The sequence below is a fragment of the Solibacillus sp. FSL W7-1324 genome (assembly GCF_038008025.1).
Lineage (GTDB): Bacteria > Bacillota > Bacilli > Bacillales_A > Planococcaceae > Solibacillus.
This window is the reverse complement of record NZ_JBBOYH010000001.1, coordinates 115,001-172,671: the sequence shown is the minus strand read 5'-3', so window position 1 is coordinate 172,671 and position 57,671 is coordinate 115,001. Positions and strand designations below refer to the sequence as shown.

Sequence of the window (57,671 nt, the reverse complement as noted above, 5' to 3'; positions counted from 1 at the left end):
TTGGATTACCAGCTTTAAACCCTTCTTTTTTATAAAGACCAGCCTGGTTAGCAAAACTTGTAAAGTATTGTAAACGTGTTTTATTATCAAAGGAAGTATTATTGATATTCTTAATTTCCGAACGGGTTTCTAATAAACCTTTGGTCGTATGATTAAAATAGTCTGCACCTTTAGAATCTGTATTCCATATATAGGTATTGGTATTATTTGGATCTTTTCTATACTTAGGGATTGCTGCCACATGAAGTGTACCATTCTCATCTGAATTAAATGTTATTAAAGCTGTTTCATTTTTATATCTATCTATTCCTGTTATTGGTGACTGAATAATATAATTCGAAGTCAATGGTGGCTTTGTATCAGTAATCAATGTTTTTTGATCCCAAACGGATATCTTTCCTGAACGATCCTTTAGCAAAATATAAATAGAGTAATCTTTAAATTCACTGATTCCACTTGGTCTAGAAATAGGCGGCAATGTAATTTTCCCTAATTCTGCCGGTCCGGTACCTTTAGCTAAATAATCATTTAAACTATCCGTTTGAAATTTTCCAGTTACTGTTTCAGAATCAAATTCATCAACAAAATCTCGTGGTGTAATAGTATCTTTATCATCAAAATATCCATTCTCCAATATCATATAGTAATAAGTACCAGCTTTATTGGTCGTTACGTCAATTAAAAATTTGTTGTCTGTTGGTGAAGATTCAACTTTATCAATCTTTAATTTTGGCGCTAATGCATCGGTATGGTTATATACCGCATAGTTACGTGGTGGATTTCCTCCAGGAGCTGTTAGCGCGCTTTCAAATTCATTTTCCGCCAAGTCTTTTACTCCTGGTAATACCGTTGCACGAATTGTATCTCCATTTACCAATGCTGTAACAGAAGGAATCTTAATACGAATACGTTTATCAGAATAAATTACTTCACTAGGTTTAATTTCTTTTTGACCTGTAATATTGACAATGCCGGTTCCTGATAATACATAGTTATTAACATTTTCAGCGCTTGCTTTATCTAACTCTTCACTGACTGAAATGTAAAAGTAACCTTCATTTGAATTAGATGAACTTACAGGCGTTAATTCAGTATTAATAACATACGGATAAGTCGTATCCGGTGCTTCTGTCTTCAACGTAATCTTCGGAGCAGGGTTGCGCATTTTATTTCCTGATTTATCGACCATCACCGCATATATTTCATACTCTGTATTTGGCTTAATATCACCGATTGCAGGAGTTGCACCATATTTCGTTTCAGTAATGACAACATCATCAGGTTTTGTAATTGTCCCTTTTCCCGTATAGCGTTTCATAATTTCATCGACAGTCGGATCCGGCATCGTAACGGGTGATTTTTCGCGAATATAGTAATAGTATTCGCCCGGCTCGGTAATTCCCTTAATAACAAATTGTACACGCTTACCGCCATACATCGTTTCGCCTTTATCGAGGCGGAATGTCGGTGGTCGGTTATCGATTGTCGAGAATTCCTGCTCTTCCTTCTCCGATACATTATCCGCATCATCAATGACGATTGCATAAATGACATAGTCCGTCATTGTCTCCAGACCGGATACAGTAAATTTCACAGGCTCGTCCATTACGAGTGGACCATTGCCGTTATATTTTGTACCGCCTGTTTTAATCTCGCTTATTGTCGGCGCTTTTTCATTCGCCTTTTTAATGACATAGTAGTACGTACCATCTTCATCTGCTGTTAATGTCACATCGGCTGTCGATCCGCCTGCTTCCACATCCAGCTGTGTAATGGTTGGAGACGTAACATCGGTAACAATCGTATTTTCAACCGGATCACGGTCAACTGCTTTTCCGTCTTCGTCCTCCACATAACCAATGTTCGGATCATCGATTTTATAATCGTCAAACACATCATTTACTGTTTTGTTGTTTGGGATAATCGCTTTAGAAATATAGGCATGTGTACCAAGATTCGTAAAGCCGTTGCTTGATGTAATGTAATAATAATCATACGTGCTGTCTGTATTCAGATACACATTTTTCAATGTATTTTTGTAGACATATTGAATATCATGTACGCCATAAATAGAGACATTATAGTCCGTATCAATATACATTGCTTTCGGGCTTGCATACAGCTCTATATTTGCTACATTTCCCTGAACTGTCAGGCGGTCGATATCATAGTTGGCTTTTAAAAACGTACGGTCAGCCGTTACATACAATTGACGAATATCCGCATTTTCAAAATCCACATACTTCTTAATGTTCGCCATCCGTTCAGTATACTTTTGCAGGTGCTCAGGTTTTGTCGGATCCGGCTTATCCTGTAGCGTTTCCTTATCCACAGGGTTTAGGAAATCTTCATTTTTCGGATCTGTAGGTGTTCCCCAGTCGATAAACGATGCGAAGTTTCCTATACTTGCAATGCGTACATTCTCCAATGCGCCAAGAGAACGTCGAGGTGCTTCTGCAACTTCTACACGTCCTGTAAAATTAATATTTTTAAAGCGAACATAGCTTCCATGAACGACAAGTTCTCCTGCAAACGAAGAATAGCCCCCATCAAGCGCCAATAAACGCGAAGAATTTCCGCTCGCATTGATTGTCAGCTTCGAAATATTTTGTAGGGTCTTCCCTGAATAGCTTCCTTCGATATAGGCACCTTTTAATACATTTTGATTTCCCGCATTAATAATACTGCGTAAATGGGATGCCACAGTGTACGCGACACCGTTTATGTATATTTGATTTCCTACAATATCCCCGACTACGTAGACAGGGTTGCCACGGTCTGCTTTTTCTGCACGCCAAATAAAAGTCGCCATCTGTCCGCGTGTTACGGTATTAAATGGATCAAATGAAACAGGAGTTTTTCCTTTTGTTATATTCAAATCGTAAAGTGTCTGTATAAAATATGCATTGGCATTTTTATTCGAAACATCCTTAAAACCGTGGTTAAGTTTTGTGGAAACGCCAAACTTGAAGCCAAGCGTTAATATTTTCGCCATTTGTCCGCGTGTAATCGGCTCTTTTGGCTTAAAAGTTTTATCTGAATAGCCACTAATGACACCCGCTTCTGCCAATGCAGCGATGTAACGATAGTTTGGATTATTCACCGTCACATCTTTAAAGCCGGGATTTTTTGGATTTGTTATATTAACATCAATCGTCAGTGCCAGCATTTTTGCGGCATCTTCACGAGTAATTGCTGCGTTTGGTTTAAATGTACCGTTTGAATAGCCTGTTGCAATTTTACGGTTGGCTAAATCGATAATCGGCTCATAATAATCCGCATTTGGGTTTAAATCACTGAATGAATAGGCATTTGCCTGGTGAGGTATTGCGACTAGCACACCACTTGTCGCCAAAACTGTTGCGACCGCTGCCTTTGAAAGTTTTTGTGCTTTTTTCGAGTCCATGTTAGAAAATCCCTCCTTTTTGAAATGTCGTCACATGTTCAATCTAGTAAAAACTTCTATTATTTATATCGGCTAACAGTGCGCAAAACTGTATGAAATTTATGTAGTTTTTCATTTTAATTCTGGATTTCTAAATTTGGACAAAAAAAGGAACGATCCTGCTCCGACATATTGTCATAAAGCAAAACCGTTCTATAAATAAATAGCCAACCATCCATATTTTACCCTAGCTAAAAACTATCTAATCTTTAATAGGGTTTCTATACTTAGTTAATATTCACTAAAATACCATTTTATTCATAACTATAGATACTTTTTTTAAAAAACAGTAAATAATCTATCTCTATTTGTTTTTCCTATATTTCTGCACATTTTGCTTATTTTCGCACTATAATTTTCAGAGTATTTAAAATATAATAGAGTATAGAGAATTAGATAATAAGGGGACTCTTTTTCTTATATTTATATTTTTTTGAAGGTGGTAGCATATATTGCTCTTTCGGAGCTTTCGTTTGTATTAGTTCTACATTCTACTTTCAAAAGCAACTGTTCAACACATAAGGGGGATGGGTATGACGATTTTAAATGGGTTAAAGATTTTGGATTTTTCTTCTCTATTGCCTGGACCGCTTGCGTCAATGATGTTTGCGGATCTCGGAGCAGATGTGATTCATGTGGAGTCAGAACGCCGTGTTGATTTAATGCGGATTATGCCTCCCTATGATGAGGACAAGGAATCCTACTTCCATCAGCATTTAAACCGTTCAAAAAAATCTTTGCAGCTCAATTTAAAGTCTGCGGAGAGCATCGAAATTATTAAAAAGCTTATCCAAGATTACGACATTATCATTGAAGGATTCCGTCCGGGTGTAATGAAGCGCCTCGGAATCGACTATGAAACATTGCGTGAATATAACCCGCGCCTAATTTACTGCGCAATTACCGGCTATGGACAAACCGGACCATATGCAACACGACCAGGTCATGATAATAACTACTTATCGATTGGCGGGGTGTTGAATCATTCCCGTTTGAAAGATAAAAAACCTGTTGCAATGGGAATTCAAATTGCGGATATTGCCGGCGGGACAATGCATGCCGCTATCGGAATTTTAGCGGCTGCTCTACACCGTGAAAAAACTGGCGAAGGGAAATTTATCGATGTCTCGATGACCGATGCGATGTTTTCGATGAATGCTTTATATGGCACGCAATATCTAGGAAGCGGTCGACCACCACAGCCGGAAGAGGAAATTTTAAATGGTGGAACATTTTATGATTACTATCGTACGAAAGACGGTCGTTACTTTTCTGTCGGCAGCCTGGAGCCTCAGTTCCGCAAACTGCTATGTGAAGCGCTTGGCATTCCCGAACTAATCGACAGCACATTCAATGACTCCTACTATACACAGCAACGATTTAAAGAAGCAGTTACCGATGCATTTTGTTCGAAGACATTCGATCAATGGCTTGAAATTTTCAATGAAGATTTCCATGGATGTGTGGAACCGGTTCTTACATTTGACGAAGCTTGTGAACACCCGCAAATTAAAGCGCGGAATATGCTTGTAGATGTTCAGAAACCGGATGGATCCTCACAACGCCAAATTGGAACAGCCTTGAAAATAAGCGGTGTTGAACCGACTTACAAACATGTAGGTGCAAAAATAGGTGAACATACCGAGGAAATTTTAACCGCTTACGGCTATAGTAAAGAGCAAATCGAGCAACTGACAAAAGCCGGTGTATTACAGTAAAATAAAGAGGTGAGGCAATGGATGCCTCACCTCTTTATTGTTAACATATCACTACGCGGCGCTCAATAAACTGGCGCAAATACTGGAAATGATGCGGGATGAGCAAATATTTTTTATAGACCGCTAACAGTTTCTCCACTAGCACATCTTCTTCAGCCCAAAACAGTATTTTCAACAAATTGCAAATATGCTGTGATGTCATTTCAGCTATACGATAATAATCGCTGTTTTTATTCAAATAATGTTGCTGCCAGATAATGATCGATTCGCGAATGTTTTGTGGCGAACCATCAACAAATAGAGCAATATCACGTTGAACAGTTGCCTCAATCATATGCAGAATCGTTTCCGTTTCTTCTGCATGAAGGAGCTGGAATATGGCTGCACATGATGCAAGCTCATAATTTTTCAGCAGCTCTATCCCAAGCTCAAACTGTTCTTCTTTTACAACACTATTAATCAGTTCATAAAAGACATGCTCCAAGTAGTTTTTCCGGTAATCTTTCACAAGTGTATCAGGCTGCGGGTTCATGCTGCTCAACACATCCGCATATTCAACAACAAGTTCAATCGCATGATTGTTTATCCGTTCTTCCTCAATTAAATACATTCCTTGCAGTAAAATACTCCGGTAATCCCTTTTATAAACCGCTTCTTGAAACAACATATAGCCAAGCAGTGTTTGCTCTTTCGTATTTAATGCAAACGTTCCGGTTGACCAGTTTTCCAGTAATGCCTGAATACATTTTCGGAGCTTCAGCATATGGCGTCGCCCGCTCGTAAAATGCGTGCGGACATTTAACAGATGCAATTGCTTTACTTCATCCGATTTCGGATTTTCATCATCTATCTTCTGTACGAGCTTATGAATAATTGTTGCAATGCGATTTGCTGTCAGCTGACCGGCAAGCAATGCTTTAAAATGCCGCATTAATTCAACTGGTCTCGTCATATTCATTAAAGGTACTTGTAAAAACAGTGAATAAATCTTTTTCGCACCGATTATTTGCCAAAACTTTTCATCTGCACAATAAATCGGTTGAACAAAAAAATGATTGTTCACTTCATATACATAAATTTTCTTTAATTCTGTTTCTATATGAGTTACAGGGACCGGCTTTGAAAAAATATATTCAATTAGCTGATCAAATGCCACTTCACCATGGTTATGTAAAAATGAAAATAGCACTTTTCTGTTTTCGGACTCGGCAAAAAACTGTTCCATTTTTTCATTCAAAGAATTCGTCTCTTGCACTGAATCACTATTAAATAAGTCTAATCTGCCCCAATAGGTTTTAATTAACTGAAAGCAAAACTTCTCTGCACGCTCCTGTTCCAGCAAAAAATCACTGCTCTGTATAGGTGCGCCCCAAATCGCAGTCTGTTTTACAAATTGAAATTTATCTTCCAAAGCCTGCTCTAGCTTTTTCCCTGTTTGTCCGTTCGTCTGTTGAAAGAGCTGCTCATCAAATGAAAGCAACAACAAAGATCCCTCCATATTTTCCACCTTATTTCTATACAAAAATATACCAAAAAATAAATGTGGATGTAACATATTTAATTTATTTACTTTCCTTCAGTTTGATTCCACAAAAAAAGCATATCGTTTCATTTGCAGCATTTCGTATGATAGATTGCTTAAAACATACGTACTAACAATTGAAATCGATATGCATCATGGCTATTCGTTATGCAAAATAGAGGTCACGATAATTTTTGATGGTTTGGCTTGCACGGGTTTGCTTTTAGTTGCATGATCATAAAAAACAAAAAGCATCTTTCCGTCCATATCTTTCTGATCTACACGCTTTCCCGCCAAATCCACTATTTCTGTTTTTTCACTAATATGGAGTTTAAGTTTCAACTGATCACAGTAAAACACCCGGTCAAATGCACCGACACATACTTCACCTTCTTTATCATACTGGTCAAAAATAATGAGTAATGGTGTTGTATGAGGCGGAGAAATCATCGGCAACGGATTTCTGGAATCAATAAAGGCAATGATTTTCGCCTTGACCGGAATGGCAGATGCCCCAATCTGGTGCCCGTCCTTTGTCATTAAAGGCGTTTTTGATGTAATTTGGAATATGACTTTCTTATTGCCGTCTTTTTCACTAATTGCTTCAATAATACCAATACCGGACTGAACGCTAATCGAGATGACAAGAGCTTCTATCTTCTTGATCAATGGCTGCATTGCTTCATCCCCTCTACTTTTCTAGTAATTTCCTATTTCCCGAAAAATAAAGAACAAAAACTTATCTAATTAATTATAGCCGTAGTGCAACTAATAATGGAACCGTGGCATTCAGGCATATTGGTGCTTAATTGTTTTAAACAGTCTTGCTTTTTTCAAAAGTGATTTTGGCATTTGAACGGTAGCCGTCACAACACCCGGATGTCTGCCAATTTCAATACCACCTGTAATTGTTGCACGGTTTCTTACTTCTTCCACTGTCAGTTCAAATAACTTTGCCGCACGCTCCAGTGCATTTTCTGTAGCCGCATTTAAGTTAACCCCTGTTCCTACAATTGACAACGGGAAGCTCTCTTCTACCTGCTTTACACCAAACTCTTCAGCCAGCTCTCGTGCTATGCGTCTTTCTTCTTTCGTAAATGGTTTTGCGGTATAAGGTAAATCTTCAACATTCGGCAGCAAGATAGGACCATCCAAGTTTACTTTTTTCAGTACACTTACCTGCAGCTGTACAATACCCGATACATCAGTCGTATGTCCTGCAATTTCACCATCGCCCTGCATTGCATGCATATCCCCTACATATACACCGCCACCAGGAACCTTTACAGGACAAATGACAACAGCCCCTTCACGCACGCGGTTAATATCCATATGCCCATCTGTACGGTGGATATTCAGCTCATCTTCAGTCATTGTAAATTCATGCGGTGCCCCGATTAAAAACGTTCCGAAGTCACCAGCATTATGAGAATCCGGCATTGCTTTTGACGGTGTTGTCCCAAGCTGACCAACAAACGGACGCATTCTTGCAAGTACCCCGATCAGGTCACTCGGCGCAAATGAAGTAATCGGATTTTGAACTGAATTTTCCGGAGTTCGCATAAAATTTTTGCTGTCTTGGGCAATCCGGCGCGCAGCTTCTTTTCCGACCGTCAATCCGACATTCCCTTTCGAATTGAATGCCATTGTATAGCCGTTGGAAATTTTAAAAGGGGTTGTATCCGTTCCGCAAGTCATACATTTTACAGACTCCTGACCGATTCCTTGTACAATTGTCGGCGGATGGAGTTTCCCGCAGCCCGGGCATTTCACCTTAACGAAAGGATCTCCGATAAATCGCTCATTTTGCGCTTCGTCTGTTCCCGAAGAAGTCGCAATCGATGTAACTTGAATCGACTTAATTTGGATGACGATCGCGTCTCCGACTTCCGCTCCTTCTACATATACGGGCTTCGTTACTTCGTGTCCTCCGCGTATCGCCGGTGTAATCATTGGGCCCCAACAACCAGGAGCTGTATTGGCAATGATTGTACCCCCATCTTTTAAAGGCCCTAACATAGGTGCATTCGGATTTAAAACACCATCTGTAAATTCATTGACGAATAGTGTTTCAGCAGCCTGAATGACCGGTTTACCCTGGTAGACCGACTCTCCTGTTACGTGTCCATTCACTGATGTTAGTTCATTTACCATCGGAATCCCTCTTTCTCTTCAATTTTAAGTAAATTCAGAAAATTTGAAAGCTATCTTCATTATACAATTTTTCACACTATACGTTGAATTTGACTCCTTATAAAAGCAAAACTTTTATCTATCTTATATAATGTGAGCAACTAGTAGATTATGCAGAAGGAAATCGTGAAGGAGGAATCTTTTATGGATCAAAAGAAAACGGAAATCCTTTGGCGTGAAGAAAAGTACAATGTAATGTTTTATAGCCAAAATCACTACAATGCAATTCGTCAGGCGATGAAAAATAAGGCTTCTTATGAAGAAATTTCAGCGCTGATCGAACAGGCATTAAGCTTATCTCCAACAGCAGGCAGCATGCGCAATGCTTGCCAACATATGTGGGGGTATTTCAAGAAAGTTGCAACCGAGGAAGAGAAAAAACAGTATGAACAATTGATCCAAACAACAGATTTCAATGAGCTATTAGCCTTTATAAGAAGATTGGCAGAGAAATACGAGGTGACGTATTTACTGGAAAGCCGGGTATTGAATCGTTGAAAAAGAAAGCGAGCTCTAGGAGGGAAAATCCCCTTAAAACTTGTTTAAGGGGATTAACATTTAACTTTTAATATTTATAAGACTGGCCGCCATCGATTGGGATAACGGCTGCGTTGATGAAGTCCGCTTCGTTCGATAGCAGGAATGCCACTAGATAACCGACTTCTTCCGGCTTACCGAAACGTCTCATCGGATTCGGCTTAACAAACTCCTTGCCGACTTCCTCCCAGTTATCCCCACCTATTTGGCGCAGTGAGCCTTCTACCATTGGCGTCATAATCGCACCCGGTGCTATTGCTTTAATCGAAATTCCATATTGCCCGTATTCAATCGCCGAGTTACGTGTTAACCCGACAACGCCATGTTTACTAGCCGCATAGCCTGACTGATTTCCGACGCCACGGATCCCGCCGACAGATGCTGTGTTGACAATCGAGCCGTATCCTTGCTCCTTCATCACTTTCAGCACATATTTCATACCATAGAATACACCGTTCAAATTGACGGAGATAACTTTATGGAATTCATCAATACCGTAATCTCCAGTTAAGTTTTGCTTCCCTTCAATTCCCGCATTGTTAAAGAAACCATCAATTTTGCCGAATTTTTCAACCGTTTGATTCACAAAATTTTCAACTTCACTTTCCGTAGCTACGTTTGCTGTTACTGACAATGTTTCAGCATTAGGAGCGACTTCCAGCACTTTTTTCTTCGTTTCATCCAGGCCTGCCTGATTCAAATCTACGAGTACAAGCTTTGCGCCTTCCTTTGCAAGCTGTAATGTGGCAGCTTGTCCTAATCCCGATCCTGCACCAGTAACAATTATAACTTTTCCTTCAAAACGATTCATGAGTTGTCCTCCTTTGTAATGAAAAGCTCACCATCAGCATACAGTATTTTCTGTTTGATTAACATTTATAGCTCCTAAAAAATTTATTATTTTGAAAATTTATAAACTATTCTAAAATAACAATTGTTATATAGATTCTACTATTACAAAAAGGCATGGTCCCGAGATGAATTCGGACCCATGCCTATAAATTTCTTTATCCTTATCAGAAAAGCTCAAACAGTAATGCTGTACGTCTATTGAATTCATCCAAATTGATAGCAGCATCTATCGCTTCACGAAATTTCCGCTCTTGTTCTGCGTATTTCGCCGCAAAATGTTTTGCATCGGTCATCGTTGCTTTGTATTTTTCTGTGATTGCTTCTATATTCTTTAGCTCTACTTCTGTCGGATGACAATGCTGGGCAATATCGAAAATCTCGTCACCAGGACGATTTTCATCCGGAAAATATACATGCGGTTCCGTGCTGTCAAAAATACAGAATTTCAGTTCCGGGATAATGACCATATCGATCGAATTGGAATCCAGTCCGCACCAAACGAGTTGTACATCAAACCCCCTACTTATCGCTTCGTTCGCCAATTTCTTCATCATCGAAGACTTCCCTGTTCCCGGGTATCCTTTAATAAACAATCTCTTTTCAAGATTTTGTGTAATACTCTGTACAGTGTCCCGAGCTCCTGTTGGCGTTAATGTTCCAAGCAGACGGTGTGTAAGCTGTCCGGATTGCTCCCGATTTGTTTCACCGAATAGATTGTGCGACAACTCAGCAAACTGCTGGTTCAATCCGCTCCATTCCATCTGTTTTCTCGTTTCCACTTCCCAGTCATCATGAATATGAATAGCATTTGAAAGCTTCGCAAAACACTGGTCATAATAAGCTTGTTTCGATTCATTCACTGAAGGAAGATTTCCATTCAATGAAATATGTTGTTCATCCACACAGTCATAAAGGGAAATGACATGATCCCGTAACCCTGGTAGTACCGGTTCTATTGACGGGTTTGTCGCTTGAACAATTAAAATGTGATGAGGGGCTTGAATATAAACAGCTTCGACCGTATTTTCAAATAATGGATCATGAAAAAGCTCAATATGTGCACCTTTTTCAAAGTAATGTGCCCCGATTTTCTGCAGTAACTCCGAAACTTTGAACCCATGCGCACCTTTTAATAAATACACAGCTTTCGCTTCATTCATTAACTCTTTATAAATGTTTTTAATCCCTTGCCCTGTCATTGCCTGGCCGAAGAAATGTTTAATTGTCGTGCTAATAATGTCATCCTTCCATAACCTTGTTAACTTTATTTTTATGTTAACCGGTTAAAAAAGTTGCCATATGCGTTTTTTGTTCATTACATTTTCTAGCTATGCCTTGGAAGATCCGAAAAACAGTTTACGGACTTGGATAATAACTAACGGCACTAACGATAATCCGTAAATCATTAAATATTGGCTATTCGTCAAATTGGCTACCTCGAATAATCCATTGATCAGTACAAAATTCAGTATTGTAAACCCGAGTAAAAAGGCAATCCAAACCGCCAAATTTGAGAAAATCCCTATTTTTAAAATAGATTCTTCCGAACGGCAATTGAATCCATGCAGCAATCTTGATAAACATAATGTCGCAAACGCCATTGTCGTGGCAACTGCTGTATCACCCGTCGATAAGCCTACCTGGAAGGCAATAACTGTGACTGCCGCAATGATTAGCCCTTCAAATCCTACCTGGGTTACGAATTTTTTATTTAACAGTGACTCATTCATATGCCGCGGTTTTTCCTTCATCAGTTTCTTGTTATGCGGTTCCAAACCAATTGCAATCGCTGGCAGGCTATCTGTCAATAAGTTGATAAACAGCAAATGGATCGGCAAAAACGGAGCCGGTAATGCAAAAAGGGTCGCATATAAAACAACGAAAATGGCCCCTGCATTTCCGGATAACAGGAATTTAATCGCGTTTTTAATATTGGCGTAAATGCTTCGCCCATTCGAAATCGATTTGACAATCGTTAAAAAATTATCGTCTGTTAAAATCATCGCTGACGCATCTTTGGCTACTTCCGTTCCTGTTTTCCCCATTGCTACACCAATTTCAGCCTGCTTTAATGCTGGAGCGTCATTTACCCCGTCTCCTGTCATCGCGACAACATGTCCTTTTTCTTGCCATGCCTTTACAATCCGGATTTTGTGTTCCGGTGATACACGGGCATAGACAGATAAATTTTCCACCTTATTTTTCAGTTCGCGGTCCGAGAGCTTTTCAATTTCCTTGCCTTCAATTGCTTCATCAGGGTTTTTTAAGATGCCCAGCTGTTTTGCGATTGCGATTGCCGTAATTTTATGGTCCCCTGTAATCATGACAGGTTTAATCCCCGCTTCAATACAGTCTGCAACTGCCTGTGCCGATTCATCGCGCGGAGGATCCATCATTGCAATCAAACCGATAAATGTTAGGCCCTGCTCGTCCTTTTCACTTATATTAGAAGAAAATACTTCTTTATACGTAACGGCAATTACCCGTAATCCGGCATTCGAAAATGCAGTATTCGCTTGATTAATCTGTTCTATCTGCTTGCTTGTTATAATCGAACTGCTGCTTGACTCAATACGGCTGATACGAGGAATAAGCTCGTCCACTGCTCCCTTTGTGATCATGACATTGCGGTTGCCCATTCTGTGAACGGTACTCATTAATTTTCTAGTGGAATCGAAAGGAATTTCTCCAACACGCGGATGAAGCCCACGTATCAATTGCTCGCTCAGTTCATACTCATGTCCTAATTTAACGAGTGCAAGTTCTGTCGGATCCCCGATCGTTTTATCCCTTAACATCATGGAATCGTTACACAGGATTGCGAAATCGATCAGCTTCTTATGATTCGGATTGCTTAGCTCGAGCTCGTTAGAAGAGAAAAACTGCTCCCCTGTATAAACTTCCTGAACAGTCATATTGTTTTGTGTCAGCGTTCCGGTTTTATCAGTACAAATAATCGATACACTTCCCAAACTTTCTACTGCAGGCAACTTACGGATAATTGCATTTTCCTTTGCCATATTTTGAGTTCCTACTGCCAGAACAATCGTTACAATTGAACTTAATGCTTCAGGAATTGCCGCCACAGCCAAAGAAACTGCAAACATAAAGGAGTCAATCAGCTCACGCCCCCGAATAATATCCAAAGCGAAAATTACGATACAAATCAGGATAATTCCGATGGCAAGACGCTTTCCGAATTTATCAAGGTTGACTTGCAAAGGGGTTTTTTTCTCTTTCGCATTATCGATCAGCTTTGCAATTTTTCCGATTTCCGTATTCATCCCGATTGAAGTAACTGCCACTGCCCCACGACCATTTGTCACAAAGCTTCCGGAGTACACCATGTTTTTTCTGTCTCCTAGTGCAAGCTCTGTTTCAATAATCGGATTGGCTACTTTATCGACCGCCAAAGATTCGCCTGTTAATGAACTTTCATTTATCTGCAAACTATGACTTTCCACTACTCGTCCATCCGCACTAATAGAATCGCCTGCTTCCAAAATGAGCAAGTCCCCGACTATTACATTTCTAGATGGTATTTCAATAATTTCTCCGTTACGTTTAACTTTTGAAACAGGGGCCGCCAGTTCCTTTAAACTGTTCAATGATTTTTCGGCCCGGACATGTTGAACCGTTCCGAGAAGGGCGTTCAATATAATGACAATTAAAATGACTACGGAACTGTCCGTATCTCCAAGGAAGATTGAAACAATAGCCGCAATAATTAAAATCAGCACCAAAAAATCCTGGAACTGCTCGAAGAAAACTTGAAAGATATTTTTCTGCTTACCTTCTTTTAATTCGTTATAGCCATACTTTTTCAAACGGCCCCGGACTTCGTAATCAGATAATCCATACTGCGTCACATCTAACTTTTTCATTACCTCTTGTACAGATGCTTGGTAAAATTCTGTCACCTTCATTTAAAACCTCCTTTAAGTCATTTGATTGGTGCAAATAACTATTTTGAGCAATCCCATTTAAAATAGAAGAACTCTCCCAAAACACTGTATGATAGTTTTAATATGAAAATGAAAACTTCCCAATAAAAATCTGTGGAAACTTAGTTTTGTATAAAAAAGTGTGGAACAAAACGAAAAGCAGCAATTTTCCATTTAAGAAAATTGCTGCTTTTCTGCATTCGGGAGTATTGATTTTCATTTCAGGACGCTTTACTTCCAAACTTTTAAAAAGCTATTTAAATGAGTCCCTTCTAGCTTTGGCTGCTTTTCTTTCTCTAATTTGTTCTTCCATTTGGGCAATGGCTGTTCTGCGACGTGCATTTTTCTCTTCAATATTTTCCAGTTCTTCAGGAAGCGCAAATTCTTTACTAATTTCAGCTTCATGTATATTTTCTTTTGTATTGTTAATCATTTTCCCTAAACTTATCGCATTTTCCGATCCTTTATTAAAAACTTCATGTCTGTCGTTTTTCATCATGATTCCTCCTTTTCGATGATAAATTTAGTTTGTTTTGCATCCCTTTATTTATTCCAAAATAATTTTTCTTTATTTCGTCACAGATGTCATATTTTTGTTATACAACTACAACAAAAAAATTTAAAAAGCATCAAAAATACCTCCGAACCCTTGTTACGAAAGGTTTTGTCGTAAATTTTGCTATTTTACATGTTATTTACATATTCATTAAAATGACGTATTACTAATAATTATGCGCTATAGTATGGATAAGTTCAAAACAAGTAGTGAGCCTTCATCATGATTCCACCTTTGCAGAAAGACATAGCTGCTAGCATGAATGAACGCAGAACTATACATAATTAATTTGAACATATTTGACTAACACCTCTTTGCCGATTACGTCACAGCGTAATTGTATCCAAACGTTGGATATCCACCTGAGGTTTTAACTTCATTTAGCGAGTGTTTATAACACACACTTTAAACACATATAAACACTTCCTCCAGCCATCTTGCAACCTTTCATAAAGGTGGGAAGATGCTACTAAAAGAAGTTAGACACCAAAAAGCTCCAGCTATTTCCCAATAGTAGCTGGAGCTTTTGACGTTTTATTCTTTTTTCCCATATCGTTTTGGCGCCTGCATTATCGCATCCCATACGCCGCTAAATGGCGGTGCATACGCTAAATCCAAGTCCAGCAATTCCTCGAAGGTCATTTCATTGTATAGCGCTGTCGCAAATACATCAATCCGTTTATCAACACCATGTTTTCCTACTATTTGAAGACCAACAAGCTTACGGCTCTGCTGTTCGACAAGCATTCGAAGCTTCATCGGCCGGACATTCGGATAGTAGCTTGCAATATCATTTACTTCCATTTCATACACTTCTACAAGTGCATTTAAACGATCTGCCGCTTCGTTATTTAATCCTGTCATGCCGATATGCAGATCGAAAAACTTCAGAATGGATGTCCCGACAATGCCCTTGAACTTCTGATTAAAGCCGGCAATATTCAATCCGGCTACTCGCCCTTGTTTATTTGCAGTCGTACCAAGCGGTAAATAATCATTCTTTTGGTTTACACGGTTAAAATGAGATGCACAGTCTCCTGCTGCATATACATTAGCAATCGAAGTCTCCATTTTTTCATTGACGATAAGGGCTCCATTTTCCAGCTTGGCAAATCCTTGTGCAAACTGTGTATTTGGGCGTACTCCTGTCGCGACGATGACGAGGTCTGTTTTATGTACCCCACTGCTCGTCCGAACTGCCTCTACAAATTCAGTTCCTTCGTAGCCTATCGTATCTTCGTTCAGTAAAACTTCCACACCATTTTTGACTGCTTCTTCATATATAATATCAGTCAACTGCGAATCCAAAATCGACATTAATGTGCTTCCTCGTTGAATAAGACGTACATCCAGACCACGCTCCCGGACTGTTTCAACAACCTCCAGACCAATATAGCCTCCGCCGATGACCGTAACATGCTTCACGTTTGGCAACTGTTCCATCAGTTCATTCATTTGCGGAATTGTTTTTACTGTATGAATCCCTTTTAAATGATTATTTTCGATTTTCGGCATTGTTGGCGATGCTCCTGTTGCGATGAGCAATTTATCATATATAAATTCAAAAGGTTCGTTGCTGTTTACATCAATACCGCTCACTTTTTGCAGTTTTGTATCAACTGCCGTCACCTCATGGAAAATTCGTGCGTCAATTCCGTATTTCGAGCGGAATTCCTCAACATCCCTTGCAATCAATTCTTCTGTATTAGTGACTTTTCCGTTAATTACGTATGGCAATCCGCATTGGCCGTAAGAATAAACCTCTCCTTTTTCCAAAACGACAATGTGCGCAGCTTTATTATTTCGCACAATTTCCATCGCTGCACTCATTCCTGCCGCGTCGCCGCCTATAATTACAACTTTCATATTTGATCCACTCCTCAATACACTTTTCTCTCTCTTATAAAATGCTACCAAAAATTATTTCTATTAATAGCTTATCATTTCTTATTGTTTCGTAATCCTATGTATTCCCAAAATATGTTACACTAACTATCAGAAAAATCCTACATTTCATCTTAAAGGAGCCATTTAAATGACTAAAAAAACGACGATCGGCATTATCGGTACTGGTGTTGTCGGTGAACGTATTATTAACCAGGCACTGCAAAATGAACATTATGAAATTGCGGCAATTTTTGATACGAATGAAGCACGTACAGCACAACTGGCCGCCAAATATAATGTACCCACTACGAATGATTTACAAGCGCTATTGAATTTAAAACCGGACTGGGTGTATATTGGTACACCGCCTGTCAGCCATGCAACACTTGCTGCAGAAATCGCAAAGCACAAATTACATATTTTATCGGAAAAACCGCTTGCCCATGATGCAGCGGACGGTGAAACGATGGTACGCATTGCAAATGAAGCTAATGTAAAAACAGCGATGCATTTTCCATTAATGTACGGTGCAGCAGTCCATCAGCTAAAACAAGAGCTGACAAAAGATTTGGGTGACATTACACGTATTGAGCTGCATACATATTTCCCTGAATGGCCGCGAAAATGGCAGCAAAACCCTTGGATTGCATCACGTGAACAAGGTGGCTTTATTCGGGAGATTTTCCCGCATTATTTGCAATTAACGCACCATTTATTCGGTGATATTGAAATTTTGGCGCATGAAACGGCTTATCCCGCAGATGAGGCACTTTGTGAAGTTGGGGTAACTGCTTTAGCGAAAACAGCAAATGGTATTCCAATGGTCATTAACGGTCTTGCAGGCATCGGCCAGGAAGAGCGCATCGATTTTAAAATTTTCGGCACCGGAAAGGTGGTAACGTTACGAAACTGGTCTGAAGTTTATACAAGTAAAGCATATGAGCCGGAAGTGGCAATTACTCCTACTGAAACTCCTGAAACAATGCTCGATGCATGCCGAAAAGTCCTTTTAGGCGAGAAAGCATTTGTCGTACCATTCGAGGAAGGTCTAAAAGTGCAACGCTGGATTGATGAATTGTTGAAGTAATACGATTTCGAAGCTGTTTGGAAAGCGAATTCTCCTTTCCAAACAGTTTTTTATTTCGGATTCTGAAATATTTAAATTGTAAAATACCCCCTTCTATACTAAAATAGTCGTAATATTCGTTTTATTGAGTCATTAAAAACAAAGGGGGATTTTTTGTGGATCATTTACATTATCCATTTCCAAGTAAGCGTAATACGGTCATCGCCAATCGCGGAATGGTCGCAACATCCCAGCCGCTCGCAGCACAGGCTGGTCTGGACATTTTAAAAAAAGGCGGCAACGCAGTCGATGCTGCCATCGCAACAGCAGCAGCACTTACTGTCGTTGAGCCTACATCAAATGGAATCGGCGGGGACGCTTTTGCTCTTGTCTGGATGAAGGATGAACTTTACGGGCTAAACGCTTCGGGTCCTTCTGCCAAGTCGATTTCCAAAGAAGCATTAACAAAGCGAGGATTAGATCAAACTCCGATGCATGGAGTAATTCCGGTTACTGTTCCTGGCGCACCATCGGCATGGGCAGCTCTTTCTAAACGATTCGGGAAATTGCCTTTAAATGAAGTATTGGCCCCTGCCATTTCCTACGCAGAAGAAGGCTATCCGATTTCCGTAACACTTGGACAATACTGGCAATCGGCCTATAAAAAATATAAAAAGAACTTCACAACTGAAGAATTCCAGCATTGGTTTGAAACGTTTTCAATCGATGGACGGATGCCGGAAATTGGCGAAGTATGGAGTTCCCCAGCACATGGGGATACATTGCGCAAAATTGCCAAAACAAATGGCGAGGCTTTCTATAAAGGCGAGATTGCAGATAAAATCGATGCCTTTATGAAAAAACATAACGGCTTTATTTCAAAGGAAGATTTGGAAAGCTACGAGCCAGAGTGGGTGAACCCGATTAAAGTGCATTACAAAGGCTATGATGTATGGGAAATCCCGCCGAATGGCCAAGGCATCGTCGCACAGATGGCACTGAATATTTATCAGCATGCGGAGCCAAAGTGGCAGGATGCAGAAAATCTACATAATCAGATCGAAGCGATGAAGCTTGCCTATACGGACGGCAAAGCATTTGTCACAGAATCAAATGAAATGCCGGTAAATGTCGAAACACTATTATCTAAATCTTATGGAGAGTCACGCTTTGCGGAAATCAGCGATACAGCACTTGATCCGAAACCGTTCGACATTCCAAAAGGCGGTACGGTGTATTTAGCAACAGCTGATGCAGATGGCAATATGGTGTCGTATATTCAGAGTAACTATATGGGCTTCGGTTCAGGTATTGTTATTCCGAAAACGGGTATAGCACTTCAAAACCGTGGCTATGACTTCTCGCTGGACGAGACACACCCGAACTTCTTAAAGCCAGGAAAACGTACATACCATACAATTATTCCAGGGTTCTTGACGAAGGATAATGAAGCAGTTGGCCCATTTGGTGTAATGGGTGGCTATATGCAGCCTCAAGGTCATTTCCAGGTCATTACGTCCACAATTGATTTTGCACTTAATCCGCAAGCAGCACTTGATATGCCGAGATGGCAATGGATCGGGGAAAAACGCGTTGAAGTCGAACCCCACTTCCCTAGTTATTTAGTGCAGGCATTGCAGCGGAAAGGTCATGACATTCATGTTGCAGTCGACGGCGGCAGTTTCGGACGCGGCCAGATTATTTGGCGTGACCAGCAGACAGGCGTGTTGTACGGCGGAACAGAACCACGTACAGATGGCGCAATTGCCGCTTGGTAAAATAACTTATAACAACAAAACAGGAGTATCCCGTTGAAGTAAATTTGCGGGATACTCCTTTTATAATTTTATTTTTTGAACATTATAAGTTATGATTAGACTGGGAAAAATCAGTGTCAACACGAGGTTGCGCCCTGACGCACCTATAACTATCTTTACTTTACCCGTACAATTCATCAATACTGAAAACAAGGAAGGGGATGACTCACATGATTTTTAGTGAACGATTAAAAAAAGAACGAGAAAAAAGAGGTTGGTCACAAGCCGAGCTTGCCGAGAAAATTCATGTTAGTCGCCAATCCGTTTCTAAATGGGAAACCGGAAAAAACTATCCGAGTATTGAAGTAATCATTGATTTGAGTGATTTATTCGGCATCACAATCGATGAAATGTTGAGGAGTGACGGAGAATTGAAAGAAAAAGTAATTCGAGATAGTAAGAAATTAGCGTATCCAAAATGGAAAGCATTCTTCGATAGCGTGTTTTTATTAGGGGTATTCTTATTGGTCGTAAAACTGATTATAATAGGCTTAAATTATTTTGCTGGTATGGATATTATCATTCCCGAAGGATTGCCAAAAGTCCTTTCAAACTTCTTGCCATTAGCCTTAATGGTAATCGGCGGGATCGGTGCAGACCAGCTGAAAACGAAATATATTGATTAAAAAAAGGTAGCGAATTTGCTACCTTTTTTTGTTGATTATTCAGCTTCTGTTTCACTTGAAACAGCAAATAATTCCTCTTTGCAAAACGCTAAAATCATTGCTTCTTCTTCTTCTTCCAATGCAAAATCCAAAAACTCATTATTGGCTTTATCAATAATAAAATAGTTCACGATGCGTACGTTGTCATCTATTACTCCAACGATTACACGAATTTCTAGTCCTGCAGCGGAATACAGTTCATCTTCCTCATCCACTTCAACATCTAATAAAAACTCATAACGCTTACCTTCAATAATCTTCGTCGGATCTAAAATTTCTTCTATTGAAAATTGCGTAATATTCATATTCATGCTCCTTCCGGGAAATGCTTCTATTTTATCATAAACGAAAATTGCCGCGCGTCAAATAACAATCATTCATTTACACCGTGACAGCAACGTTTTCATATGACAAACTAGAAATTAAGGAGTGATGGACTTTGAAAAATCTATTTTATTACGAAGATGCAATGATGAAGGAATTTACGGCACAGGTTGTGAAAACAGGTAAAGATGAAACGGGAAATTTCATTGTACTGAACAATACGGCATTTTATCCTACTGGTGGCGGGCAACCCCATGATACAGGCTGGATTAATGAACTGGAAATTATTGATGTTGAGAAAATTGATGAGGAAATTCGTCATTATACGGCAGCCGATGTGTCGAATATTTCCGGGGAAATATCCGGGAAATTACATTGGTCGCGTCGATTCGACCATATGCAACAACATGCGGGACAGCATATTTTAACGGCAGCCTTTGTGGAATTATTCGATATGGCGACAGTAAGCTTCCACTTAGGAACAGAGCTTGTCACAATCGATTTAAATGTTGGTGAAGTATCTGAAAATCAGTTGGCGGCAGTGGAAAAACGTGCTAATGAAATCATTTTGGAAAACCGTCCGATTGAAACAAAATGGGTGACAAAAGAGGAATTAGCGCAATATAACTTACGAAAAGATGTAAAAGTCGACGAAGATATCCGGTTAGTCATTATCCCTGACTATGACTACAACGGCTGTGGCGGTACACATCCTACTTCTACCGGACAAGTAGGCTTGTTGAAGATTTTAGCTACGGAGAAAATGAAGAAGCAGATTCGTATACATTTCGTTTGCGGTAATCGCGTATTACAGCAGCTGGCTATGCGTAAACAGGTTTTAAGCGATGTTGCCCGCCAATTGAGCGCACCGGAAGAAGAAGCAGCTGATGCGTTGCGTAAATTCGCGAAAACGGCCAAGCAAACAGAGAAAAGTTTAACGGAAGCGCAAGACGCCCTTCTTGAATTTGAAGCAAAAGAGTTAGCAAACGAAGCAGTTGCTGCAGCGACATTCGAAAACCGCTCAATTCAAAGTCTGCAGAAGCTGGCGCGTTTTATCACTCAGCAAAATGGTGAAGCAATTGCACTGCTCGTTGCCGATAATGAAGACAAGCTACAATTTGTTGCGGCACGCGGCAGTGAGCAAACGAAATCGATGAAAGATATTTCTGCTGCTGCTTTACCGCTCATTAATGGTAAAGGCGGCGGAAATGATGCACTTGTGCAAGGCGGCGGTGAAAAAACTATTTCAGCAGAAGCGCTGATTGAGGCTATGAAAGAAGCCATTCAATAACCTGTTGCGGGATAAATGAAAAAGAAGCTAATGATGGATTGTACCATTCATTAGCTTCTTCTGTTTAACCTGCACGCAGTCCATTCATACCACGACGGACATTTGTTATATCGGTATAACCGAGCTTCACAAGTTCCTTGCACGCTTTATTACTGCGCGCACCACTTTGACAAATGACGACAATTGGCCGATCTTTCGGCAAATCCCCTAAATACGTTCCTAGAGGACGATTAATAAACTGAGGAATGTGAGCCTCTTTATATTCATTTGGTGTACGGACATCCACAAATACATATTTCTCGTCTTCCAGTAAAGGCTGCAGCTCTTTTGTCGTAATATATTTCACGCCTTTTTTCGGCATAAAACGCACGATCATTGCAATAATTCCCACCATTGCAAGTAGTGTAATAATCCCTTCCATTTGCATACTCCTAAGATCTGTTTTCACTTATTTTACGATACTCTGCACAAGCTTACGAATATTTTGCGCTTTTAGAAAGGGATCCCTACTCTTATGGGATTATATTAGAACTTTTTTGAGTTTATTAGAACAATGGAACACTTTATTTGAACAGTTCACCTGTTTATTAGAAGAACTAAAACCTATTTTAGAACTTCTTGAACATTTATTAGAACTCCCACATTATATTAGAACTTTTTCAAGCTTATTAGAAAACATGCAGCATATATTAGAAAAAAATACTGACTAGCTTTCCTTTTTCAGCTCAACGGCATAAATTTCAGGCAAATTAAAGACCCGGTAAGGAAACAGACTATTCCCCAACCCTCTGTTTACGATCATTTCCGTTTCCTGCTCTTCATAAATTCCCGCAGTATATTTTGGCATGAAACCTTGTGTTGGCGCAAAAAGTCCGCCGATAAATGGCAGACGAATTTGGCCGCCATGTGCATGCCCTGTAAACACTAAATCGATTTCCTTTTCAATATATGTTTCAAACAGCTCAGGACGATGCGACAATAACACTTTAAATGCGTCCGGATCCATATTGTAAAGGGCTTCATCTATCGACTGACCCACTTCTTTTCCCATTAACGGGTCCTCAACACCCGCAATGATAATGTGCTCTCCGTTGCGCTCCAATTGAACCGCATCATTCGGCATTACATGGACACCGAGCTCATTTAAAGCAGTATATATTTCATCTGTTAAATTCAATGCAACTTCGTGGTTACCGAGGACATAGTATACATCCGTAATTTCGACCAACTGGCGGACAGCCTGCAAACTGTTTTCCAGGTCATAGCGGCGACTATCTACTAAGTCACCCGTTAAGAAAATAGCATCCGGTTTGGTAGCCCGTACTTTTTTTACTAACCGTGACTGATTTTCCCCGAATGTCGCATCATGCAGATCGGTCACTTGAGTAATCCGGTATCCATCAAAACTCGCCGGAATTTTCTCTGATTCATGTACATAATCAGTCGTTACAAGCCAATTATTATTTATATATAAAAATAGATAGACAACACCTATAAAAATGATTAATTTCAATAACTTTTTCAATTTATTCGCTCAATTCATTGTGAGTTTTAAGCAGCTACTAATACCACCCATCTTTATCAATAATATTGAACTGTTTCGGAACATTCAAGTGTAAAATCCGTTTACCAATTAATTCGTTGAGTGGATGATTATAGCTTTCATACTCCGAAGAGCTTAATAGTTCCATAGACAAACGCATTGATTTTGCCATAACTTTCGTTTCGGTCTCCTCAATGTATAGCTTATTTTCATTCCACCAAATCTTTGGAGCTGTAACATACGGCGAAATATAAACACGATTCAAGTATAGCGATGTCTCATAATAAGAAACCTCTATTTTATTGTCATTTGAATCGGTCCAGGAAATAAAGACCGGTAAGTGATGGCCCGTTTGTTTGCGAATAACCTCAATGTTTTCTGCCGTTGCTTCAAATGTTTTGGTGAATTTCAGATGCTCTTCCTTCAGACTTTCAAACTGACGATTTTTTAAATCCTTCTCCAGCTGTTCAGTTTCCTCCAGTTGCTGCTGTAAAACTTTATCTGAAGCAATCTTTTCCACATTGCCCGATACCAACAGCAAATAGACAAGTGCCAATATTCCACAACTAAAGTAAATTACAGTAAACCAAAGTGTTCTTTTCGGCTTCCAAATTTGCACCTTTGAAACTAACACGTTTGTAACTATCATAGCTATACCTACTATTATAAGAAGTATCAAAATGCCACTCATGTGCGTGTCACCTCTCTTTTCTGGCGAATCAACGCAATCAGAAGCCAAATAACGATGACATAAACAGTACTTCGTCCGATAATCTGCATCGCTCCATCACCAAAAACAAATTGCCATATATCATACGTATATTGCCGAATTAATAAGAAGATACCGGCAGCGAGTACGATAAAAGCGATCTTTGAGAAATCAAACATGGCGTGCAAAAAATAGCCGATCGATGCGGCAAGTAATGTACAAACAATAAAACCGATAATAGCAGTAAATGAAATAGTGGAGTCGTAATATATATTCTGTTCTCCCGTACTCAACAGATTAATAAAAACTGAAATAATTAAAGTGCTAATTGCAGCCGCAAGTGTAAAAATGCATAAAACGATAAGGAATATTCCTGTTGAAGCAACTTCTGTTAAATTTGTCGTGACAATCGAATAATTTTGCCGGGTAAGCTGCTTTGAAGCAAGCATCCACCCTAAAATCAGCATGAGTATAATCGTATAAATAAAAAATCCGTCCAATGAATAAAAGCGCTCTTCATAATTTACAAAACTGGTTCCTGTTCCTAATGAACCGCTCATACCACCTGAAAGTAATCCCATAAAAATATATACAATCAGCACCGTACTGAACAGCGAGCTGTACGCCTTACATTTCCATTTTACCTGCTCATAAATATTACGCATTGGACTTACTGTTACGATAGATGTCATCAACGGAACCCCCTTTCGATGTCGTCAACGCTTTGCATACATCACTAGTCGATAAACTTTGCATCCTTACGCCATCAGGTAATGGCAATTCACTGTTTTTCACAATCGCTTCATAAATTGGACCGTTTTCATATGTCGCAAGTACTTCATATTCTTTTAGTGCCGGCTCCACATTCTCCTTTTGCCCTACCAACTTGACCGCTAGCTGCTGCACCTCTTCGACTGGAGCGAATAACTCGACTTGCCCTTCATGCAACAGCAAAATGTCTTCGATTAAATGCTCCATTTCATTTAAATAATGACTGGAAATAATCATTATGCGCGGATATGCCATGAAGTCCTTTAAAATAACGCGATACATATCATCACGGATTGTCTCATCCATGCCATTCATCGGCTCATCCAGCAATGTAATCGCACAGCGGCTGGCAATACCGTAAATCAAATTGAATACTGCTTTTTGACCTTTGGATAAGTGATGGTGGTGATTTTTTTCGGATATCCTGCTAAACTTCAGTAGTTCAAATGCTAATTCTGTTGCAAAGTTTTTATAAAACTTTGCCCCCGATTCAAGAATTTCCTGTAAGTTCATCACTGACGGAAAAGTCATCGCATCCTCGATAAAAATGGTATTCGCAGACACCGTTAAATTTTGAAATGGTCTTTTTCCAACGACTTCAATGTTTCCATTTGATGTTTTTACATGCCCTGCCAATATTTTCAGCAATGTCGACTTGCCGACACCATTTCGTCCAATGAGCCCAATAATCTTCGGTTCTGTAATTTCAAAAGATACCTGTGTCAATATCGTCTTTCTGCCGTACCGCTTTTCCACTTGTTCGCAAACAATCATTTATTCACCCCTCCTTTTGAATATGCTTGATCAGCTCAATCAAATCTTCATCCATTACCCCTAAACGTTTTGCTTCTTCTACAATTTCCTTTGCCATCTTCGTCAATGTATCACTTCGTCTCGTTGTTAAAATCCGATGTTTTGCATCCCCCATCACGAACATACCAAGCCCTCTCTTTTTATATAAAATTTCTTTTTCTACTAAAATCGTCAGACCTTTCCCTGCGGTTGCCGGATTAATATTAAAAATTTCAGCAAGCTGATACTGGGAATAAACTTTTCCTTCCGGAAGCAACCGGTCTGCCAATATCTCATTTTCGATCCATTCCGCTACTTGCATATAAATTGGAATTGTACTCTGTGTGTTAAAAATCAAAGAGATCCTCCTTTCTAAGTTATCCAGTACATTAGTGTTGTAATGTACTATATAAAAAATAAGCTTATTTGTCAATAAATCAAGAAATATTATCCACATATACTATTTATCCACAAAGTTATACACATTAACGTCGATTATCCACAATTTAATCACCATTTTTCAACAGGTTAAATTATATTTATCCACAAAAAATATTTTGAAATTCTATTTTAGAACAAGATTTCAAAAAAATATTCAAATATATTTTCATTTGTTCTAGAAACCGTCACATTTTTCTTAGTAAAGTCTATTTATTTTTATACGAAATAGGAATATTTTTAATTTCTTATATCCATGATCTGTTAAAAATAAAAAACAGTCCTCCGTTATTCGATAAATTTGTTACATTATCTACAAGTTATCCACATCGTTCTATTTGTTATCCACTAAAAAAAAGCATTTTAAAAGCGATATGTTATCACTTCTAAAATGCTTTTCAAATTCATTATTTAATTTCCTTCAATGTGGCTTCCACTTCTTCTTTTACTTGTAAATTCTCTTCGCCGAATAGAATTTCATTCAATGCATCGTCCCCAGAACCTTCCGCCAGTGGTACGCGCGAACGATATGCTGCGCGACATACTAAATGCCCGGAAACAGGTGCCGTAATAAATACGAAGATAATTCCTAAAATGAGACGAATGCTCACATAGCCATCATGGATCCAAAAGTAAATGAACCCGCCGAACAAGCAAAGCAATACAGAAAGTGTCGCACTCTTCGTAGCTGCATGTGAGCGTGTATACACATCCGGTAAACGTATCATGCCGAATGCGCTAATGACACTCACAATTGCACCGAACAAGATAAGAAGTGCCGCCATTAATTCAATCAGCTGATTTACGTTCAACAATGACACCTCTTTCTATATATTTCGAGAATGCAATCGTTCCGATAAATGCTAAAATCCCCAGTATTAAAATGGCTTCCAGAAATGCCTTTGTTTTTAAAACAATCGACACGATGGCGATGGCAGAAATTAAATTAACACCAATCGTATCAAGAGCGATTGCGCGGTCAGGCAGTGACGGCCCTTTTATTACACGAAATAGGGAAAGTCCGATTGCCACCATAAATAGAACAAGTGCCGCCTTTAGAATTAAATCGATCATTGTGTCACCTCCAAAATGGCACGTTCAAACTTGCCGATTGAACGGAGTACCGTTTCTTTCGATTCTTCTATATCCATCGCGTGAATATAAAACGTACTGCTATCTTCTGAGACTTCCATTACAACTGAACCCGGTGTCAACGTTAACAACAGGGCCAATGTTGTCACTTGATAGTCCCCTCTTAATTTTGTTTCATAAGTAAAAATACCCGGTGTAAAATTCATCTGTGGATCCAGCACTTGTTTTAATACAGAAATACTTGATGAAAGCAGCTCTCGAATAAATATTAGGATGAGCTTAATAATCTTTAATACACGACGCAAGTAAAACTGTGTTCCGAAAAATCGATGCATAGCATATAAAATCAATGTTCCGACTAAAAAGCCTGACATAAATGTCGTAAAGTCTGCAGTTGGATCATCCTTCAGCAAAAACCAAAGCGCCGCAATAAATAAATTAATAATAAATTGACCTAGCATGTGCTCACCCTCCTTTATTTATTCGTATTTAAAACCGCATCAATGTATACGGAAGGATTTGATAATGTGTAGGCAGCATCATTCACATAAACCGCCAGACCTTCTGCGCCAACCCCTAAAGCAACAATACAGATCGTCAATAGCACAAATGATACCATCGCCCCGCGTGGCATCCGAATTTTGTCCTCTTCATTAATCGATGTTTCTCCAAAAAATGAAGCAAGGAAAATACGCATTAATGAATAGAGCACGATGATACTCGAACCGAATGCCAGTGCCAATAAAATATAGGACTCTGTTTCAACAGCACCCTGGCCGATCAATACTTTTCCGATAAATCCGCTTAATGGAGGAATTCCGACAAGTGCACATAACATAATGAAGAACAGCCAGCCGAATACCGGATAAATTCGAATTAAACCATTCATATTTTTCACGACAATTTCCCCTGTTAAAAGCACCATTGTTCCGATAAGTAAAAACAGCAATGCCTTACCGAGCATGTCGTGGATTAAGTAATATACCGCGCCTGCCATTGCAGATTCAGTTCCGATTGCAAGTGCCGTCAATATAAAGCCAACACTGATGATAACGTTATACGTAGCAATTGTCCGTACATCGCGTCCGGCAAATGCGCCCATACATCCTGCTATAATTGTCAGTCCTGCCATCACGCCGATCGCTGTATGCGTAACTTCCGGCTGTAATGGAAACATAAGCGTGAACGTACGGAATAATGCATAAATACCGACTTTTGTTAGTAGCGCAGCAAATAATGCCTGTACCGCTGTTGGAGGCACACTGTATGAACCAGGCAGCCAAAAGAACAGCAGCAAGCCTCCCTTTAAAGCAAATACAATGAGGAAAACTAGTGCTACAACCGTCAGTAACGGATCTTGGCCGGCTTCTGCAACGCGCTGTGCAATATGTGCCATATTTAATGTCTTTAACGTTCCGTACATGAATGCGAGGGCCACAAGGAAAATCCATGAAGCGACTACATTAATGAGTACATACTTGATCGACTCGCGCAGCTGTATCTTTCCACCGCCCAAAGCAACAAGTACATAAGACGCCAGGAGCATTACTTCAAAACAAACGAATAAGTTGAAAATATCGCCTGTTAAAAACGAACCGTTTACACCTGCAAGTAGAAACAGGACGAACGGATAAAAATACATTTTTTCATGACGCTCGCCAATTGTAGAAAAGGCATAAATTAAACAGACTGCTGTAACAATGCTTGCCGTTAAAACAAGAAGTACCGAAAATGAATCGGCAACAAATAAGATACCGAACGGCGGTGCCCAACCACTAAAGTCTATACGCATAATACCTTCTGTTTGAATAAGCTGTAACAGGACAACGGATGTCGCTATTACAAAAATCATTGTTACTAAACTTACAACTCGCTGAAGTTTAATATTATTATTTAAAAATACTAATAATGCGGCCGTGATAATCGGCACAATCATTGGTAAAACAATTATATTATTCATCTGATGACCCTCCAAGTTCCTCTAGATCATCGGTTCCGTTCATTAAATACATACGATAGGCCAGGACGAGTAAAAAGGCGGTAACAGCAAAGCTGATAACGATTGCTGTTAAGATCAATGCTTGTGGCAAAGCGTCGGTATATGGTGCGGCCGCTTGACCTAATAACGGCACACTCCCCTTCTTTAATCCGCCGACCGTCAATAACAATAGGTGAACGGCATGAGATAAAATGGCGGTGCCGACAATCACGCGTATGACACTACGAGAGAGGACTAAATATGTAGCGACTGCGACTAGAATGCCGACAAGTACAATCATTAATGATTCCATATTATTCATCCTCACTTATATTTAAAATAATCGTTACGAGTGTACCGACAACCGTCAATGCGACACCTGCTTCAAAAATCGTAACAGTGGACAAGTGCTTTTCTCCTATTAACGGGAGATTATAATAGCCATCTGTCTGTGTTAAAAATGGTACGTCAAAGAAAACCGAGGCAATGGCCGAACCTGTCGCCAGCAATACACCGATTGCAGCAACTTTCTTAAAATCGAACGGCATGCCTTTATGCACGGTTTCAATGTCGTACGTCAAATATAGCAGGACAATCCCCGAGCCAAGCACTAATCCGCCGATGAATCCGCCGCCCGGAGCATTATGTCCCGCAAAAAATAAATACATACCAAGCGTAAAGACGATGAACACAACGCCTCGTACAACTGATTTTAAAATAACATCATTTACTTTCAACGTCTGCATCCCCCTTTTTCGCCTTAAGCTTAATAAGTGTGTAGACGCCAAGTCCTGCAATGAAAAGTACTACTACTTCAAGCATCGTATCAAATGCACGGAAATCGCCTAAAATCGTGTTGACGATATTTTTTCCGCCTGCCAGATCATACGATTCCTCAAAGTATTTCGAGATTGGTTCAAAACGATCGTAGTTCATTACAGCTAATCCGATCAGTGTCACAGTTGCACCGACCGCAATCGAAATTGTAACCTTCGCAAAACGCCAGCTTTTCGAAATATACTCATTTTTAAGCTTCGGTAAATATTTGAATGATAATAAGAACAGTGCTGTTGTAACCGATTCGACGACAAGCTGTGTGAGCGCCAAATCCGGAGCTCGAAATACTACGAAGAAAAAGGCAACAGAATAACCGAGTACCCCGTTCAACAGCACGACAGTAATACGCTGCTTTGCAAAAATAACGGCAATTGCAGCCGCAATCATAACAAATACCAGAACTAATTCATAAGGCTCGATTACCGAGTCTTTTGAAGGATCCCAGCTGAATACGTCCGCATAAATCATATACCCTGCAAGTAATGCAACGAAAAACACATAAATATAAACGAAATAATACGTTAAATTACCGTTCATATAACGGTTTGTTACACGTCCTGATACACCCTCACTTGAATTGATCACACGTTCATAAATCGCATTTAACGTAAAACTTTGCGGAATTAACTGATAGACCGGACGCCATTTTTTTATTGTGCGGTATAAGAAAACCCCCACAACAATGACACCAAACGTCATAATAAGTTCTGTATTAATATAACCATGCCACGCTGCGATATGAGGCGTCAGTTCCTCTGCCGAAGGAAACATCGGGTAAATACTTGCCATCGCCGGACTTAAAATATAATGTCCCAAAACATTCGGGAATATGAAAATTCCAATAACGAATGCAACTAAAACAAATGGTGAAATCAGCATACCAAATGGCGCTTCATGTGGCGGCTTTTCCAAACGATCCGGCTGTATTTTCCCGAAGAAAGTACGCATGACGATAATGACACAGTAAATAAACGTAAACACACTTGCCACCCAGGCGATAATCGGGAATAAAAGACCGATGCTATCAAGTGAGAAAATATCAAGCTGTGTAATTTTTAATGTTGCTGTAAAGAACATTTCCTTACTTAAAAAGCCATTGAATGGTGGTAAACCTGCCATTGAGGCACTGCCGATGACGGCAATTGTGAATGTAAATGGCATTAACGACATCAAGCCGCCTAGTCGGCGAATATCACGTGTGCCTACTTCATGATCGACGATACCGACCATCATAAAGAGCGCGCCTTTAAATGTTGAGTGGTTGATTAAATGGAATAGTGCAGCAAAAGTAGCCTGCGTATATATTACTGACTGTGTTGAATAGCCAAAATGCAGCGCTGCAGAACCAAGACCGAATAATGACATGATCAGTCCAAGCTGACTAATCGTAGAGTATGCGAGCAATGCCTTTAAATCATACTGACGAACCGCATTGAACGAGCCCCAGAATAATGTTAGAAGACCTACCCCGCTCACTGCCCAAAACCAAACTTCATGCCCGCCGAAAATCGGTGTTGTACGAGCTACTAAGTAAATACCCGCTTTTACCATCGTTGCGGAATGTAAATAGGCGGAGACAGGTGTCGGTGCTTCCATCGCATCCGGCAGCCAAATATGGAATGGGAATTGTGCTGATTTTGTAAACGCACCTAAAAGTACAAGACACATTGCCGGAACAAAATAAACACTCGATTGCACGACATCCAAATTCTCAATAATTTCGCGAATACTAAACGTTCCGGATGCAACATATAACATTAAAAAACCGGCGAGCATAGCAACCCCACCAGAAACGGTAATGGTCATTGCTTTTCGCGCACCTGCACGAGATGCTTTACGATGATGCCAGAATGCAATTAACAGGAAAGACGATACGCTCGTTAATTCCCAAAATACATAAAGCACCATTAAGTTATCCGAAAATACGACGCCTAACATCGCGCCCATAAATAATAGTAAATAGCAATAGAAATGGTGTAATGATTCTTTCGTTGATAAATAGAAAATTGAGTAAAGTATTACTAAACTGCCTACCCCAGTAATGAGTAAGCTAAAAATCATACTCAAGCCGTCTAAATAAGTAGTAATATTAATACCGAAAGAGGGGATCCACTCAAATGTTTTGATGAACACTTCGCCATTGGCAATTCGAGGGATATATGTAGCTAAAATCGAAAACAACGCAACAGGGACAATTAATACGAACCAACCTAAATGTATATTTTTAAATCCTCTGTATATTAACGGGATTAATGCTGCAGCAATAAATGGGAGCATAATCGAGAAAGCAATAACCAAAAGCAATAACCTCCTAACCTATTGAGCCGATAATAATATGTAAAGTTCGGCATTCGAACAATCACACTTGACTATCTATATAACTATCTTCATAATAATGTGGCATATGGGGAATATATTTTCCAACAACAGTAATCTTTTAAGAATTACAAATGCAAAAAATATAACAAAAATTTACTGAATATAAATATGCATCATAGAAATAAGTATACAATAATAATGAGTGCATTGCACTGTAATAGCCTTCGTATTATCTCAATTATGCTTAATTTCTAAAAATATATTCGGATTCATTTCATTATTATAGGATAAGAAAAAGAGGTGCGAACTAAAATGAAACATGTTAAAGGCCGATTAGACGAAAGTATTTTGGTTTGTGTATACTACGGACAAAATGGTGAGCGTTTAATTCGCCGAGGACACAAGCTTGCTACACTACTTGACTGCCCATTATATGTGTTGACTGTTGATTCAAAGCCACTTGATGCATTTGATGCTGAAAAATCCGGCTATATCGAACAGTGGAAAGAACTGACTGATGAATTGGAAGTTGAACAATTCATTATTAAGGATAATGAAAAGCGTCCATTCCATAAAGTTATAACAGAGATTGCAATGGACTTTAATATCACTCAAATTATTGTGGGTCAAAGTGCTCAAAGCCGCTGGGAGGAAATCACAAAAGGTTCCTTCTTGAATGTCCTTTTAAAAGAAGTACCATTCGTTGATTTTCATATTGTATCGGTAAAGCGTCCTTCTGAGGATGAGCTGATCGATGTTTATGAAAAAGGTGTCCGTGCTTATATAATCCAAGAAAATGACTACTATAAAGTCGTGTTTACATGCCCTAAAATAGTGGCTTTGGAAGGTATTTTCTTTAAGGAAATCGGAACAGACTTCGATAATGGGATATTCAAATTCAATTATAATGGGAAACTTTTAGAGGCTGATATAACAGAAGGTACTGTTAATAACCCTGAAATTCTACCTAAAGATCGTTTTACATCACTAAAACCTTAATACGAAAGCTGTTTCCAAGTTATTGGAGCAGCTTTTTTTAGAATATAAAATAGGAAAGGACTTTTAAAATGAAATTTGAAGTACCAAAGACTAAGAAACTATACGAACAAATTGCCGCTATAATTGAACATAAAATTACGATCGGGGAAATTTCGCCTGGCGATAAATTAGATTCCGTTGAACAGCTTGCCAAAAACTTTGAAGTTGGGCGCTCTGCCATCCGTGAAGCATTAACTGCTCTTCAGGCACGGGGTATTATCGAAATTCGCCAAGGAGAAGGAACCTATATCCGCAAAGTAACTGCCCAGGATATTTCTTTAAATATTCCTACATATGCCTCATTTTCTGAGCAGGATTTACAGCAAATATTTGAAGTACGGAAAATTTTAGAATTAGGTCTTATTGAGAATGCTGCAAAACGCAGAACGACTCGGCAGCTTGAACAATTAGAAGAAGCGCTCAGTAAAATGAATGATGCACTAATCGATCCTGAGGCAAGCAGTAATGCCGATATGCAATTTCATGCAATCATTGCCGAAGCAGCGGATAACCCTCTCCTTGTTTCGATGCTTCAAAGTGTTTCCAAGCCAATTGCACGGCAAATCCAGCATACCCGTTCCATTTTATCCACTTCAGATCATGCCGCTTTACACAATTTACATGAAGAACATACTGCGATCTACAACGCTTTAGTGCATGCAGATGATATACAGGCTAAAGAGGCGATGGCAAAACACCTTAAAACCGTTGAATCATTACTTTTTGAACAATAATGTTTTTTAAACGTTATTATTCTCGTTAAATACTATTTCATTAAGTCATCAGATGACCTGTTGACTTAATTATCAGAAAGTTGTAAATTTAATAGAACAGGGGGGATTGGATGAATGTATCATTATTCGCTACATGTTTAGTTGATATGGTTCAAAGTAATATCGGAAAAAACACGGTTGAGCTGCTGGAACGCTTAGGCTGTAAAATAAGTTTCCCAAAAGGCCAAACATGTTGCGGCCAGCCAGCCTATAATAGCGGCTATGTAAAAGCTTCTAAAGAAACGATGAAAAATACAATCCGCGTATTTGAAGATGCAGAAGTCATTGTCTGTCCGTCAGGTTCTTGTGCATATATGCTGAAAGAATATGTTCATATTTTTAAAGATGAGCCACTTTGGCAGGAAAAGGCACAAAAAATCGCAGACAAGACATATGAACTGACACAATTTATTGTCGACGTACTTAAAATTGAGGATGTTGGAGCAAAACTGAACGGAACGGCTACATATCATCCTTCATGTCATATGACACGCTTATTGAAAGTGCAACAGGCTCCCCTCACATTGCTTCGTAATGTAGACGGTCTTGAACTTATGGAAATGCCACTAAAGGAAAATTGCTGCGGCTTTGGCGGAACATTCTCTATTAAAATGGGGCCGATTTCAGAACAAATGGTAGATGAAAAGATCGCTTCTGCCGAGCAAATTGCTGTCCATTATTTAATAGGCGCTGATGCAGGCTGTCTCATGAACATCGGCGGACGGATTGACCGGAAAAACATTGATATAAAAACAATGCATATCGCAGAAATTTTGAATAGCCGCTAATAGAGAGGACGTGTTTCAAATGGCGATGAAAATCAGTCAGCAAAAATTTAATGAACGTCTATCATCCAACTTGGAAAATGATTTTATGCGTGGTGCTGTAGCCGGCGCACAGCATCGCTTTCAAACAAGACGGAGTGCTGCTGTTGATCCCTTAGATTGGGAAGAGTGGCGCAACCATGGTGAAGAAATCCGGCAGCATGTTTTGGAAAATCTTGATTACTATTTATATGAGTTGAGCACAAACGTTGAAGCACGAGGCGGTCATGTATTTTTTGCCCAAACCGCCGAAGAAGCTACCGAATACATTTCAACAATTGCGAAACAAAAGAATGCCAAAAAGATAGTGAAAGCAAAATCGATGGTAACCGAAGAAATCAATTTAAACGCACACTTGGAACAGCTCGGATGTGAAGTGATCGAAACGGATTTAGGCGAATATATTTTACAGCTTGATGACCATGATCCGCCTTCTCATATCGTCACACCGGCACTCCATAAAAATAAAGATCAGATTCGGGAAGTGTTTGAACAAAAAATTGGCTATACGGCTTCTTCCCAACCTGAAGAACTGGCACTTCATGCCCGTAAAGTTTTACGAGACCATTACTTAACAGCGGATATCGGCATTACGGGATGCAATTTTGCCGTTGCCGAAACGGGTTCTGTTTGTTTAGTAACGAATGAAGGAAATGCGGATTTAGTAACAGCCTTGCCGAAAACACAAATTTCCGTCATGGGAATGGAGCGTTTAGTTCCCACATTTGAAGAAATGGAAGTTCTCGTCGGCATGCTGACACGCAGCGCGGTTGGCGCGGTTGGCCAGAAATTGACAAGCTATATTACAGTGCTGACAGGCATAAAAGAAGCGCTTGAAGTCGATGGACCCGAAGAATTCCATTTAGTCGTTGTAGACAATGGACGTTCTTCAATTTTAGGCGGGGAATTTCAATCGATTTTACAGTGCATTCGCTGTGCTGCATGTATTAATACATGCCCTGTTTACCGTCATGTTGGGGGGCATACGTACGGATCCATCTATTCAGGTCCTATCGGTGCCGTATTATCACCGTTATTAGGTGGTTATGATGATTATAAAGAGCTGCCCTATGCCTCTACTCTATGTGGCGCATGTACAGATGTATGCCCAGTAAAAATTCCATTGCACCAGTTGCTTCATAAGCACCGGGAAGTAATCGTTGAACGGGAAGGCCGTGCTCCAATAAGTGAAAGTTTGCTCATGCAGGCATTTGGGATGGGCACTTCTTCAAAGTCAATCTATCAATTGGGCACTAAAATGGCTTCAACCGTTATGAAGCCATTTACGAAAAACGAAAAAATTACAAATGGTCCCGGTCCACTGAAAAACTGGACAGCGTATCGTGATTTTCCTTCCGTGCAAAAAGAACGTTTCCGTGACTGGTTTGAACAGCATAACAAGGGAGGCAAATCCAAATGATTCAAAATCGAGAGCCCTTTTTACAAACAATCGCTGCACGTCTTGGCAGATCCGCTCCTTCTTTAACAAAACCTGAAAGAAACTGGAAGCACCTGCCTCAACACGAAGTATTGAAGGACGCTTCGATGGAAGAACTTATCGAAGTGCTGAGAGAACAATGCTTAAACATTCACACTACATTAAAGAGATGCACCCAACAGCAATTGCCTGAAATATTAAATGAAACAATTGCAGACTACGGTGGCGGGCGCGTAATTTACAGTAATGATTCCCGATTTAGAGTGCTGAATGTGTTACCCGTTTTCGAACAATATGAACATTTAAAGTGGCAATCTGCAAAAGGTAACCAAAATATCGACTTTGCTGAACAGGCAAATGTCGGTGTCGTAATCAGCGAAGTGACATTAGCGGAATCCGGCACGATCATGCTTCAAACGTCACCTGAAATTGGTCGAACACTTTCATTTTTGCCTGAAAATTCGATTGCAATTATCCCGAAAAGCAGCATCGTTCCCCGTATGACACAGGCTGCTCAGTTTCTACGGGAGCAGTCACATGTCTTATCCTGTATCAATTTCATTACAGGACCCAGCAACTCAGCAGATATCGAAATGAACTTAGTCGTCGGTGTACACGGGCCGGTAAGAATGACGTATATTTTGGTGGAGGATTATTAAAAAAGAACTTCGGACATTAAAATCCGAAGTTCTTTTATTTACCTAGTCCCCTACTCGATCACGAGGCAGGAAGAATGCCACGAGCAATAATAATGTCAGTACCGATATCGCGTTCATTGTAAAATGAATGCCCATCTTATCAATAAGCATCCCAATAACAACCGAGCCAATTGCCCCCATCCCAAATGCTACACCGACTGTTAACCCGGCCATAGTACCGATTTTCGATGGGACAAGTTCCTGTGCATACACAACAGTCACTGTAAAGCTGACCATAATTAAGAGTCCAATAATAATGAGTAGAATCATTACAGCAGGCAACGGGACAAACGGAAGAGCCAGGCAAAACGGAATCGGTGCAATCACCGACAGCAATATAATATTTTTCCGACCGAAGCGATCTGATAATGGGCCACCAAAAAATGTGCCTACAACCCCAACTGCCATAAATATAAAGATAAACAGCTGACCGCGCTCAACACTCATCCCATACTGTTCCGATAAATAAAAGACATAGAAACTTGTTATATTCGTAACGTAAAACGAACGGGCAAATATAATGAACAGCAGCACAAGTAAAGCCATTCCAACTTGTTTTTTCGTTAAAGGAGGCAAGGACGATATCAGCATTTTTTTGATTTTTAATCTCTTTTCCGCCTCGAGCTGACGTTTATACCAAATTGATATTTTCGTTAATAAAAAGATCCCGATTGATGTAAAAATAAGAATTACCGATACGCCGTACATCCCGAAAGGCAAAATGATAAATGCGCTTAGTAGTGGAGCTAATGCCTGTCCGCTGTTGCCCCCTACCTGATAAATGGACTGAGCTAAGCCGCGCTTATTACCTGCTGCCATAAACGACACACGTGATCCTTCCGGGTGGAAAATGGCTGAACCAAGTCCCAAGAATAGAACCGACACTAAAATCATCCAGTATTCGCCCGCTAATATGAGCATTGTCAACCCGATAAATGAGCTCACCATCCCAAGCGGCAATGCATACGGAAATGGCTTCCTATCTGTCATAAATCCGACGGCCGGCTGTAGTAGGCTGGCAACCATATTCAAAACAAATGAAATCAGGCCAAGTTGCGTAAACGTTAATCCTAAATCACGCTCCAATAATGGGAACATCGCTGGTATAACCGCCTGCATCGTATCATTGATTAAGTGACATACCCCAATGGAGACCATGATGGGATAAACTGGGTTCGATTGTTTTACTGTTGTAGTCGACAATTTTTCACATTCTTTCTGTTATATCAATTTTACTTCTCATATTTCTCAGCTCACCCATATGCTGTCGTTTTATAACCCTTTCACTTTTAACTCTCATCAAGAATTGGTTAAAGTGCATAGTTTATCGCATTTTATTCATACTACCCATTAAAAGGAGGGATTATCATAGAACTGAACCTTGGCGAAATGATTTTACGTGCAAGCTGTGCATTTTTCGCAATTTTAATACTCGCTCGTATTATCGGTAAAAAGCAAGTGAGTCAGCTCACTTTCTTCCACTATGCCACGGGTATCACATTTGGTTCGATTGCTGCCGAAATATCGACTCAAGTGGAAACCCCTTTTTTAGATGGTATAGTTTCTTTAATAGTGTGGACAGTATTAACAGTTGCCGTCAGCTATATTTCATTCAGATCAAAAAATGCACGTATCCTTTTTGACGATAAACCACAGATTGTCATTAATAATGGTGTCATATTAAATAATGAATTGAGAAAAGCGCGGCTTCATCCAGACGAGCTTGCTATGCTGTTGCGTGAACAGAGTATTTTTTCATTTGATGAAGTACAGTATGCCGTTTTTGAAACAAATGGAGAACTAAGTGTCCTGAAAAAACCGCTTGCCCGGACTGCAACAACAGCAGATGTTTCCGTATCTACTCCTTCCCCGCAATACTTGCCGATGGAATTGATTACAGATGGACAAATTATTCGAAAAAATTTAAATGAACTTCAACTTACGGAAGACTGGCTCAGAAAAAAATTAGCAAAGAAAAATATCCATGACGTCAATAATGTTTATTATGCGCAAATTTTAGAAAATGGATCGCTCTATATTAGTATAAAAAATGCTAGTCCACCTTCATAAGCAATTAACTCTCATTATATTCCTAATTTTCCTGGAAGTTAATACGAAAAAGCAGAAATCAAGTATAGGAACGTGATTTCTGCTTACAATTTATACTTTTAAATATCGGATATTTTTCTTGCTCATTTGAATTCCGATTAATACAAATACAATAATTAGTGCGAGAACAACAAGTAGCGTATACCAGTAATTTTCCATTAATACACTGTCAGTAAGGAGGCCTGTTCCGTACTTTGCCAGCTTCCACGGTGTAATACTCCAAAAGCCGCCGATTAATGTATCAATAAGCAGGCCGACTGGAATGAGAATAATTGTAATAGTAGCAGCGACTGATGTTTGGAAGGCTGCACTCATAGCAACAGTTAGTGCCATGACAAACAGTAACCATATGCAATACGTACCGAGCATTGCCAGAAATTTTGTTACATTCACAGTCCCGTAAAGGAGAGCCGTATAATACATGCTTCCCGCATAGCCCGCTAGTGCACTGATGATTGCAATTGTGCTTGCAACAATCCATTTACTGAAAAACAATGCAGTGAAAGACATCGGACGAACATAGAGAAGGGTCGCAGTACCATTTTGACGTTCCCGGCTTACCGAACCAATATACGCAGTAATTAATACGAGCAGTCCAATAGTCTGAAATTGACCCGTTGATGCAATAAGCAGATCAGCCGGCTGAAATTCAGGCATTGTCATCATAAATCCGTCGGGCATATTGCCGACCGCCTGCAAAATATCTTCCATGAAGTAATTCATAAGCGGATCACTAATTCCAAGAAGTACAAAAACGAGCGGAATCCATAAAATTTTAAAGCTGCGAACACTTTCACGCCATTCCTTTAAAAGTAATGCTTTAAATTGCTGCATGCTTTCCCGCCACCTTCATAAAGATTTCCTCAAGACTTGCCGTTTCCCGCTCCACTTTTACAACTGTATATGGTGATGCCGCCAATTGCTGAAGCAGCTGTTGCATCGATGGGCGTTCATCTAAAACTTCTACATATGCCGCTATCCCTTCAGCAACAGCTCCTAATGTAGACTGACTAGCAAATTGACGTGCCTCTTCCGGCGTTGTAAACGTTATTTTAAAACGCGGTTCCTCAAACTTTTGCTTCACCTCTGTCAGTGACCCTTGTTCAACAAGTTTTCCATCCCGCAAAAACAGCAGCTGGTCGGTCATTTCCTCCGCATCGTTCAAAATATGCGTTGAGTACAAAATCGTCGTTTGCTGCTGAATTTCCTTCAATAAATTCATCACTTCCCGACGTCCAACCGGATCAAGTGCCGATACCGGTTCATCCAGCAACAGCAGCTTTGGTTTGTGCACTATTGCCTGGGCAATACCTAAACGCTGCTTCATTCCTCCTGAAAATGTCTCGGTCTTTTTATTCATCGCATCCTGCAAACCTACAAATTCAAGCATCTTTTTGCATTCACTTTTTAATGAACGCTTTTCAAGGCCATTTAAATTGGCCACCATCTCCATATATTCAAGTGCAGTCAGCCAGGAATAGTACTGCGGATATTGCGGTAAAAATCCGATTGCACTGCGAATATCCTTTACATCCGGCATGTTGATCTTGCCGCTTGTCGGTTCCAGTATATTGGAAAGCATCGAAAGTGCCGTCGTTTTTCCTGCGCCATTCGGACCGATCAGCGCTGTAGATGTATGCATCGGCAAAGTGAACGATAAGTCATCCACTACTTTTTTTGCTCCAAATTGCTTTGTGAGGCCATTCACTTCAATGCAGATCATTGGCTTTTCCGTCCGAACAGAAAGTAGGCAATCGGTCCGAGTGTATTAACAAATAATGATACGAGCACCCATACCCATTTCGGGCCGCGCGTCTCATAACTGCGTACAATATCCACAATGGCAACCGCCGCAAGCACCAATTGCAGTGCTAATAACGGCGCAATAAGTCCCCAAGGAATATTCGATAATTGATCCATTTTAAATCCTCCTTAAATTTTCAAATGATGTTTTAAATTGATGAGTAAACTTTTAAAGCGCGTATCGTTTTGCACACTGGCCAACATTGGATTCTCGGCGATACTTTCATAAATCGATTTTTTGATCGATTCCTCATCACGTGGTGTTTGTGTGCTCAACATAACTTCCTTTGCAATCCAGCCATCCAGCAAGTAAAAATAATTGTCTCCTGTGAGTTGCAGTGGAAACTTAATTTGCGTACATACTTTCACATAGCGCTCAATACATCGAATTGCTTCATCTGTATTATTTTGTATTGCATAGCCGCTCGCTGCTTTTATATAAAACAGAAGCGTGTTGTGTATATTCAATTTATCTAAATGAAAAATGTCTATTATTGTTTCAATTCGGCTGACCGATTCTTCAAAATAAGGGATATTTTCCATTTCCAACCCAAGCGCTTCATTCGCATTCGTTATCATATACAGTAGATGCTGATACATATGGACCTGATGAATTTCCTTCGCCTTTTCTATATTGCCAAGCATCGTTTGTGCCGTTGCGATAAGCTGCTCAGTCCCAAGCTGAACTACAGCGTCTTCCCCTAATAATTCGAGCACTTGCTGAGGTTCCCCTTTTAAAATATACGTATATGCTTCCAGTAAATTCGCCTCGTTTTTCAGCCTGTAATTTCCGCTGAACTCCTTCACACGTTTACAAAGGTCCTGAATTTTATCAGCAACCGCTTCTTTTTCCTGTGCGAGATTAAAGTAATTGACATAAAGCTGCGCCATCTTCAGTAAAAACGGGAAGCAGCTATAATATTCATCAATGAGCCGATCGATTGCTGCATCCACTTCAGCAAATGGTTCCTTTGAAAAACGCTGTGCTAATTCCGCATACATTTTTAAAATTCGTTCATCCGTCAATTGCGGTTCATAACCGAGCAGTGCATCAATGGAAGTATTGAAAAATGTTGCAAGCTTCGGCAACAGTCCGATATCCGGATAGCTTTGCCCTTTCTCCCACTTCGAAACAGCTGCCCTTGATACTCCGACATGCCGCGCAATTTCTTCCTGTGTTACTTTTAGTTGCTTGCGGCGTTCTGTAAAAATGGCCGCAAATTGAAAATTCGTCATCCCCCTCACCTCTTACACTTATTATAAAAAGAAAATCGGCTGTTTAATAGCGACTAATTCTTTCGGAAAGGAGATTTTGTCAACTGTTGGTTTCATTCGGGGATTGCGGGATGAAAATGTTCTAATATATTGGGGGAAGTTCTAATATATTTTCATTTGTTCTAATAAAGTTGGGATTTTCTAATATAACTGACCGTTGTTCTAATATCCGGTTGTATTGTTCAAATATCTGTCCTGCATTTTCTAATATCGCTCTGACTTTTTCTAATATCCTCGATCATTGTTCTAATAAAAATCAAAACGCCCTCCTTTGCCACCTCGCACTCACGAAATGAAGCTCCTTCGCTCCACTTCTTCTAATAAACCCGTCACTTGTTCTAATAACCATCCAACTTCTTCTAATAACCGGCCGCAATCTTCTAATAACCACAACCACACCCTAACAAAAAAGCCGCCTCCAAAATGTTAAACACTTCGAAGACAGCTTGCTCTATATAAAATTTATTTAATTAAATGCTTAATTTCCTCGTAGCTTGGCAGTGCCGTTAATGCACCGGCTTTAGTTGCCGCCATTGCGCCCAGCTTGTTGCCGAATGCGACACAGCTTACTAAATCTTCTGTTACTGTAGGTAAACCATTGAAATGAACATAGCGGAGTACACCAGCCATAAACGCATCGCCTGCGCCTGTTGTATCTACAGGAACAACTCGTTCAACGGGAACATGTGTTACTTCGCCGTTTAATACGGCATAAGCTCCATCAGCGCCAACTGTAACAAGCACAATCGGTACTAACAGCTCATCCAACTTTTGAAGACCTTCTTCAATTGTTGTTGTTTCTGTAAGGAAATATAATTCCTCATCAGTTAGCTTTAAAATATCTGCATCTTCAAAGAATGAAGTAATCGTCTCACGGCAGACTTCCTCGGATTCCCAACGAAGCGGGCGGATATTCGCATCGATTGCGATGATCGCTCCCTTATCCTTAGCCATATCCACTGCGGCACGTGTTGTTTTTAATGCTGTTTCTTCAAACATCGTTCCTGAACAAACATTTAAAATCGAAGCACGTTTGAATGCTTCTTCCTGTAATTGCTGAGGTGTTACTTGTAAATTCGGCGTCTCATCGACATAATCTTTAAATACTCGCTCACATTTTTCAGTTAAATGCACATATACACCACTTACACGCTTCTTCGCATCAAATACAGCGAAATCAAGATTCACACCTTCTTTTGCAATCTCCTGACGGCAAAATTCCGATGTTTCGTCATCGCCTGTAATTGTAATAAGTGCTGACGGTGCCCCAATACGACTAATCCCTGCTGCAACATTGATTGTTGCGCCACCTAAGTACTTCGTAAATGAAGTATTGGTCTGATCATTTGCAATATAATCAACGAATGCATCTCCATAAACTAAGATGAATTCTTTGTCTATTTGACTCATTAATTGTCTAACCTCCGACGTTGTATGTTCTTACTAATTTACCATAGAAAAGATATATTTATAAAACTTTATACTATTCTGAAACTAATGCTTTCTTCGCGAATGAATATATTTTCTGTTATACTTTGTTCGGTAAGGAGTTGATTGTGATGACCATTACCATTCGACAAGCAGATCGAAATGACGCGAAAGCTGTTGCCCCTCTAATTTATGACGCAATCGGAGACATTGCAAACAATTTGACTGGTGAAGAAGAAGTTTCGCAGATTTTAGCTGCTTTAGAACAGTATGTCACAGAAGCGACAAATCGACACAGCTATTTGAATACATTTGTAGCGGAACAACAGGATGAAATAGTTGGGATTGTCGTGCTTTATGATGGCCGTCTCGGATACGAGCTCGATCGTCAGCTAGAAGAACAACTATCCAAAAAGGGAATACAGACTACATTGGACGTTGAAGCACATATGGATGAATATTACATCGATACCATTTGTGTTTCGAAAAATGCACGTGGTCTTGGCATCGGTACGCTCCTATTGCAATTTGCCGAGCAAAAAGGCAAAGAGCTTGGGTACGAAAAGATTTCTCTAAATGTGGAACTAGAGAAACACGATGCACGACGCTTGTACGAAAAAGTAGGTTATCATACTACTGAAAGCTGGACAATAATTAATGAGCCATTTCATCATATGGTGAAGTCGCTTTAGAATAGGAAGAAACACGAAATGAAACAAAACTGGATTTACCCGCTATTAATCGTAATAGCGGCTAGTAGTTACGGAGTTTTATCAACAATTGTAAAAGTTGCGATGCAGCATGGCTATACTTCGGCAGAAGCTGTGACAAGCCAATATTTCGTTGGATTTTTACTCGCACTCGTGCTCTTTGTTGTAACACAACGCACATTACCGAAGCTATCAAGAAAAGGTGCCATTACTTTAATTTTAGCCGGAATATGTACAGCAGTTACCGGTATTTTTTACGGTCAGTCCCTTAATTATTTACCTGCATCATTGGCAGTTGTGATGCTGTTCCAATTCACATGGATTGGTTTATTCATGGACTGCTTTCTGAAAAGACGCCTGCCAACACGCATTGAATTAATTTCATTAGTATTTTTATTTGTAGGTACGATTTTGGCAGCCGGTGTCATTGATGTAGATTTATCGCAAATTGCATGGCAAGGATGGGCATTAGGATTACTCGCTGCCTTTACTTTTGCTGCTTTTATGCAATTTAACGCTCAGCCTGTTGAAGGTGTAACGACGATCGGACGCACATTTATTTTATCTGTTGTATCGCTGATCATCGTTTCTATCTTCTTATCTCCTGAAATTGTATGGAACGGTCAATTGACTGGCGGTCTTTGGAAGTTTGGTCTGGCACTAGGGCTCTTCGGTATTATTTTGCCGATTTTACTGTTCTCGATTGCTGCACCAAAAGTTGGCGGTGCACTTGTCCCGATTTTAAGTGCAATGGAACTGCCTGTAGCGATTACGGTATCGGTTATTGTATTAAATGAAAATTTAACACTTCTCCAAGTTTTCGGTATCGTATTTGTACTGTTCGGTATGGTTTTGCCATCCTATTTTGCTTCAAGAAAAGTACGCATTATCGATCAAACACAGCAACTGTCCTGATTTCAGGGCAGTTTTTTTATGTCTATTTTACGCTGGCTTACTTAATTTATTTGAATTGATAAAATTTTCTAATAATTGTAGAATGAGATTACGAGGTAGTAGTTTCTATCATTTGATCGGAGGCCCATTCACGATGTTCTTTCAGAATTACCGCAATCTAATAAATGAAAAAGAAGGAATTTTATTTCCTTCCAATAGTTATCGTCAAATGGTTTTACAGCCCGCTTACGATGAGGCTCGCAGGCATTTTTTGGATGCGATGCTTCAAATTCATATTGCCCATTTAAAGATGCTTGAAGAACAGGAATTGGTTACCCCAGAAAATGCACGCCGTATCGGTCAGGCAATTCAAAAACTTGATCTGGAATATTATAAAACCCGAGATTATAACCCGCAGTTTGAAGATTTATTTTTCCGCATTGAAAACAAGCTAATCGAACTTGGAGGCGATATTTCAGGGAATTTACATATCGGACGCAGCAGAAACGATATGGGAATCGCCATTTACCGTATGACTCTTCGGAAAAAGTTGCTTTCGCTCATGCAGGAACTTTTAAACTTACGTCAATCACTAATCGTCTTTGCCGAAGAGCATGTAGAGACGATCATGATTGGCTATACACATACACAGCAGGCGCAGCCGACAACATTTGCCCATTATTTAAAGGCTGTCATCGACCAGTTGACCAGGGACTATAAACGAATGCAGGCCGCATACAATACGATTAACCGCAGCAGTATGGGCGCGGCGGCTTTGACAACAACTGGGTTCCCGATCAGCCGCGAGCGAGTACAGGAATTGCTTGCTTTTGACGAGTTAATCGAAAATGCCTGGGATGCTGTAGCCGGTGCTGACTACATCGCGGAAGCAGCTAGTATCGTACAGCTCGCGGCATTAAATTTAGGGCGCACATCACAGGACTTTTTACTATGGGCAACGCAGGAATTCAATGCTTTTAAGCTTGCGAGTCCTTATGTGCAGATCAGCTCCATCATGCCCCAAAAGCGCAACCCTGTCTCAATTGAGCATACACGTTCGTTGCTCTCATCAGTTGTCGGGGATGCGGCAACAGTGTTACAGATGGTCCACAATACACCGTTTGGAGATATTGTCGATACAGAAGACGATATGCAACCTTATTTATGGCGGGCAATTGATCGTTTAGGCGGGATTTATAAGCTATTTGCAAGTATGATCCTCACGATGGATGTGAATAAGGAAAACTTACTGAAACGTGCGCAAAACAGCTTTGCCAACGTAACAGAGCTTGCCGATTCCCTCGTACGCTCCGAAGGTATTTCATTCCGTCAGTCACATAAAATCGTCAGCCTATGTGTGCGGGATTTGATGGCAAATAATAAAGAATCGCTCGCAAGCCTGACATGGAATTTGGCAAACGAGAAATGCCTGGAAGTTACGGGAAAGCCGCTTCAAATTAATGAGATTGCCTTTTACCAGGCGATCCAGCCGGAGTATTTCGTTAATATACGTACATTAAAGGGAGGGCCTGCGCCTGCAACAATGCGAAAGTCGCTCAAACAGGCACAAGATGATACGGTCCATCTTGAAAATTGGCTGCGAGAAAAAACAGAGGCCATTTTAAAAGCCGAAAATCGATTGGAACAAATTTTAAAGGGGTGGACGGAACATGAGTAATCGTTATGTATTAGCCGTTGACGGTGGTGCATCAAAAACAGTAATGACCATTCGTTCTACAGATGGACGTGAACTATTTACCGCAACTTCCACGGGATCGAATTACCAGGCGGTGGGGATTGGAAATGTCCAACACGTATTTACCGGTCTGCTAAGGAGTGCAGCAGCCCATTTACCGAGCCTGTTTATTGATGTAGCCATTTTTGCACTGTCCGGCATTGATACAGATCAGGATAAAAAGATTATTGAAGAAATTATAGAAGAAAGTATCGCCCGATCCCCTTTTACATTCGGTCAAGTTATAATAGAAAATGATGTTGAAGCGACTTTAAAGGGACTTGGGAAGAGTGATATAAGCCTGCTTATTTCGGGCACAGGGGCGATTTGCTATAGCCTCATGAATGACAAGATTAGTCGTGGCGGCGGCTGGGGGCACCGGATTGGTGATGAAGGCAGCGGCTACTGGATCGGAAAACATATTGCGAAGGCGATTTTCCGCGCTGCTGATGGACGCAACAAGCCGACCATATTAACAGAGCTTGTTTTGGCAGGTCATCATGTTCACAGCACAGATGAATTGTTCAACCTTATTTATTCAGAGGATTATACAAATGCCCGATTGGCGAGCTTCAGTTCCTATTTGCAGCAGGCGGTCGAAATGGGGGATGCCGTTGCACAAAAAATTATGCAAAAAGCGGCGGATGAACTTGTTTTATTGGCAGCAACGACATTAAAAAATGCAGGCTATGCAAACAATGAACATACACTGTTTTTAAATGGCGGCATTTTAAAAAATAACCCCGGGCTTGTTGAATTAATAACTGCTCAGCTCCATAAAACACATCCTAATATTACGTTAAAGCTATGCGAGGAAAAACCGATTGAAGCTATTTTCAATCGCGGCTTGCGCGAATTAAACGGTGCCCAGTCTGTAAAATAAACATAAAAAAATCCCCTTTAGCATCAGTTGCTTTAAGGGGATTCATATTTTATTGCACTACGTCTTCCTGACTTCCCAGCTTTCCTTCGATTAACTCTTTTGCTTCATCCTTCATCTCATCTGTGATCGACAAATACACTTTCCCCAACGCAGTTAAAATGACAAAGGCATCATCGGTTAAACCGAACAAAGGTAGAAAATCGACTACTAAATCGAATGGTAAAATAAAGTACCCAAGCGCTCCCAAAACAATGAGCTTGCTTGATTTCGGCATGTCCGGACTACGCAGGGCAACGTAAAGTGTGGCAGCTGCCTGCATCGCTTTATAGCCTAACCCTCCACCGAATTTCTTCATTTTATGCAGGAACTTTTTATCTGAATAATGTTGGTCTTGACCTTCAATCATTTTTTCAAAATTATATTGTTCGCTCATACGAATGCTCCCTTCTTTACTAGTACTTTATTATTCCTCAAATATGCGGCTCGTAATCCTTTACGTTTTCGCAATTAGAAAAGATTCATTTCGTATTGTGCCTGTTATGTAGGAAATTTAACCAAAGCTGCTGGAATATTTTTGTCGGATTCAATACTTCATCATAGTAAATAATTGAATTTTTACGGAGCTTTGCATGACCGATCGGCACCTCGTAGACAGGGACTTTTCGTCTTATCGCCTCAATGAGCATGTTTGTATCATAGTAATACGACTCCCCCTTAACTTTACAAAGCCATGGCAGATGGACTCTTGGGATATAGCGTAACCCTGTTTGGATGTCGAGCAAACGTTTACGGATAAGCAGCTCAAACATCATCGAGTAGGCGCGGTTTTGAAGTTTACTAATGAACGGATAGTCGGAATCCTTGAAGTCACGAATACCTAGTATAATCCCGTCCGAAAAAATTTTCGTACTCGATAATACCTGCTCCACATCCAATAACGAATGCTGGCCATGCGCGCCTACCGTAATAATCCCCTTTGCCCGCAATCGTGATTTCAGTATATACTCCATCCCGGTTTTTAGCGCGCGGCCTTTCCCCAGGTTTTTGTCATGTGTTAATACTTCGCAGCCTTCTTGCTGCAATTGTTCAAAAAGACCGTTATATCTTTCTTCACTGCCATCATTAATGATAATAATTTGGGAAATAGGCAATGCATTCAGTTTCCTTATAAATTGAAGAAGGGCCGGTAGTGGGTTTAATGCTGGAATCATAACAATCACTTGCTCCATTTTGCATGCTCCTTCATAGAATATTTATTGAAAAAATATAGATTAGCAAACTATTCAATAGTCACTAAAAATCTCAACCGGAATATGCTGAAATTTTGTAACATCAAATAAGCCTGTATCTGTAAGCTTAATATCAGGAATAACCGGCAAAGCGAGAAACGATAAAGTAAGAAACAAATGATAGTCGAGTGTAGGATGAATTATATGCAAACCTTCATGTAATTTCTCCAGCTCCTGCTTCGCTTGTTCAGCAGGAGCATCTGTCATAAGACCGGCGATTGGCAGACTGAGGGAAGCAATCACTTCTCCTTCATTTACAACGACTAACCCGCCTTGTATCTCTTGAAGAGCCTTAAGTGCCAATAACATATCTTCATCATTTGTTCCTACGGCGATCGCATTATGTGAATCATGGGAAATCGTTGTTGCTACTGCGCCGCTTTGAATACCGATACCTTGTACGATTGCGACTGCCTTTGTCCCAACATGGTGATGCCGCTCCACAACCGCCAGCTTCAATAAGTCCCTTTCAATAGAGGGTACAAATTGTCCATTTGCTACATCAACTTCCAACTCAACCCGTTTTGTAATGAGCTGGTTTGGCACAATTTTCATGACATTTGCCCGGTTTCCTGTAAACGGCAAGCGTAAATCTTCAACTGTCAGCTCTGGTAAATGTATAGATTGTAAAATGGACGTTTCCACAGTAGTTTTTTCTGGAATTGGTGAAAGCATTTCTCCATTTTCCGCAACTTTTTTGCCATTTTTCCATACAGCCAGCGCTTTCATCGTCTGCAAATCCTCAACTACTATAAAATCCGCATCATAACCTGTAGCAACCGCACCTTTATTTTTTAGATGATAACATTCAGCGACATTTAATGATGCAAGCTGGATCGCCAGTAATGGATCCATTCCTTCCGCTATCGCCAATGCCACTGTGTAGTTAATGCTTCCCTGTTCCATCAGTTCATCCAGATGCTTATCATCCGTACAAAAAGCAAAACGCCGTGCATTCGACATTGTTACAGCAGGTAAAATGGCTTTTAAGTTTTTGGCTGCTGACCCTTCCCTAATGAATACATACATCCCCTGTTCCACTCGGTCCAATGCCTCTTCGGCTGTGACGCATTCATGATCTGTTGTAATTCCTGCTGCCCGGTAACCACGTATTTGAGAACTTGTTAAACCTGCACAATGGCCATCAATGATCATCCCATTTTCTTGAGCAAGCTTTAGCTTTGCGAGCATTTCCTTTTCCCCTTTTAGTACAGCTGGAAAATCCATTACCTCTGCTAAACCTAGCACATTCTTATGACCGATAAATTCATTTAAATCTTTTGCCGTCAGCACAGCTCCTGCATGTTCAAAAGAGGTCCCCGGTACACTGGAAGGCAGCATGAAATAAATATCCATTTCGACATCATCAATATCCTGTAGCATAAATTCCAATCCTGCTTTACCTGAAACATTCGCAATTTCATGCGGGTCTGTAACGACAGCCGTTACACCATGTGGAAGCATGATTCGATTAAATTGTTTTGGAACAAGCATGGATGATTCAATATGAATATGCGCATCAATAAATCCAGGTACAATATACTTTCCGCTTGCATCTATTACTTGCTCTGCTTCAAATTCACCTGGCTTAGAAACCGCAATAATTTTGCCGTTTGCCACTACAACATCGCCTTTGCGCCAGCGTAAATTAAAAACATCGGCAATTTGCGCATGTTGAATAATGAAATCCGCTTTACCTCGTTTTTGAGATTGATCAATAATTTCCCTCATATGCCACCCCCTGTTTATTTCACACTATGATCCTATTTCATTTAATAATTAAATAAAAAAGGGAAGGCTTTAAAAATCGCACCGTCCCCTTTCCTATAATTGCACCAAACTTTAATATATGATTCTATTAACCTTTAGCTCTTTACTGTTGCTGCTTCTATTTCCTGAGCAAATACACTTTTCGCCTTTTCAATATCAACTTCCAGCTGTTGTTCTTGCAATGCTTCACCAATTGCTGCAATAGCCTGGTCCAGCATTTCCGCTGTTGTATTCCCCATATGCCCGATACGGAATGCTTTTCCTGCCAAATGGGCTAAGGAACCCGCTACGATAATGCCGCGCTTCGCCAGACTTGCTCGGAACTTGCCATCTTCAATACCTTCAGGATATAAAATACAGCTTAATGTCGGCGCAGCTACTTCTTCATCAGCCAATGGTGTCATCCCGTAAGAACGCAGTGCCGCACGGATCGCTTTACCAAATGCGATATGACGCGCTTCACGTTTTTCCATACCTTCTTCTAATACAATATTCAATGCCACATCATATGCGTAAATTAAGTTAACCGGAGGCGTCGCAAAGTACATTGCCGGGTTCTCCATAATATTGCGCCAATTATGTATATCCGCATAATAGGCCGGCACTGTCCCGATTTGTTCACGTGCTGCCAATGCATTCGGACTGAAAGCAACAATTGCCAGCCCTGGAGGAATACCAATTGCTTTTTGCGATCCAGTTAACACAATATCAATTTTGTAATCTTCTTCACCGTAAGCTTTACTCATATCCTCTTGCAATGCTGCTGTTGCGACAACACCATCGACAATGACAAGTGCACCGGATGCTTTAATAATCGGTACTAGCGTATCTAAGTCCGAAACAACTCCAGTAGATGTATCCGCATGTGTAATTGTTACGGCCTTATACTTATTAGCCTTCACCGCTTCCTCCACTAGCTTGGCGTCTACACGTTCACCCCATGTCGACTGCAATACATCCACTTCAATTCCAAACGCCTTTGCAAGTGGTGTAAAACGATCGCCGAAATAGCCGTGGCTAATAACCAAGAGACGTTCACCTTTTGCAATAGTATTTACGATTGCCATTTCCATTGCCAACGTACCTGAACCTGCTACTACATACACTTCCCCGTCTGTATTAAACAGCTTTTTCGTATTAGCTAACGCGTTCTTAAAAGTTTCAACAAATCGAGGGTCTGTATGCCCTCTCGTCTCACTCGCCAAGGCATCATAAATCTCATCCATTACCGGTGTCGGCCCTGGCACTAATAATAATTCTTTATTTTTCATTGGTATCGCCTCTTTTTCTTAATAGTAAAAATATTCTATCTATATAATATTCTCTATACTTTATAGAACTCCTTCATTTATACAAAATAGAAAATGCCTTTTCAGCCCCATCCAAGCTAAAAAGACATTCCTCTTTATAAAAACCCCTTAGTTTTCCTTATATGTTGGGAGGCATCCCATACTAAACCGCGTTCCAATTCGATTTAGCATTTTTCATAGTAGTCAATCTGTTCAAGTTCAAGAAAGTATTCCTTTTCCCCTCCTATGTTTCTTTCAAGAGTCGCTTCGGCATAACGTCTATTTACTAAGTGCACATTCCCCAATGTCACTAGAATCAGTAAGATAGAAGAAAAGGAATAGATTAATCCGAAAAAGCAGTTCCCCGTTTATGAATCTCTTCATAACACTGCCTATTAAACTTCAGTCTTATACAAATTGCTCTGTTTCAGTAGAGCCGGACATAGCAGTTGTCGAAGATGTACCACCTGAAATTGTTTGTGATACTTCATCAAAGTAACCAGTACCTACTTCACGTTGGTGACGAGTAGCAGTGTAACCTTTGCTTTCAGCAGCAAACTCAGCTTGTTGTAGTTTAGAGTAAGCAGCCATACCATTATCTTTGTAGTCATGCGCAAGCTCGAACATTGAGTAGTTTAAGCTGTGGAAACCAGCAAGTGTAATGAATTGGAACTTGTATCCAAGCTTTCCTAGTTCACGTTGGTACTCTGCAATCTCTTCATCTGATAATTTAGCTTTCCAGTTGAATGAAGGCGAGCAGTTATACGCTAACATTTTCCCTGGGAACTCAGCATGGATTGCAGCAGCAAACTCACGTGCTTCTTCTAATGATGGGTGAGAAGTCTCACACCAGATTAAGTCTGCATATGGTGCATAAGCTAACCCGCGTGCAATTGCTTGCTTAATGCCTGGTTTAGTACGGTAGAATCCTTCAGGAGTACGTTCACCCGTTAAGAACTCTGCATCGCGTGGGTCAATATCTGACGTTACCATGTCAGCAGCATCTGCATCTGTACGTGCGATTAAAATTGTATCAACGCCTGCCACATCAGCAGCTAATCGTGCCGCAATTAAATTACGGACAGCGTTTTGTGTTGGTAATAAAACTTTCCCGCCTAAGTGACCGCATTTTTTCTCAGAAGCTAATTGGTCTTCTAAATGCACACCAGCTGCACCCGCTTCAATCATCCCTTTAACTAATTCGAATACGTTTAACGGACCACCGAAGCCTGCTTCTGCATCAGCTACAATCGGTGCAAACCAGTCAAAACCGTCATCGCGGCCTTCCGCATGGTCAATTTGGTCAGCACGCTGAAGCGCCTGGTTAATACGTTTTACTACTGCTGGTACAGAGTTTGCCGGATATAAAGATTGGTCCGGATACATTTGACCAGAAAGGTTTGCATCAGCCGCTACTTGCCACCCCGATAAGTAGATTGCCTGTAAACCTGCTTTTACCTGCTGTACAGCCTGATTCCCCGTTAAAGCTCCTAACGCATTGATGAAAGGTACTTCATGTAATGACTTCCATAAACGAGCAGATCCACGTTTTGCTAAAGTTTGCTCCTGGATGAATGAACCTTGTAACTTTACAACCTCTTCTGCTGTATAACCACGCTCAATACCTTTCCAGCGCGGGTTTTCTGCCCAATCCTTTTGTAAAGCTTCGATTCTTTCTTGACGAGTTGACATAATAAATTTCCACCTTCCCCATTGTGTATGGATATTCTGTTAGAAAAATTTGTAATCGACTGTTCCATAACAGAACATCTTGCTGTAATATAATGTATAACAGAATGTTTAACTTTTCATTATTTTCTGATAAATTAACTTTAATTTAGGATGAATGGGTATATTTGGAGGATGAATTGTCATTTAGGCTATAATACAGAAGGAGTGGAATTGCATTGTCATTACAAAATATTGAAATCGAAAAGGACATTTTAAATCAGTATAAAATTATTTTAGAAGATTGGATTCCTGAGGATGCATCGATTGCAATAGCAGTAAACAATAGCTTTATTTATTTCAGTACCGGTCATCACCATTTTGCATTGAAAGTCGGGTCGGCTGTTCCGAAAGACAGCATCGCTTATAAAGTACTACAAACTAAACAAAAGGTTGATGCTGTTATGGAGAATACACTTTTTGAAACACCCTATTATGCAATCGGTTATCCGATTTTGGTTAACGGCGAACATGGCGCTCTAGTTGTCGTCCTGCCCCCATTGTTTAAAGTAAAGAGTTCGGATATGTATAAGTTTTTAACAGGTAAACAAATGGAGGATTGGGTTCCGATTTCGATTGATGAAATTTCACATATTGAAAGTTTGCAAAAGAGGACTTGGTTTTACTCCAAAGGTGAACAATACAAAACAGCTGTTACACTGAAAGAATTACAGACTCGACTGCCAAATAACTTTCTTCGCATTCATCGCTCTTATATTATAAATATTTGCTATATCAAAAAAATCACGCGTGATTTAACTTCAAATTTTATTGTACAGCTGAAGGACGGCGTGGAATTGCCAGTAAGTCAGTCCTATATAAATAACTTGCGGGCGGTTTTGGAGTTTTAGTATGAGGAAAAATTTATAAAAGACAGGGCTCTATAGATCGAATAAACAAAAAACCCACTGATTCCTCAGTGGGTTTTTACATGTGCGAAGCGACGTCCTACTCTCACAGGGGGAAGCCCCCAACTACCATCGGCGCTAAAGAGCTTAACTTCCGTGTTCGGTATGGGAACGGGTGTGACCTCTTTGCCATCATCACTTCACTATAGTGGGCTTTAAAAAGCCTATGTAAAAGAATTTCATTCTTTCAAAACTGGATAAACGTTTCATTGAGTTTGTGCAATAAAATGTGGTTAAGTCCTCGACCGATTAGTATTCGTCAGCTGCATGCGTCACCGCACTTCCACCTCGAACCTATCTACCTGATCGTCTTTCAGGGGTCTTACTTACTTGCGTAATGGGAAATCTCATCTTGAGGGGGGCTTCATGCTTAGATGCTTTCAGCACTTATCCCGTCCATACATAGCTACCCAGCGATGCCTTTGGCAAGACAACTGGTACACCAGCGGTATGTCCATCCCGGTCCTCTCGTACTAAGGACAGCTCCTCTCAAATTTCCTACGCCCACGACGGATAGGGACCGAACTGTCTCACGACGTTCTGAACCCAGCTCGCGTACCGCTTTAATGGGCGAACAGCCCAACCCTTGGGACCGACTACAGCCCCAGGATGCGATGAGCCGACATCGAGGTGCCAAACCTCCCCGTCGATGTGGACTCTTGGGGGAGATAAGCCTGTTATCCCCGGGGTAGCTTTTATCCGTTGAGCGATGGCCCTTCCATGCGGAACCACCGGATCACTAAGCCCGTCTTTCGACCCTGCTCGACTTGTAGGTCTCGCAGTCAAGCTCCCTTATGCCTTTACACTCTACGAATGATTTCCAACCATTCTGAGGGAACCTTTGGGCGCCTCCGTTACTCTTTAGGAGGCGACCGCCCCAGTCAAACTGTCCGCCTGACACTGTCTCCTACCCCGCTAAGGGGCATGGGTTAGAAGTTCAATACAACCAGGGTAGTATCCCACCGACGCCTCCTTCGAAGCTGGCGCTCCGAGATCTCTGGCTCCTACCTATCCTGTACAAGTTGTACCAAAATTCAATATCAGGCTACAGTAAAGCTCCACGGGGTCTTTCCGTCCTGTCGCGGGTAACCTGCATCTTCACAGGTACTATAATTTCACCGAGTCTCTCGTTGAGACAGTGCCCAGATCGTTACGCCTTTCGTGCGGGTCGGAACTTACCCGACAAGGAATTTCGCTACCTTAGGACCGTTATAGTTACGGCCGCCGTTTACTGGGGCTTCAATTCACAGCTTCGCTTGCGCTAACCGCTCCTCTTAACCTTCCAGCACCGGGCAGGCGTCAGCCCCTATACGTCACCTTACGGTTTTGCAGAGACCTGTGTTTTTGCTAAACAGTCGCCTGGGCCTATTCACTGCGGCTTCTCTAGGCTATGCACCCAAAGAAGCACCCCTTCTCCCGAAGTTACGGGGTCATTTTGCCGAGTTCCTTAACGAGAGTTCTCTCGCACACCTTAGGATTCTCTCCTCGACTACCTGTGTCGGTTTGCGGTACGGGCACCTCTCACCTCGATAGAGGCTTTTCTTGGCAGTGTGAAATCAGGAACTTCGCTCATACGAGCTCGTCATCACAGCTCAACGTTAAAGTATGCGGATTTGCCTACATACACGCCTTACTGCTTGAACACGCGCAACCAACGGCGTGCTTACCCTATCCTACTGCGTCCCCCCATTTCTCAAACGGTGAGGAGGTGGTACAGGAATATCAACCTGTTGTCCATCGCCTACGCCTATCGGCCTCGGCTTAGGTCCCGACTAACCCTGAGCGGACGAGCCTTCCTCAGGAAACCTTAGTCATACGGTGCATGGGATTCTCACCCATGTTTCGCTACTCATACCGGCATTCTCACTTCTAACCGCTCCACCAGTCCTTCCGGTCTGACTTCAACGCTGTTAGAACGCTCTCCTACCACGCATACTCAAAGTATGCATCCACAGCTTCGGTGAATCGTTTAGCCCCGATACATTTTCGGCGCAGCGTCACTCGACCAGTGAGCTATTACGCACTCTTTAAATGATGGCTGCTTCTAAGCCAACATCCTGGTTGTCTAAGCAACGCCACATCCTTTTCCACTTAACGATTACTTGGGGACCTTAGCTGGTGGTCTGGGCTGTTTCCCTCTTGACTACGGATCTTATCACTCGCAGTCTGACTCCCGTGTATAAATATCCGGCATTCGGAGTTTGTCTGAATTCGGTAAAGCGAGATGCCCCCCTAGTCCAAACAGTGCTCTACCTCCGGTATTCTCAATCACGAGGCTAGCCCTAAAGCTATTTCGGAGAGAACCAGCTATCTCCAGGTTCGATTGGAATTTCTCCGCTACCCACACCTCATCCCCGCACTTTTCAACGTGCGTGGGTTCGGGCCTCCAGTGAGTGTTACCTCACCTTCACCCTGGACATGGGTAGATCACCTGGTTTCGGGTCTACGACCACGTACTAATTCGCCCTATTCAGACTCGCTTTCGCTGCGGCTCCGTCTTCTCAACTTAACCTCGCACGTAATCGTAACTCGCCGGTTCATTCTACAAAAGGCACGCTATCACCCATTAACGGGCTCTAACTACTTGTAGGCACACGGTTTCAGGATCTATTTCACTCCCCTTCCGGGGTGCTTTTCACCTTTCCCTCACGGTACTGGTTCACTATCGGTCACTAGGTAGTATTTAGCCTTGGGAGATGGTCCTCCCGGATTCCGACGGAATTTCACGTGTTCCGCCGTACTCAGGATCCACTCTGGAGGGAATGAACTTTTGACTACAGGGC

51 protein-coding genes and 2 rRNA genes (2 of these 53 running past the window's edge) are annotated in these 57,671 nt (G+C 40.6%); 17 read left to right on the top strand and 36 right to left on the bottom strand.

What is annotated here, in order from left to right; translation table 11 throughout:
* On the bottom strand, nt 1–3,406 hold the 5' portion of the coding sequence (locus MKY71_RS00845) for an S-layer homology domain-containing protein (RefSeq protein ID WP_340731252.1). Its footprint begins 1,001 nt before the window's first position; only the first 3,406 of its 4,407 coding nucleotides appear in the window; the start codon lies at nt 3,404–3,406; its stop codon lies beyond the left edge, outside the window.
* 572 nt (nt 3,407–3,978) lie between these two features.
* Here MKY71_RS00845 and MKY71_RS00840 point away from each other — a divergent pair.
* A complete protein-coding gene (locus tag MKY71_RS00840) occupies nt 3,979–5,163 on the top strand; it encodes a CaiB/BaiF CoA transferase family protein (protein WP_340731251.1) in 1,185 nt (394 codons plus the stop codon).
* A 40-nt stretch (nt 5,164–5,203) separates the two neighbouring features.
* Here MKY71_RS00840 and MKY71_RS00835 read toward each other — a convergent pair whose 3' ends face one another.
* The 3 genes from MKY71_RS00835 to MKY71_RS00825 form a co-directional block, all read right to left on the bottom strand.
* A complete protein-coding gene (locus tag MKY71_RS00835; RefSeq protein WP_340731250.1) occupies nt 5,204–6,661 on the bottom strand; it encodes a Fe-S-cluster redox enzyme in 1,458 nt (485 codons plus the stop codon).
* A 183-nt stretch (nt 6,662–6,844) separates the two neighbouring features.
* A complete protein-coding gene (locus MKY71_RS00830) occupies nt 6,845–7,363 on the bottom strand; it encodes a hypothetical protein (RefSeq protein ID WP_339196898.1) in 519 nt (172 codons plus the stop codon).
* A 111-nt stretch (nt 7,364–7,474) separates the two neighbouring features.
* Nucleotides 7,475–8,770, bottom strand: coding sequence for an acetamidase/formamidase family protein (locus tag MKY71_RS00825; protein WP_340733592.1), 1,296 nt, complete (start codon nt 8,768–8,770; stop codon nt 7,475–7,477).
* A gap of 234 nt (nt 8,771–9,004) precedes the next feature.
* Between MKY71_RS00825 and MKY71_RS00820 the strand changes: the two genes are divergently transcribed.
* Nucleotides 9,005–9,376: a YbgA family protein gene (locus MKY71_RS00820; protein WP_340731249.1), complete on the top strand. Its 372-nt coding sequence runs from the start codon at nt 9,005–9,007 to the stop codon at nt 9,374–9,376.
* Nucleotides 9,377–9,443: 67 nt separating this feature from the next.
* Here MKY71_RS00820 and MKY71_RS00815 read toward each other — a convergent pair whose 3' ends face one another.
* The 5 genes from MKY71_RS00815 to MKY71_RS00795 all read right to left on the bottom strand — a co-directional run bounded on the left by MKY71_RS00815 (nt 9,444) and on the right by MKY71_RS00795 (nt 16,633).
* Nucleotides 9,444–10,226 carry an SDR family oxidoreductase gene (locus MKY71_RS00815; RefSeq protein ID WP_340731248.1) on the bottom strand — a complete coding sequence of 261 codons (783 nt, stop codon included), beginning with the start codon at nt 10,224–10,226 and terminating at the stop codon, nt 9,444–9,446.
* 205 nt (nt 10,227–10,431) lie between these two features.
* Nucleotides 10,432–11,427, bottom strand: coding sequence for a nucleotide kinase (locus MKY71_RS00810; protein ID WP_340731247.1), 996 nt, complete (start codon nt 11,425–11,427; stop codon nt 10,432–10,434).
* Between the two features lie 168 nt (nt 11,428–11,595).
* Entirely contained in the window at nt 11,596–14,193 is a 2,598-nt protein-coding gene (locus tag MKY71_RS00805; protein WP_340731246.1) for a cation-translocating P-type ATPase, read from the bottom strand.
* A 271-nt stretch (nt 14,194–14,464) separates the two neighbouring features.
* Nucleotides 14,465–14,707 (bottom strand): spore protein Tlp, encoded by a 243-nt coding sequence (locus MKY71_RS00800; RefSeq protein ID WP_339174745.1) that lies wholly within the window; start codon nt 14,705–14,707, stop codon nt 14,465–14,467.
* Nucleotides 14,708–15,301: 594 nt separating this feature from the next.
* Nucleotides 15,302–16,633: an FAD-dependent oxidoreductase gene (locus MKY71_RS00795; RefSeq protein ID WP_339174744.1), complete on the bottom strand. Its 1,332-nt coding sequence runs from the start codon at nt 16,631–16,633 to the stop codon at nt 15,302–15,304.
* Between the two features lie 169 nt (nt 16,634–16,802).
* Here MKY71_RS00795 and MKY71_RS00790 point away from each other — a divergent pair, with 169 nt between their 5' ends.
* From MKY71_RS00790 to MKY71_RS00780, 3 genes are all read left to right on the top strand, one after another.
* Nucleotides 16,803–17,741, top strand: a complete 939-nt coding sequence (locus MKY71_RS00790; protein ID WP_340731245.1) for a Gfo/Idh/MocA family protein — start codon at nt 16,803–16,805, stop codon at nt 17,739–17,741.
* A 155-nt stretch (nt 17,742–17,896) separates the two neighbouring features.
* The gene (locus MKY71_RS00785) at nt 17,897–19,498 is read left to right on the top strand and encodes a gamma-glutamyltransferase family protein (RefSeq protein ID WP_340731244.1); all 1,602 of its coding nucleotides are present in this window, start codon (nt 17,897–17,899) and stop codon (nt 19,496–19,498) included.
* Nucleotides 19,499–19,707: 209 nt separating this feature from the next.
* The gene (locus MKY71_RS00780; protein WP_340731243.1) at nt 19,708–20,163 is read left to right on the top strand and encodes a helix-turn-helix domain-containing protein; all 456 of its coding nucleotides are present in this window, start codon (nt 19,708–19,710) and stop codon (nt 20,161–20,163) included.
* Between the two features lie 35 nt (nt 20,164–20,198).
* On the opposite strand, the gene MKY71_RS00775 is transcribed toward MKY71_RS00780, so the two are convergent.
* The gene (locus MKY71_RS00775) at nt 20,199–20,507 is read right to left on the bottom strand and encodes a DUF6509 family protein (RefSeq protein ID WP_340731242.1); all 309 of its coding nucleotides are present in this window, start codon (nt 20,505–20,507) and stop codon (nt 20,199–20,201) included.
* Between the two features lie 134 nt (nt 20,508–20,641).
* Here MKY71_RS00775 and MKY71_RS00770 point away from each other — a divergent pair, with 134 nt between their 5' ends.
* The gene (locus tag MKY71_RS00770) at nt 20,642–21,817 is read left to right on the top strand and encodes an alanyl-tRNA editing protein (protein WP_340731241.1); all 1,176 of its coding nucleotides are present in this window, start codon (nt 20,642–20,644) and stop codon (nt 21,815–21,817) included.
* Between the two features lie 64 nt (nt 21,818–21,881).
* On the opposite strand, the gene MKY71_RS00765 is transcribed toward MKY71_RS00770, so the two are convergent.
* From MKY71_RS00765 to MKY71_RS00705, 13 genes are all read right to left on the bottom strand, one after another.
* Entirely contained in the window at nt 21,882–22,238 is a 357-nt protein-coding gene (locus MKY71_RS00765; protein WP_340731240.1) for a rhodanese-like domain-containing protein, read from the bottom strand.
* A 285-nt stretch (nt 22,239–22,523) separates the two neighbouring features.
* Nucleotides 22,524–23,342: a metallophosphoesterase gene (locus MKY71_RS00760; protein ID WP_340731239.1), complete on the bottom strand. Its 819-nt coding sequence runs from the start codon at nt 23,340–23,342 to the stop codon at nt 22,524–22,526.
* Nucleotides 23,343–23,379: 37 nt separating this feature from the next.
* Nucleotides 23,380–24,009 (bottom strand): glucose-6-phosphate isomerase, encoded by a 630-nt coding sequence (locus tag MKY71_RS00755; protein ID WP_340731238.1) that lies wholly within the window; start codon nt 24,007–24,009, stop codon nt 23,380–23,382.
* A 38-nt stretch (nt 24,010–24,047) separates the two neighbouring features.
* On the bottom strand, nt 24,048–24,761 hold the full coding sequence (locus MKY71_RS00750) for a silver transporter (RefSeq protein ID WP_340731237.1): 714 nt from the start codon (nt 24,759–24,761) through the stop codon (nt 24,048–24,050).
* Nucleotides 24,727–25,614 (bottom strand): ABC transporter ATP-binding protein, encoded by an 888-nt coding sequence (locus tag MKY71_RS00745; protein WP_340731236.1) that lies wholly within the window; start codon nt 25,612–25,614, stop codon nt 24,727–24,729. Before MKY71_RS00745 ends, MKY71_RS00750 begins: the two co-directional genes overlap by 35 nt.
* Nucleotides 25,615–25,618: 4 nt before the next feature.
* Entirely contained in the window at nt 25,619–25,990 is a 372-nt protein-coding gene (locus tag MKY71_RS00740; protein ID WP_340731235.1) for a GntR family transcriptional regulator, read from the bottom strand.
* A gap of 487 nt (nt 25,991–26,477) precedes the next feature.
* Nucleotides 26,478–26,882, bottom strand: a complete 405-nt coding sequence (locus tag MKY71_RS00735; protein ID WP_251691382.1) for a Na+/H+ antiporter subunit G — start codon at nt 26,880–26,882, stop codon at nt 26,478–26,480.
* Complete coding sequence (locus MKY71_RS00730; protein ID WP_008407457.1) at nt 26,860–27,144, bottom strand: Na(+)/H(+) antiporter subunit F1; 285 nt, start codon at nt 27,142–27,144, stop codon at nt 26,860–26,862. Before MKY71_RS00730 ends, MKY71_RS00735 begins: the two co-directional genes overlap by 23 nt.
* Complete coding sequence (locus MKY71_RS00725; RefSeq protein WP_339174728.1) at nt 27,141–27,623, bottom strand: Na+/H+ antiporter subunit E; 483 nt, start codon at nt 27,621–27,623, stop codon at nt 27,141–27,143. The genes MKY71_RS00730 and MKY71_RS00725 overlap by 4 nt, the downstream gene beginning before the upstream one ends.
* A 14-nt stretch (nt 27,624–27,637) precedes the next feature.
* Nucleotides 27,638–29,122: a Na+/H+ antiporter subunit D gene (locus MKY71_RS00720; protein WP_339174727.1), complete on the bottom strand. Its 1,485-nt coding sequence runs from the start codon at nt 29,120–29,122 to the stop codon at nt 27,638–27,640.
* The gene (locus MKY71_RS00715) at nt 29,115–29,453 is read right to left on the bottom strand and encodes a Na(+)/H(+) antiporter subunit C (protein ID WP_340731234.1); all 339 of its coding nucleotides are present in this window, start codon (nt 29,451–29,453) and stop codon (nt 29,115–29,117) included. The genes MKY71_RS00720 and MKY71_RS00715 overlap by 8 nt, the downstream gene beginning before the upstream one ends.
* A gap of 1 nt (nt 29,454) precedes the next feature.
* Nucleotides 29,455–29,877 carry a Na(+)/H(+) antiporter subunit B gene (locus MKY71_RS00710; RefSeq protein ID WP_340716937.1) on the bottom strand — a complete coding sequence of 141 codons (423 nt, stop codon included), beginning with the start codon at nt 29,875–29,877 and terminating at the stop codon, nt 29,455–29,457.
* Complete coding sequence (locus MKY71_RS00705; RefSeq protein WP_340731233.1) at nt 29,864–32,275, bottom strand: Na+/H+ antiporter subunit A; 2,412 nt, start codon at nt 32,273–32,275, stop codon at nt 29,864–29,866. Before MKY71_RS00705 ends, MKY71_RS00710 begins: the two co-directional genes overlap by 14 nt.
* A gap of 333 nt (nt 32,276–32,608) precedes the next feature.
* On the opposite strand from MKY71_RS00705, the gene MKY71_RS00700 reads away from it, so the two are divergent.
* The 5 genes from MKY71_RS00700 to MKY71_RS00680 all read left to right on the top strand — a co-directional run bounded on the left by MKY71_RS00700 (nt 32,609) and on the right by MKY71_RS00680 (nt 37,028).
* Nucleotides 32,609–33,295 carry a histidine kinase gene (locus tag MKY71_RS00700; RefSeq protein WP_087618520.1) on the top strand — a complete coding sequence of 229 codons (687 nt, stop codon included), beginning with the start codon at nt 32,609–32,611 and terminating at the stop codon, nt 33,293–33,295.
* A 68-nt stretch (nt 33,296–33,363) separates the two neighbouring features.
* On the top strand, nt 33,364–34,068 hold the full coding sequence (locus tag MKY71_RS00695; RefSeq protein WP_339174722.1) for a FadR/GntR family transcriptional regulator: 705 nt from the start codon (nt 33,364–33,366) through the stop codon (nt 34,066–34,068).
* Between the two features lie 110 nt (nt 34,069–34,178).
* On the top strand, nt 34,179–34,895 hold the full coding sequence (locus MKY71_RS00690) for a (Fe-S)-binding protein (protein WP_340731232.1): 717 nt from the start codon (nt 34,179–34,181) through the stop codon (nt 34,893–34,895).
* Nucleotides 34,896–34,914: 19 nt separating this feature from the next.
* Entirely contained in the window at nt 34,915–36,351 is a 1,437-nt protein-coding gene (locus MKY71_RS00685) for a LutB/LldF family L-lactate oxidation iron-sulfur protein (RefSeq protein WP_340731231.1), read from the top strand.
* Nucleotides 36,348–37,028: a LutC/YkgG family protein gene (locus MKY71_RS00680; RefSeq protein WP_340731230.1), complete on the top strand. Its 681-nt coding sequence runs from the start codon at nt 36,348–36,350 to the stop codon at nt 37,026–37,028. Before MKY71_RS00685 ends, MKY71_RS00680 begins: the two co-directional genes overlap by 4 nt.
* Nucleotides 37,029–37,070: 42 nt before the next feature.
* Here MKY71_RS00680 and MKY71_RS00675 read toward each other — a convergent pair whose 3' ends face one another.
* On the bottom strand, nt 37,071–38,270 hold the full coding sequence (locus MKY71_RS00675; RefSeq protein ID WP_340731229.1) for an MFS transporter: 1,200 nt from the start codon (nt 38,268–38,270) through the stop codon (nt 37,071–37,073).
* A 186-nt stretch (nt 38,271–38,456) separates the two neighbouring features.
* Between MKY71_RS00675 and MKY71_RS00670 the strand changes: the two genes are divergently transcribed.
* The gene (locus MKY71_RS00670) at nt 38,457–39,137 is read left to right on the top strand and encodes a DUF421 domain-containing protein (protein WP_340731228.1); all 681 of its coding nucleotides are present in this window, start codon (nt 38,457–38,459) and stop codon (nt 39,135–39,137) included.
* A 90-nt stretch (nt 39,138–39,227) separates the two neighbouring features.
* Here the strand turns inward: MKY71_RS00670 and MKY71_RS00665 are convergent, their stop codons facing one another.
* The 5 genes from MKY71_RS00665 to MKY71_RS00645 all read right to left on the bottom strand — a co-directional run bounded on the left by MKY71_RS00665 (nt 39,228) and on the right by MKY71_RS00645 (nt 43,664).
* Complete coding sequence (locus MKY71_RS00665) at nt 39,228–40,010, bottom strand: ABC transporter permease subunit (protein WP_340731227.1); 783 nt, start codon at nt 40,008–40,010, stop codon at nt 39,228–39,230.
* Nucleotides 39,997–40,899, bottom strand: a complete 903-nt coding sequence (locus tag MKY71_RS00660) for an ABC transporter ATP-binding protein (protein ID WP_340731226.1) — start codon at nt 40,897–40,899, stop codon at nt 39,997–39,999. Before MKY71_RS00660 ends, MKY71_RS00665 begins: the two co-directional genes overlap by 14 nt.
* On the bottom strand, nt 40,896–41,096 hold the full coding sequence (locus MKY71_RS00655) for a PLD nuclease N-terminal domain-containing protein (RefSeq protein ID WP_340731225.1): 201 nt from the start codon (nt 41,094–41,096) through the stop codon (nt 40,896–40,898). Before MKY71_RS00655 ends, MKY71_RS00660 begins: the two co-directional genes overlap by 4 nt.
* 12 nt (nt 41,097–41,108) lie before the next feature.
* On the bottom strand, nt 41,109–42,215 hold the full coding sequence (locus MKY71_RS00650; RefSeq protein WP_340731224.1) for a helix-turn-helix transcriptional regulator: 1,107 nt from the start codon (nt 42,213–42,215) through the stop codon (nt 41,109–41,111).
* A 501-nt stretch (nt 42,216–42,716) separates the two neighbouring features.
* A complete protein-coding gene (locus MKY71_RS00645) occupies nt 42,717–43,664 on the bottom strand; it encodes a carbohydrate kinase family protein (protein WP_339174708.1) in 948 nt (315 codons plus the stop codon).
* 149 nt (nt 43,665–43,813) lie between these two features.
* On the opposite strand from MKY71_RS00645, the gene MKY71_RS00640 reads away from it, so the two are divergent.
* The 4 genes from MKY71_RS00640 to MKY71_RS00625 all read left to right on the top strand — a co-directional run bounded on the left by MKY71_RS00640 (nt 43,814) and on the right by MKY71_RS00625 (nt 47,904).
* Nucleotides 43,814–44,374 carry a GNAT family N-acetyltransferase gene (locus MKY71_RS00640; protein ID WP_340731223.1) on the top strand — a complete coding sequence of 187 codons (561 nt, stop codon included), beginning with the start codon at nt 43,814–43,816 and terminating at the stop codon, nt 44,372–44,374.
* An 18-nt stretch (nt 44,375–44,392) separates the two neighbouring features.
* Nucleotides 44,393–45,307, top strand: coding sequence for an EamA family transporter (locus MKY71_RS00635; protein ID WP_339174704.1), 915 nt, complete (start codon nt 44,393–44,395; stop codon nt 45,305–45,307).
* 133 nt (nt 45,308–45,440) lie between these two features.
* Nucleotides 45,441–46,964, top strand: coding sequence for an argininosuccinate lyase (argH, locus tag MKY71_RS00630; protein WP_340731222.1), 1,524 nt, complete (start codon nt 45,441–45,443; stop codon nt 46,962–46,964).
* The gene (locus MKY71_RS00625) at nt 46,957–47,904 is read left to right on the top strand and encodes an N-acetylglucosamine kinase (RefSeq protein WP_340731221.1); all 948 of its coding nucleotides are present in this window, start codon (nt 46,957–46,959) and stop codon (nt 47,902–47,904) included. Before argH ends, MKY71_RS00625 begins: the two co-directional genes overlap by 8 nt.
* A gap of 49 nt (nt 47,905–47,953) precedes the next feature.
* Here MKY71_RS00625 and MKY71_RS00620 read toward each other — a convergent pair whose 3' ends face one another.
* From MKY71_RS00620 to aceA, 5 genes are all read right to left on the bottom strand, one after another.
* Entirely contained in the window at nt 47,954–48,337 is a 384-nt protein-coding gene (locus MKY71_RS00620; protein ID WP_339174700.1) for a YkvA family protein, read from the bottom strand.
* 85 nt (nt 48,338–48,422) lie between these two features.
* Nucleotides 48,423–49,133, bottom strand: a complete 711-nt coding sequence (locus tag MKY71_RS00615) for a glycosyltransferase (protein WP_340731220.1) — start codon at nt 49,131–49,133, stop codon at nt 48,423–48,425.
* A 54-nt stretch (nt 49,134–49,187) separates the two neighbouring features.
* A complete protein-coding gene (ade, locus tag MKY71_RS00610; protein WP_340731219.1) occupies nt 49,188–50,924 on the bottom strand; it encodes an adenine deaminase in 1,737 nt (578 codons plus the stop codon).
* 134 nt (nt 50,925–51,058) lie between these two features.
* On the bottom strand, nt 51,059–52,234 hold the full coding sequence (locus MKY71_RS00605; protein WP_340731218.1) for a pyridoxal-phosphate-dependent aminotransferase family protein: 1,176 nt from the start codon (nt 52,232–52,234) through the stop codon (nt 51,059–51,061).
* Nucleotides 52,235–52,660: 426 nt separating this feature from the next.
* Nucleotides 52,661–53,944, bottom strand: a complete 1,284-nt coding sequence (aceA, locus tag MKY71_RS00600; protein ID WP_339174695.1) for an isocitrate lyase — start codon at nt 53,942–53,944, stop codon at nt 52,661–52,663.
* A 215-nt stretch (nt 53,945–54,159) separates the two neighbouring features.
* On the opposite strand from aceA, the gene MKY71_RS00595 reads away from it, so the two are divergent.
* Nucleotides 54,160–54,831 carry a LytTR family DNA-binding domain-containing protein gene (locus tag MKY71_RS00595; protein ID WP_339196836.1) on the top strand — a complete coding sequence of 224 codons (672 nt, stop codon included), beginning with the start codon at nt 54,160–54,162 and terminating at the stop codon, nt 54,829–54,831.
* 84 nt (nt 54,832–54,915) lie between these two features.
* Here the strand turns inward: MKY71_RS00595 and rrf are convergent.
* Together rrf and MKY71_RS00585 are read right to left on the bottom strand one after the other, a co-directional pair.
* Nucleotides 54,916–55,031, bottom strand: a 5S ribosomal RNA gene (rrf, locus tag MKY71_RS00590).
* An 86-nt stretch (nt 55,032–55,117) separates the two neighbouring features.
* A 23S ribosomal RNA gene (locus tag MKY71_RS00585) occupies nt 55,118–57,671 on the bottom strand (it continues 375 nt past the right edge of the window).

Bases quoted from the DNA above. Each gene is read 5' to 3' on its own strand.
- MKY71_RS00840 (WP_340731251.1), top strand. From the start codon at position 3,979: ATGACGATTTTAAATGGGTTAAAGATTTTGGATTTTTCTTCTCTATTG.
- MKY71_RS00835 (WP_340731250.1), bottom strand. From the start codon at position 6,661: ATGGAGGGATCTTTGTTGTTGCTTTCATTTGATGAGCAGCTCTTTCAA.
- MKY71_RS00830 (WP_339196898.1), bottom strand. From the start codon at position 7,363: ATGCAGCCATTGATCAAGAAGATAGAAGCTCTTGTCATCTCGATTAGC.
- MKY71_RS00815 (WP_340731248.1), bottom strand. From the start codon at position 10,226: ATGAATCGTTTTGAAGGAAAAGTTATAATTGTTACTGGTGCAGGATCG.
- MKY71_RS00810 (WP_340731247.1), bottom strand. From the start codon at position 11,427: ATGAATGAAGCGAAAGCTGTGTATTTATTAAAAGGTGCGCATGGGTTC.
- MKY71_RS00805 (WP_340731246.1), bottom strand. From the start codon at position 14,193: ATGAAGGTGACAGAATTTTACCAAGCATCTGTACAAGAGGTAATGAAA.
- MKY71_RS00800 (WP_339174745.1), bottom strand. From the start codon at position 14,707: ATGAAAAACGACAGACATGAAGTTTTTAATAAAGGATCGGAAAATGCG.
- MKY71_RS00795 (WP_339174744.1), bottom strand. From the start codon at position 16,633: ATGAAAGTTGTAATTATAGGCGGCGACGCGGCAGGAATGAGTGCAGCG.
- MKY71_RS00790 (WP_340731245.1), top strand. From the start codon at position 16,803: ATGACTAAAAAAACGACGATCGGCATTATCGGTACTGGTGTTGTCGGT.
- MKY71_RS00780 (WP_340731243.1), top strand. From the start codon at position 19,708: ATGATTTTTAGTGAACGATTAAAAAAAGAACGAGAAAAAAGAGGTTGG.
- MKY71_RS00775 (WP_340731242.1), bottom strand. From the start codon at position 20,507: ATGAATATTACGCAATTTTCAATAGAAGAAATTTTAGATCCGACGAAG.
- MKY71_RS00765 (WP_340731240.1), bottom strand. From the start codon at position 22,238: ATGGAAGGGATTATTACACTACTTGCAATGGTGGGAATTATTGCAATG.
- MKY71_RS00755 (WP_340731238.1), bottom strand. From the start codon at position 24,009: ATGATAGTTACAAACGTGTTAGTTTCAAAGGTGCAAATTTGGAAGCCG.
- MKY71_RS00750 (WP_340731237.1), bottom strand. From the start codon at position 24,761: ATGACATCTATCGTAACAGTAAGTCCAATGCGTAATATTTATGAGCAG.
- MKY71_RS00745 (WP_340731236.1), bottom strand. From the start codon at position 25,614: ATGATTGTTTGCGAACAAGTGGAAAAGCGGTACGGCAGAAAGACGATA.
- MKY71_RS00730 (WP_008407457.1), bottom strand. From the start codon at position 27,144: ATGATCGATTTAATTCTAAAGGCGGCACTTGTTCTATTTATGGTGGCA.
- MKY71_RS00725 (WP_339174728.1), bottom strand. From the start codon at position 27,623: ATGCTAGGTCAATTTATTATTAATTTATTTATTGCGGCGCTTTGGTTT.
- MKY71_RS00720 (WP_339174727.1), bottom strand. From the start codon at position 29,122: ATGAATAATATAATTGTTTTACCAATGATTGTGCCGATTATCACGGCC.
- MKY71_RS00715 (WP_340731234.1), bottom strand. From the start codon at position 29,453: ATGGAATCATTAATGATTGTACTTGTCGGCATTCTAGTCGCAGTCGCT.
- MKY71_RS00700 (WP_087618520.1), top strand. From the start codon at position 32,609: ATGAAACATGTTAAAGGCCGATTAGACGAAAGTATTTTGGTTTGTGTA.
- MKY71_RS00695 (WP_339174722.1), top strand. From the start codon at position 33,364: ATGAAATTTGAAGTACCAAAGACTAAGAAACTATACGAACAAATTGCC.
- MKY71_RS00690 (WP_340731232.1), top strand. From the start codon at position 34,179: ATGAATGTATCATTATTCGCTACATGTTTAGTTGATATGGTTCAAAGT.
- MKY71_RS00685 (WP_340731231.1), top strand. From the start codon at position 34,915: ATGGCGATGAAAATCAGTCAGCAAAAATTTAATGAACGTCTATCATCC.
- MKY71_RS00680 (WP_340731230.1), top strand. From the start codon at position 36,348: ATGATTCAAAATCGAGAGCCCTTTTTACAAACAATCGCTGCACGTCTT.
- MKY71_RS00670 (WP_340731228.1), top strand. From the start codon at position 38,457: ATGATTTTACGTGCAAGCTGTGCATTTTTCGCAATTTTAATACTCGCT.
- MKY71_RS00665 (WP_340731227.1), bottom strand. From the start codon at position 40,010: ATGCAGCAATTTAAAGCATTACTTTTAAAGGAATGGCGTGAAAGTGTT.
- MKY71_RS00660 (WP_340731226.1), bottom strand. From the start codon at position 40,899: ATGATCTGCATTGAAGTGAATGGCCTCACAAAGCAATTTGGAGCAAAA.
- MKY71_RS00655 (WP_340731225.1), bottom strand. From the start codon at position 41,096: ATGGATCAATTATCGAATATTCCTTGGGGACTTATTGCGCCGTTATTA.
- MKY71_RS00650 (WP_340731224.1), bottom strand. From the start codon at position 42,215: ATGACGAATTTTCAATTTGCGGCCATTTTTACAGAACGCCGCAAGCAA.
- MKY71_RS00645 (WP_339174708.1), bottom strand. From the start codon at position 43,664: ATGAGTCAAATAGACAAAGAATTCATCTTAGTTTATGGAGATGCATTC.
- MKY71_RS00640 (WP_340731223.1), top strand. From the start codon at position 43,814: ATGACCATTACCATTCGACAAGCAGATCGAAATGACGCGAAAGCTGTT.
- MKY71_RS00635 (WP_339174704.1), top strand. From the start codon at position 44,393: ATGAAACAAAACTGGATTTACCCGCTATTAATCGTAATAGCGGCTAGT.
- argH (WP_340731222.1), top strand. From the start codon at position 45,441: ATGTTCTTTCAGAATTACCGCAATCTAATAAATGAAAAAGAAGGAATT.
- MKY71_RS00625 (WP_340731221.1), top strand. From the start codon at position 46,957: ATGAGTAATCGTTATGTATTAGCCGTTGACGGTGGTGCATCAAAAACA.
- MKY71_RS00620 (WP_339174700.1), bottom strand. From the start codon at position 48,337: ATGAGCGAACAATATAATTTTGAAAAAATGATTGAAGGTCAAGACCAA.
- MKY71_RS00615 (WP_340731220.1), bottom strand. From the start codon at position 49,133: ATGGAGCAAGTGATTGTTATGATTCCAGCATTAAACCCACTACCGGCC.
- ade (WP_340731219.1), bottom strand. From the start codon at position 50,924: ATGAGGGAAATTATTGATCAATCTCAAAAACGAGGTAAAGCGGATTTC.
- MKY71_RS00605 (WP_340731218.1), bottom strand. From the start codon at position 52,234: ATGAAAAATAAAGAATTATTATTAGTGCCAGGGCCGACACCGGTAATG.
- aceA (WP_339174695.1), bottom strand. From the start codon at position 53,944: ATGTCAACTCGTCAAGAAAGAATCGAAGCTTTACAAAAGGATTGGGCA.